General features: G+C 66.0%; 39 protein-coding genes and 3 pseudogenes. 18 read left to right on the plus strand and 24 right to left on the minus strand.

Annotation, left to right across the window (positions count from 1 at the left end; translation table 11 throughout):
- Positions 1-412 precede the first annotated feature (412 nt).
- From GEV05_11210 to GEV05_11230, 5 genes are all read left to right on the plus strand, one after another.
- Positions 413-1,333 (plus strand): ABC transporter permease subunit, encoded by a 921-nt coding sequence (locus GEV05_11210; protein MPZ43954.1) that lies wholly within the window; start codon positions 413-415, stop codon positions 1,331-1,333.
- Between the two features lie 22 nt (positions 1,334-1,355).
- Positions 1,356-2,252, plus strand: a complete 897-nt coding sequence (locus GEV05_11215; protein ID MPZ43955.1) for an ABC transporter permease subunit — start codon at positions 1,356-1,358, stop codon at positions 2,250-2,252.
- Between the two features lie 23 nt (positions 2,253-2,275).
- Positions 2,276-3,892 (plus strand): hypothetical protein, encoded by a 1,617-nt coding sequence (locus GEV05_11220; protein ID MPZ43956.1) that lies wholly within the window; start codon positions 2,276-2,278, stop codon positions 3,890-3,892.
- Positions 3,893-4,022: 130 nt separating this feature from the next.
- Positions 4,023-5,024 (plus strand): ATP-binding cassette domain-containing protein, encoded by a 1,002-nt coding sequence (locus GEV05_11225; GenBank protein ID MPZ43957.1) that lies wholly within the window; start codon positions 4,023-4,025, stop codon positions 5,022-5,024.
- Positions 5,021-5,992 (plus strand): ATP-binding cassette domain-containing protein, encoded by a 972-nt coding sequence (locus GEV05_11230; GenBank protein MPZ43958.1) that lies wholly within the window; start codon positions 5,021-5,023, stop codon positions 5,990-5,992. The genes GEV05_11225 and GEV05_11230 overlap by 4 nt, the downstream gene beginning before the upstream one ends.
- Before the next feature lie 101 nt (positions 5,993-6,093).
- On the opposite strand, the gene GEV05_11235 is transcribed toward GEV05_11230, so the two are convergent.
- The 7 genes from GEV05_11235 to GEV05_11265 are packed head-to-tail and all read right to left on the minus strand — an operon-like array spanning position 6,094 to position 17,140.
- On the minus strand, positions 6,094-8,853 hold the full coding sequence (locus GEV05_11235) for a VWA domain-containing protein (protein MPZ43959.1): 2,760 nt from the start codon (positions 8,851-8,853) through the stop codon (positions 6,094-6,096).
- Complete coding sequence (locus GEV05_11240) at positions 8,846-10,705, minus strand: VWA domain-containing protein (GenBank protein MPZ43960.1); 1,860 nt, start codon at positions 10,703-10,705, stop codon at positions 8,846-8,848. The genes GEV05_11235 and GEV05_11240 overlap by 8 nt, the downstream gene beginning before the upstream one ends.
- Positions 10,702-11,616 carry a DUF58 domain-containing protein gene (locus GEV05_11245; GenBank protein MPZ43961.1) on the minus strand — a complete coding sequence of 305 codons (915 nt, stop codon included), beginning with the start codon at positions 11,614-11,616 and terminating at the stop codon, positions 10,702-10,704. Before GEV05_11245 ends, GEV05_11240 begins: the two co-directional genes overlap by 4 nt.
- A gap of 10 nt (positions 11,617-11,626) precedes the next feature.
- Entirely contained in the window at positions 11,627-12,610 is a 984-nt protein-coding gene (locus tag GEV05_11250; GenBank protein MPZ43962.1) for an AAA domain-containing protein, read from the minus strand.
- A gap of 14 nt (positions 12,611-12,624) precedes the next feature.
- Positions 12,625-14,235 carry a hypothetical protein gene (locus tag GEV05_11255; GenBank protein ID MPZ43963.1) on the minus strand — a complete coding sequence of 537 codons (1,611 nt, stop codon included), beginning with the start codon at positions 14,233-14,235 and terminating at the stop codon, positions 12,625-12,627.
- Entirely contained in the window at positions 14,232-15,017 is a 786-nt protein-coding gene (locus GEV05_11260) for a hypothetical protein (GenBank protein MPZ43964.1), read from the minus strand. The genes GEV05_11255 and GEV05_11260 overlap by 4 nt, the downstream gene beginning before the upstream one ends.
- 8 nt (positions 15,018-15,025) lie before the next feature.
- Positions 15,026-17,140 (minus strand): hypothetical protein, encoded by a 2,115-nt coding sequence (locus GEV05_11265; GenBank protein MPZ43965.1) that lies wholly within the window; start codon positions 17,138-17,140, stop codon positions 15,026-15,028.
- Between the two features lie 359 nt (positions 17,141-17,499).
- On the opposite strand from GEV05_11265, the gene GEV05_11270 reads away from it, so the two are divergent.
- On the plus strand, positions 17,500-18,162 hold the full coding sequence (locus GEV05_11270) for a gluconate 2-dehydrogenase subunit 3 family protein (GenBank protein MPZ43966.1): 663 nt from the start codon (positions 17,500-17,502) through the stop codon (positions 18,160-18,162).
- Complete coding sequence (locus GEV05_11275) at positions 18,162-19,925, plus strand: GMC family oxidoreductase (protein MPZ43967.1); 1,764 nt, start codon at positions 18,162-18,164, stop codon at positions 19,923-19,925. The genes GEV05_11270 and GEV05_11275 overlap by 1 nt, the downstream gene beginning before the upstream one ends.
- 159 nt (positions 19,926-20,084) lie before the next feature.
- Here the strand turns inward: GEV05_11275 and GEV05_11280 are convergent, their stop codons facing one another.
- On the minus strand, positions 20,085-20,876 hold the full coding sequence (locus tag GEV05_11280) for an SDR family oxidoreductase (GenBank protein ID MPZ43968.1): 792 nt from the start codon (positions 20,874-20,876) through the stop codon (positions 20,085-20,087).
- A 63-nt stretch (positions 20,877-20,939) separates the two neighbouring features.
- Positions 20,940-21,926: a hypothetical protein gene (locus GEV05_11285; GenBank protein MPZ43969.1), complete on the minus strand. Its 987-nt coding sequence runs from the start codon at positions 21,924-21,926 to the stop codon at positions 20,940-20,942.
- A gap of 186 nt (positions 21,927-22,112) precedes the next feature.
- Here GEV05_11285 and GEV05_11290 point away from each other — a divergent pair, with 186 nt between their 5' ends.
- Positions 22,113-23,174 (plus strand): alpha/beta fold hydrolase, encoded by a 1,062-nt coding sequence (locus GEV05_11290; protein ID MPZ43970.1) that lies wholly within the window; start codon positions 22,113-22,115, stop codon positions 23,172-23,174.
- A 346-nt stretch (positions 23,175-23,520) separates the two neighbouring features.
- Here GEV05_11290 and GEV05_11295 read toward each other — a convergent pair whose 3' ends face one another.
- Together GEV05_11295 and GEV05_11300 are read right to left on the minus strand one after the other, a co-directional pair.
- Positions 23,521-25,149 carry an AMP-binding protein gene (locus GEV05_11295; GenBank protein ID MPZ43971.1) on the minus strand — a complete coding sequence of 543 codons (1,629 nt, stop codon included), beginning with the start codon at positions 25,147-25,149 and terminating at the stop codon, positions 23,521-23,523.
- Between the two features lie 42 nt (positions 25,150-25,191).
- Complete coding sequence (locus GEV05_11300; protein MPZ43972.1) at positions 25,192-25,737, minus strand: hypothetical protein; 546 nt, start codon at positions 25,735-25,737, stop codon at positions 25,192-25,194.
- Positions 25,738-26,170: 433 nt separating this feature from the next.
- Between GEV05_11300 and GEV05_11305 the strand changes: the two genes are divergently transcribed.
- A complete protein-coding gene (locus GEV05_11305) occupies positions 26,171-27,367 on the plus strand; it encodes a CoA transferase (GenBank protein ID MPZ43973.1) in 1,197 nt (398 codons plus the stop codon).
- A 115-nt stretch (positions 27,368-27,482) separates the two neighbouring features.
- Positions 27,483-28,883 (plus strand): hypothetical protein, encoded by a 1,401-nt coding sequence (locus GEV05_11310; GenBank protein ID MPZ43974.1) that lies wholly within the window; start codon positions 27,483-27,485, stop codon positions 28,881-28,883.
- A 193-nt stretch (positions 28,884-29,076) separates the two neighbouring features.
- Here the strand turns inward: GEV05_11310 and GEV05_11315 are convergent, their stop codons facing one another.
- From GEV05_11315 to GEV05_11330, 4 genes are all read right to left on the minus strand, one after another.
- The gene (locus GEV05_11315; GenBank protein ID MPZ43975.1) at positions 29,077-29,463 is read right to left on the minus strand and encodes a hypothetical protein; all 387 of its coding nucleotides are present in this window, start codon (positions 29,461-29,463) and stop codon (positions 29,077-29,079) included.
- A gap of 159 nt (positions 29,464-29,622) precedes the next feature.
- Positions 29,623-30,609 (minus strand): tripartite tricarboxylate transporter substrate binding protein, encoded by a 987-nt coding sequence (locus GEV05_11320; protein ID MPZ43976.1) that lies wholly within the window; start codon positions 30,607-30,609, stop codon positions 29,623-29,625.
- A 164-nt stretch (positions 30,610-30,773) separates the two neighbouring features.
- Positions 30,774-31,940 (minus strand): citramalate synthase, encoded by a 1,167-nt coding sequence (locus tag GEV05_11325; GenBank protein MPZ43977.1) that lies wholly within the window; start codon positions 31,938-31,940, stop codon positions 30,774-30,776.
- Positions 31,941-32,186: 246 nt separating this feature from the next.
- Entirely contained in the window at positions 32,187-33,470 is a 1,284-nt protein-coding gene (locus tag GEV05_11330) for a tripartite tricarboxylate transporter substrate binding protein (protein MPZ43978.1), read from the minus strand.
- On the opposite strand from GEV05_11330, the gene GEV05_11335 reads away from it, so the two are divergent.
- Positions 33,412-34,416, plus strand: coding sequence for a tripartite tricarboxylate transporter substrate binding protein (locus GEV05_11335; protein ID MPZ43979.1), 1,005 nt, complete (start codon positions 33,412-33,414; stop codon positions 34,414-34,416). The genes GEV05_11330 and GEV05_11335 overlap by 59 nt on opposite strands.
- An 81-nt stretch (positions 34,417-34,497) precedes the next feature.
- Here the strand turns inward: GEV05_11335 and GEV05_11340 are convergent, their stop codons facing one another.
- The 3 genes and pseudogenes from GEV05_11340 to GEV05_11350 form a co-directional block, all read right to left on the minus strand.
- On the minus strand, positions 34,498-35,835 hold the full coding sequence (locus tag GEV05_11340; GenBank protein MPZ43980.1) for a hypothetical protein: 1,338 nt from the start codon (positions 35,833-35,835) through the stop codon (positions 34,498-34,500).
- 235 nt (positions 35,836-36,070) lie between these two features.
- A complete protein-coding gene (locus GEV05_11345) occupies positions 36,071-37,051 on the minus strand; it encodes a zinc-binding dehydrogenase (protein ID MPZ43981.1) in 981 nt (326 codons plus the stop codon).
- A 49-nt stretch (positions 37,052-37,100) separates the two neighbouring features.
- Positions 37,101-38,341, minus strand: a pseudogene (locus GEV05_11350) (NADH:flavin oxidoreductase/NADH oxidase).
- 310 nt (positions 38,342-38,651) lie between these two features.
- Here GEV05_11350 and GEV05_11355 point away from each other — a divergent pair.
- From GEV05_11355 to GEV05_11365, 3 genes are all read left to right on the plus strand, one after another.
- The gene (locus GEV05_11355) at positions 38,652-39,629 is read left to right on the plus strand and encodes a tripartite tricarboxylate transporter substrate binding protein (GenBank protein ID MPZ43982.1); all 978 of its coding nucleotides are present in this window, start codon (positions 38,652-38,654) and stop codon (positions 39,627-39,629) included.
- A 167-nt stretch (positions 39,630-39,796) separates the two neighbouring features.
- Complete coding sequence (locus GEV05_11360) at positions 39,797-40,810, plus strand: zinc-binding dehydrogenase (protein MPZ43983.1); 1,014 nt, start codon at positions 39,797-39,799, stop codon at positions 40,808-40,810.
- Positions 40,811-40,849: 39 nt separating this feature from the next.
- Positions 40,850-42,412, plus strand: a complete 1,563-nt coding sequence (locus GEV05_11365; GenBank protein MPZ43984.1) for an ATP-dependent DNA ligase — start codon at positions 40,850-40,852, stop codon at positions 42,410-42,412.
- An 87-nt stretch (positions 42,413-42,499) separates the two neighbouring features.
- On the opposite strand, the gene GEV05_11370 is transcribed toward GEV05_11365, so the two are convergent.
- The 6 genes and pseudogenes from GEV05_11370 to GEV05_11395 form a co-directional block, all read right to left on the minus strand.
- Positions 42,500-42,982, minus strand: coding sequence for a cupin domain-containing protein (locus GEV05_11370; GenBank protein MPZ43985.1), 483 nt, complete (start codon positions 42,980-42,982; stop codon positions 42,500-42,502).
- Positions 42,983-43,128: 146 nt separating this feature from the next.
- A pseudogene (locus tag GEV05_11375) lies at positions 43,129-43,815 on the minus strand (transposase).
- A gap of 723 nt (positions 43,816-44,538) precedes the next feature.
- A complete protein-coding gene (locus tag GEV05_11380; GenBank protein ID MPZ43986.1) occupies positions 44,539-45,702 on the minus strand; it encodes a tripartite tricarboxylate transporter substrate binding protein in 1,164 nt (387 codons plus the stop codon).
- Positions 45,564-46,835, minus strand: a complete 1,272-nt coding sequence (locus GEV05_11385) for an FAD-dependent oxidoreductase (protein ID MPZ43987.1) — start codon at positions 46,833-46,835, stop codon at positions 45,564-45,566. Before GEV05_11385 ends, GEV05_11380 begins: the two co-directional genes overlap by 139 nt.
- A gap of 220 nt (positions 46,836-47,055) precedes the next feature.
- Entirely contained in the window at positions 47,056-48,111 is a 1,056-nt protein-coding gene (locus GEV05_11390) for a hypothetical protein (GenBank protein ID MPZ43988.1), read from the minus strand.
- A 276-nt stretch (positions 48,112-48,387) separates the two neighbouring features.
- Positions 48,388-48,678, minus strand: coding sequence for a hypothetical protein (locus tag GEV05_11395; protein ID MPZ43989.1), 291 nt, complete (start codon positions 48,676-48,678; stop codon positions 48,388-48,390).
- Between the two features lie 135 nt (positions 48,679-48,813).
- Between GEV05_11395 and GEV05_11400 the strand changes: the two genes are divergently transcribed.
- The 4 genes and pseudogenes from GEV05_11400 to GEV05_11415 all read left to right on the plus strand — a co-directional run bounded on the left by GEV05_11400 (position 48,814) and on the right by GEV05_11415 (position 55,640).
- Positions 48,814-50,460: a thiamine pyrophosphate-requiring protein gene (locus tag GEV05_11400; protein ID MPZ43990.1), complete on the plus strand. Its 1,647-nt coding sequence runs from the start codon at positions 48,814-48,816 to the stop codon at positions 50,458-50,460.
- A gap of 242 nt (positions 50,461-50,702) precedes the next feature.
- On the plus strand, positions 50,703-52,484 hold the full coding sequence (locus tag GEV05_11405) for an ATP-binding cassette domain-containing protein (GenBank protein ID MPZ43991.1): 1,782 nt from the start codon (positions 50,703-50,705) through the stop codon (positions 52,482-52,484).
- A gap of 100 nt (positions 52,485-52,584) precedes the next feature.
- On the plus strand, positions 52,585-54,462 hold the full coding sequence (locus tag GEV05_11410; protein MPZ43992.1) for an ATP-binding cassette domain-containing protein: 1,878 nt from the start codon (positions 52,585-52,587) through the stop codon (positions 54,460-54,462).
- Positions 54,463-54,882: 420 nt separating this feature from the next.
- Positions 54,883-55,640 (plus strand): annotated as a pseudogene (locus GEV05_11415) (IS110 family transposase).

Below are 55,640 nucleotides of genomic sequence, written 5' to 3' on the forward strand. Positions count from 1 at the left end.
GGCGCGGGAATAGGCGGCCAACGCTGGCTGTATATGAATTCAACCTGTGCCAGGCACCGATGCGGCGGCGCGCAAAAAATCCGGCATTCGATTCGGCTTGCCCGTACGAACGGAACCTGCTAGCGTCGGCTTCACGAGTAGGCGTACGATGCGCCCGATGATTGGTTGCGCCGCACCTGTAGTACATATAACTTCACCTGGGTTCGTGCACTTGCACGGCGCCCGCGACGTGTTGCACCATTGCTCGCCCAAGTTACATTGCTCTGGTCACTCCGCCGGTAAATCCGGTCGGGGTGGTGCAATAGAGCTGAGTACCGCCTGATCGACGCTGATACCGCCGCTCGCTCGAGCGCACGGTGCAGGAAGCATCGAATGAGGCAGGCGGCATTGGACCGCCAGTCGAGGAGGAGGCATGCAGCGTTTCATCGCGGTCCGGTTCTTGCAGAGCCTGCTCGCCCTCTGGGTGATGAGCCTGATCGTGTTCGGCCTGGCGCGCATGAGCGGCAATCCGCTCGACGTGATGCTGCCGATCGAGGCCATGCCCGAGGACTACGAGCGGCTGGAAAAGCACTGGGGCCTCGACAAGCCGGTCACCACGCAATACATCATCTTCATCAAGAAGGCGCTGCAGGGCGATTTCGGCGAGTCCCTCAAGTACCAGGGCCAATCGGCGATGGGCATGGTGGCGGAGCGCCTGCCCGCCACGCTGGAGCTGGCCGGTTACGCCCTGTTCATCAGCATTCTTCTCGCCCTGCCCATAGGGGTCCTGGCGGCGGTCGCGAAAGGCACCTACTGGGATACTTCGGCCAAGATCGTAGCGCTTCTGGGCCAGTCGCTGCCCGCCTTCTGGCTCGGGATCGTGCTGATGTGGATCTTCTCCGTGTTGCTGGGCTGGCTTCCCTCCTCCGGGCGCGGCACACTGAGCCATATCATCCTGCCCGCCATCACGCTCGGCTGGTTCCAGGTCGCGGTCATCATGCGGCTGGTCCGCTCGTCCATGCTCGAGGTCCTCGACAGCGAGTTCGTGAAGCTGGCCCGCGTGAAGGGCATTCCGGAGTGGAAGGTCGTCTGGAAGCACTGCCTGCGCAATGCCTCGATCGCCCCGCTGACCGTTTTTGCCATCATCGCGGGATCGCTCCTGACCGGCTCCGTGATAACCGAAACCGTGTTCACCTGGCCGGGCGTAGGACTGCTGGTCGTGGACGCCGTCCGGTCGAGGGACTTCCAGGTGGTGCAGGCCGTCGTGATCATGTTCGCCGGCATCTTCATCCTGTGCAACCTGATGGTCGACGTCATGTATGCGTATCTCGATCCGCGCATCCGGTATCAGTGAAGCGTACAAAGGAGGCTCAACCATGCCGCTGCAATCGACGCGAACGCTCCCCTGGTATGCGACGCCCTGGGCCATCGAGGGGTGGGCAAAGTTCAAGCGCTATCCCCTGTTTGCGCTTGCGATCCTCCTCTTCCTCCTCGTGATTCCGGCCGCCTTCGCGCCGTGGATCGCCCCCCACGACCCGTTCCAGGGAACGCTGTCGCACCGGCTGACCCCGCCGGTGTGGCAGGACGGTGGAACCGCGGAGCATCTGCTGGGGACCGACAAGCTCGGGCGTGACATGCTGAGCCGCATCATCTACGGCGCGCGCGTCTCTCTCACGGTCTCGCTGATCGCGATCTTCGTCGGCGGCATCATCGGCACCGTGCTGGGGCTGATATCGGGCTACTTCGGAGGACGGACGGACGCCGTGATCATGCGCCTGGTGGACATATCGCTCTCGCTGCCGACGATCCTGCTCGCCCTCGTCCTCGTCGCCGCGGTGGGGCCCAGCTTCGGGACGGTCATCACGGTGCTCATCGTGTTGCTGTGGGCGCGCTATGCGCGCCTGGTCCGCGGCGAAACCCTCGCCATCAAGGAGCTCGACTTCATCGCGCGCGCGCGCGTGGCCGGCGCGTCTCACGCCCGCATCATGTTCCGCTACATGTTTCCCAACGTGGTCAATTCGCTCATCGTCCTGGCGACGCTGCAGGTGGGATACGTCATCCTGCTCGAGTCGTCGCTGAGCTTCCTGGGCGCCGGGCTGCCGCGCGCCGAACCGGCATGGGGCGTCATGGTTTCGGACGGCCGGGAGCTGATCGTCACGGCGTGGTGGGTCTCGATGTTCCCCGGAATCGCCATCATGCTGACGGTGCTGTCGCTCAACTTGCTCGGCGACTGGCTGCGGGATCACCTCGATCCCAAGCTGCGAAATCTTTGACAACACTTCAGGAGGAGGTCGCTATGAAATCGAAACTTGTATCTGTGTTTGCAGGCCTGCTGATGGCGGCGCTGGCCGCCCTCGGCACGGCGCTCATGCCCGAAGGGGCCCAGGCGGCAAGCGTCAAGCGCCTGATCTTCGCCTCGGCCGGCTTCCACGAGGGCAATCGCTTCTGGACCATCTCGCGTCCCGACCACCTCCAGTTCGAGCCGTTCCTGGAGACGCTGGTCGGAATGGATCCCAAGACGGGAGACTACATCCCGGCGCTCGCGACGAAGTGGGAGATCAGCCCCGACTTCAAGGAGTGGACTTTCCACCTGCGCAAGGGTGTCCAGTTCCACAATGGGTTCGGCGAGTTCACGTCCGCGGACATCAAGCATGCGCACACGCTGCTGATCCGCCCGGATTCGACGGCGACCCTGGTCGCGTTCTGGCGCACGGTCGAGGAAATAAGGACCCCCGACAAGCACACCGCCATCTTCCGCTTCAAGGCCCCCGCGCTGCCGACCAATCTGTATGCGTTCGCGCGCTCCGGCGACTTCCGCATCAGCAGCAAGGCGCAGTGGGACAAGGAAGGGCTGGAGGGCTGGGAAAAGAATCCCGCCGGGACAGGCTATTTCCAGTACGCCAGTCGGCAGACGGGCCTCAACATCGTTTTCAAGCGCAATGACAAGCACTGGTCCGGGCACAAAGTGGACTACGAGGAGCTGGAGTTCCGCATCGCGCGCGAAGAAGCCACCCGTCTTGCCCTGCTGCTGTCGGGCGACGTCCAGATCGCCGATCTGCCGCGCGAGCTGCACAAGGATGCGATTGCAAGGGGCTTGAAGCGTTTCCAGTCCTCGCTGCCGGTGGACTGGATCTCGATTTACATGGGCGGTCAGTACTACATCACGGGCGACAAGGATTTCAATCCGAAGGCTCCCTTCGTCAACAAGAAGGTGCGCCAGGCCCTGAACATGGCCATCAACCGCAAGGAGCTGATGAACACGGTGTTCGCCGGGCGGGCGTCTCTCGCCTACCTGTCGCTCTGGGTGCCTACGTCCGAGGGCTGGAACCCGAAGTGGGAAAGCCGGTTCAACGAGCTCTACGCCTACAATCCCGACAAGGCCAAGCAGTTGCTGAAGGAGGCGGGTTACGGGCCCGGACAGCTCAAGTTCGAGATCTGGGCATTCACCGAGCCGGGCGAGTCGGAAGGCCCCGCCATCGCCGATGCGCTCGCGATCTACTTCCGCAACGTCGGCGTCAACGCCCAGGTACAGATGCAGGACTGGTCCAAGATCCGCACGGTGTATCGCAAGAAGCAGCCCCCGGCCCACAACATCATGTGGCCGAACATCATCGGCTGGCGGCCGTCCGAGGCGGGTGTCCGCAACTTCTATTTCAGCAAAGGCGCCAACCACCACTTCGAGGACGACTTCATCGAGAAGACCTTCAGCGAAGTGTTGAAGTTGACGGACCTCAAGCAGCGCCATGAACTGATGCAGAAGATCGGCGACCGCATCCAGGACGAGTTCGCCGATATACCGCTGTTCTGGTTCCGCAACGAGGTATTCGCCACCAAAGCCGTCGGCAGCTGGGTCTACCCGGGCCCCGCCGCCGGCCGCTCGTCGCATTTCGAGCTGGTCAAGATCGCCAAGTGATCGCACCGCCACTGCTGCAAGGGGAAGGACGCTTCCCCTTGCGGGTGGCAGATGCATGACTCATGAACCCTTCGAAAGAGGGCCGGCTGCATGCGGCCCGTTTTCATGAAAAATAGCGCAGGCTAGGTGCATGGCCCGGCAAATCGGCGACGTCATACTGGAAGTGGAAGACCTCCACACGTACTGCTTCACCCGTTTCGGCACGGTGAAGGCAGTGGATGGGGTGAGCTTCAATCTGCGGCAGGGAGAGGCGCTCGCCATCGTGGGCGAATCGGGCTCGGGCAAGACGATGACGGCCCTGTCGCTGCTGCAACTGCAGCCCAAGCCCGCGGCCCGCATCGTCAAGGGATCGATCCGGCTCGAAGGCGAGGATCTGCTCAAGAAGACCGAGCAGGAGATGCGCCAGATCCGCGGTCGCCGCATTTCCATGATTCTGCAGGACCCCCAGACTTCGCTCAATCCGGTATTCACGGTCGGCAACCAGTTGATGGAGGCGATCAGGAATCAGCACCCCGGCGATGACAAGCGCTCGCGCGTGCGGCGGGCGATCGATGCCCTGAAGCAGGTGCGGGTAGCGGCTCCCGAGCGGCGGGTCTCGGACTACCCGCACCAGATCAGCGGCGGCATGAAGCAGCGCGTGGTCGGCGCCATCGCCATCTCGTGCGAGCCGAAAGTCATCATCGCCGACGAGCCCACCACCTCGCTGGATGTCACCATACAGGCGCAGTACCTGCGCCTGCTGCGCGAGATCCAGGAGGCAACGAATCTCGCGCTGATCTTCATCACGCACGACTTCGGCATCGTCGCCAAGATGTGCGACCGCGTGGTGGTGATGTATGCCGGCCGCCACGTGGAAAGCGGGCCGGTGCGGGAGATCTTCAACCATCCGTCGCATCCCTACACCCAGGCCCTGCTGCGCTCGGTGCCCAAAATGGAGGAGGATGTCGAGCGGCTCTACTCGATCGAGGGCCAGCCTCCCGCGCTCTGGGATCTCCCCGAAGGATGCCGCTTCGCCCCCCGCTGCGAGTACGCCGACGATCTGTGCCGGCGCGAATATCCCCCGTCATTCACCGTCGGCGTGAACGGGGCCGCACACACCGCCAGTTGCTGGCGACTACGGAAAACCACATGAGTGCCACAGCGGTACTGCAGGTTCGGGGCCTGAAGAAGCACTTTCCCGTTACCCAGGGATTCATATGGAAGAAGCTCGTCGGCTGGGTGCAGGCGGTCGACGGCATCGACTTCTCGATTCCGCAGGGCCAGACGCTCGCCATCGTGGGCGAGTCCGGCTGCGGCAAGACGACCACGGCCAAGCTCGTGCTGCGTCTGGAAGAACCGACGGCCGGCGAGGTGCTTGCCGACGGCAAGGACGTCCATGCGCTCGAGGGCGATGCCCTGAAGGACTACCGGACGACCGTTCAGGCCGTGTTTCAGGATCCCTGGTCATCGCTCAACCCGCGCATGCGGGTACGCGACATCGTGGCCGAACCGCTGGTGATCAACCGGCAAGTTTCCGACCAGGAGGTCAAGGAGCGCGTCGAAGAAGCGATGAGTTCCGTCGGCCTGCGCCCGCAGCAGGCCAACCTGTACCCGCACGAGTTCAGCGGCGGGCAGCGCCAGCGCATCGCCGTGGCGAGCGCGCTGGTATCGAAACCGAAGCTGATCATCCTGGACGAGCCGGTCTCGGCTCTGGATGTATCGATCCGCGCGCAGATCATGAACCTGCTGGTCGACCTGCAGAAGCAGTACGACGTGAGCTACCTTCTGATCGCGCATCACCTGGCGACCACCCGCTACATGGCGACCGAGGTCGCGGTCATGTATCTCGGGAAGATCGTGGAAAAGGCGAAGACGAAGGAGCTGTTCGCCAATCCGCTGCATCCCTATACCAAGGCGCTCTTCTCCGCCGCGCTTCCGTCCCACCCCGACATCACGCACGATGAGATCATTCTTACGGGCGAAGTCCCCTCGCCCATCAACCCGCCCTCGGGGTGCCGCTTCCATCCGCGCTGCCCGTTCGCCATGGCCCAATGCAGCGTGGACGTGCCGATCGAAAAGGAGATGGCGCCGGGACACACGGTCTCATGTCACTTGTATTAGTGTGAAGAGTACGCTGAGCGAAGGGTGAAGCCGCTTCGCTGTGAAGGCTTCGCAAGTGAAGGTTGAGCGTTCTTTTCACTCAGCGCAGCGTCTTCACTCAATCAGCGCCTTCGGCCCGCTGCGATATAAAGCCGTGCACGCACGGCCGGATCGTCGGCATCCAGGGGTACATCGTCGCGCATGGCCGCAAGGCCGCGCGCCCGTTCCTGTGCGATGGCGGCGCGCAGCGCAGCGTAGTCCGGCTCGGGTGCCGCGGCCTCCAGCCGAGCGCCGCGCCATCGCCTCCAGCGCGCTTGCCACGCTTCGGGGATCGGCGCCTTGCGCACCACCACCTCGGCAACCAGCAGCACCAGCGCCGCCAGGAAGAATGGCCACCACACCTGCGTAGTCGCCCCCCGCGCTTGCGGCGAGGGCGCGGTGAGCGCGCTCGAGCTGGCGCTGGACAGATCGAGCAGGCGTCCTCCGCCGATGCCGGCGATGTCGCCGAGCAGTCTGCGATCCGCACCCAGGCCCAGGTACTCTCCAGAGTAGGGGACCGCCAGCCCGAACGTTCGCGGACCAACCGGCGTCTGGCCGTCGCGCCCGCTCACTGTGACGTAATAGCGCCCGGCACGAGGCACGGGGAACTCGGCGCGGTAGCGCCCCGGCGCAGTCTGCTCGAGCGGCACCCGCCGCGTTTCCCGTGACGGATCGACCACCGAGGCCTGTAGCGAAAGACCGTTGACGAAGCGCTCGTCGCGGTCCAGCACGTCCACGTTCATCACGCCGCGGCTCCCATGCCACTGGAATCGCGGCACGATGGATTCGTTGCCGCTGCGGCGCATCGTCCAGCGGGCGATCTGCGCGACGAAGCGCCCGAACTGCGGCCATTCGACCCAGTGCCGGCCCCAGCGGCCGGAAAGATCGGACGTGAACGCCACCGCTCTTCCCAGGCCGTAGCGCCACGATACCAACAGCGGATCGTCGTCGCGTGCCGCCAGCAGCACCTGGGCGGCGGGCTTGGGAAAGACGCGTTGGTAGCCGCCGAGAATCGGGAAGGGGTCCGCGTCGAATCCCTGCAGCGGTTCGCCCGCATGAACTTGTCGCGGCCGGATGTCGCCTTCGACCACCAGGTCGCGCGTGATCGCCAGGGTTTCGCTGGTGAAGATGCGCGGCACGTTGGCGGGATCGTCGGTGTGGTAGAAGCGGCCCTTGCCCAGCTCCGAGAGTCTTGCCATCAGCGGCTGGTCGGCGTCGGCTCCCATGGCCACGGTGGAAATCGTGATGCCGTCGGCGGCGATGCGGCTTCCCAGGGAATCGAAATTCTTCTCGCCTTCGGTGAGGCCGTCGGAGAGCACGATCAAGTGCTTCACCTTCGCCTGTTCCTTGCGCATGACGCGATGCGCCTCTTCCAGCGCGCGATAGAGATCGGTGCCGCCGCCGACCTTGAGGTCGCGAATCTTCTGCGTGATCGGCTGGCGCATCGCCGCCTCGGTCGGGGATACCACCCATTCCTGGCCGCTGTCGAACGCGAGCACGCCCACGCGATCGAGCCGGTTGAGCAGATCGATGGACAGGAGGGCCGCGCGCTTGGCGATAGCGAGCTTGTCTTCGCCCTGGGCTTTGGTGCCCATGCTGCCGGAGCGGTCCAGCACGAACACCACCGACAGGCTCGGAATCTTCACCTCGGTCTTCACATGCATGGTCACGGGCAGCAGCCGTTCCACCGGCGTGCCGAGATAGCCGCCGGCGGCGTAGCTACGGTCACCACCGATCTTCACTACGCCGCCGCCCGCGTCGCGCACGTAGTGCTCGAGCAACTCCATCTTGGCGAGCGACAAGTCGAAACCGGAGACATTGTTCAGAATCACCAGCTCGTAATCCACCAGCCCGTGCATGCTGGTCGGCAGCGCCTCGGCGCGCACCTCGTCCACCGTCAGTCCTTGCGCAGTCAGTGCCGCGCTCACATAACGGCCGGCTTGCGTATCGCCGATCGCATGCAGCACCTTCGGCGCGCCCGTCACCTGCACGAAAGCCTGGTAGCGGTTGTTCTCCGGCTCGCTGTCCGCGGCGCTGTTGACGATGGCCTCGTATTCCTGCAGCCCCGGCTCGTCTGCCTGTTGCACGAACGAGTAGACGTTGGCGCCCGCCTCGAGCTCGATCGCGCTTTCGTGCAGCAACGCCCCGTTACGCATCACGGCCAGGCGGGCGCGGGCGGCTGCGCTGCTATGGACGAGCGCTTGCACGGTGAACGGTTCGTGCAGGCGCACCTGCGACGGAGCGGTTACGCTTTGCACGTGAACTTCGCTCGCAGCCGCAGGCCGTTCGAGCGCCACGGCATGAATCTCCACCCCGAGCGTGCGCGCGACCGCGGCGGCGGCGCGCGCATCGCCCTGGTTCTCGCGCCCGTCGCTCAGCAGCACGATGCGCCGATGGCCGCCCGGCGCAAACGCGCCGACGGCCACCTCGATGGCGCGGCCGATATCGGTGCCCGAGCGCTCCACGTGAGCCGTAACTTCCTCCAGCGGCTCGGCGCCGCGGCGCACCGAGGATTCGACGGCTGCATCGGCGCCGAACACCACCAGCCCGACGCGTGCCGGCGAATCCTTGGCGCGATTGACGAAATCGAGCGCCTCGGCGACCGACTCGCGCGCGATGCTGCGGGAAAGATCGAGCACGAACACCACATCGGTGTGGCGCGCCGTGGAGCCGGCAAGCGGACCCGCGAACGCAATCGCCAGCGCCGCCAGCGCCAGCACCCGCAGCGTGCCCGCGGCAACGAGCCGGGAGGACGCGCGGCCCGCGCGCCGGATGCTCACGATGACCAGCAGCGCCGCAGCCGCGATGAGCCAAAGCCATGCGGGTTGCGCGAGTTCAGGCACTGCTGCGGCTCCCGGCCCAAACAAGCCACTCCAGCGCCAGCAGCACCATGGCAAGCAGCAGCAAATAAGGCCAGAGCGGCATGAGGCTCTGTGCGCCGTTGCTCGCCGCCTCCGCTTGCTGGCGTTGCTCGCCGGGCGTCCAGCGCCGGTTCACATCCGATTCGCGCGCGTCGGCGAGGCTCACCGCAAAGTATCGCGTCGCCTCGCCGGCGCTATAGCGGTAGATGCCGGCCGCCGCGGTGGCGTCGAACAGCACCGCGCCGTCTTTCGCCTGCAGGGTTTCGTCCTTGCCGGACGGCCCGTGCACGATCGCCTGCGTTTCGCCGGCAGGCACGTAGAGCGAAATCGTCGACCCGGCCGCGACGTGATTGGAGAGGCGCTCGGCGCCGCGCGGGCGCAACCATTCCAGGCTCTGGCTTACGAACAACGGAAAGGCGGCCTGCCGCGGAAAATTCGACCCGGTGAGATCGAAACCGAGATAGACCAGCTTGCGTTGTTCGTCGATGAGGGCGAGGGCCAGATCCGTTTCCTTCGACCAGAACAGGCGCTGCAGCCCCGAGGCGCGCGAGTCGACGGCCACACGCCGCGCCTGGTCGATTCGAACGGCGGCCAGGTCGACGTTACGCATCAGAGCGCTCGGCCCGCTGCCGAGGATGGCCGGCTGCGTCACTCGGCCCGCATCGGAGAAGGGCAAGTCCGGTGCCACGGTGTCCACGAGCAGGAAATTGCCGGGCGGCAATGCCGGCGCCGCGATGCCGTCGAATACCACCACGTCGTGACTGCTGGCGAGCTGGGCGATGTCTTCGCTGCCCGGCCCGTCGCGCTTGACGACTTGCGTATTCGGCAACGCTGCGAGCACGCTTTCGAGGTAAAAATTGCCGCGGCTCAACAACAGCACGCGGAGCCGCTCGGGCGCATTCACCGTTGCGAACGCCTGATTGTCGGCTGCGAGGTCGTCGCTCGGATCGATGCGCGCCGTCGCTTGTCCGAGCGCGCGACCCGCGAACGGCAGCACCAGCGTTTGCTCGGCCTGCGGCGCGACCTCGAGGGTGCGCGTGAAAAGCTCGCGGCCATCCAGGCTCGCGCTTGCCGGCACGGTGATCGGCGCGTCGGTGTAGTTGCGCACCCCCAGCAGCACCTGGAAGCGGTCTTCGGTGCCGTGCTCCTGGCGCAGGTCGAAGCGCGTGATGGCCACGTTGCGCGCGGGCCCGCCGACGACGCGAAACACCACGTCGGGCGAGCCGGGGTCGACCTCGGGCTCGAAGGCGCCGTCGGTCAGGAAGTAGATGCGAGCGTCGCTGCGGCCACGGACCAGCGCCAGCGCGAGCGCCAGCGCTTCGCGTGGCCGCCCGGCCTCGTCGCCGGGCCGAAGCTCTGCCAGCACCCGGCGCAGCGCACCGCGGTCGGTTTCGAAGCCGGTGCGAAGCTGCGCCTTGCGCCCGCTGGTCATCACCAGCATGCGCCCGTTGCGAGGCAGACGGTCCATGATGCTGGCCGCCTCGGCAAGCGCCTGGTCGAAGCGTGTGGCGCCGATGCCCGAGCGGGTCTTCATGCTCGCGCTCACGTCGAGCACCAGCACGATGTCGGCTTCCTGGGTTGCGCTGGTGAGCCACTGCGGGCCGGCGAGCGCGAGCCCCAGCACCAGGGCGGTCGCCAGCAACAGCAGCAGGCTCAGGTTGCGCAGCAGCCGGCGAAAGCCGTGGCCGCCTTCGCGGTCCCTCAGCGCCGCCTGCCACAGCGCGATGGTGGAGACGACCACGCGCACGCGCCGCGGCCGCAGCAGATGCAGGGCGAGCAGCAGCGGAATGGCCACGAGCGACAGCAGCGCCAGGGGATAGGCGAGCTGAATCATCGCAGGTGCGTCCCCTGGCGCAGATATTTGAGCACCACGTCCTCGAACCCGATCGCGGTGCTGGCGCGCAGGTATTCCACCCCGCGCCGCCGGCAGAAGCTCTCGATCTCCTGCAGCTGGCGTTCGAGCCTTTGCCGGTAGAGCCGGCGCAGCTCCGGGTCGACCGTTACTTCGAGCTCGTTCCCGGTCTCCGCATCCACGATCTGCAACGCGCCGTCCAGCGGCGGATCGATCTCCGACTCCGCCAGCAGCTGGATCACCACCACGTCATGACCGCCATGGCGCAGCGCCTCGATGCCGTCCTGCACCTCGCTCAGCCCCAGCAGGTCCGAGATCAGGATGACCAATCCCGGGCTGCGCGTGCGCGTCGCAAACTCGCGCAGCGCCGTGCCGAAGCGGGTCGGCCCTGCGCAGGGGAGGCTCGCGAGGAAAGCGAGCAGCCCGGCCACGTGCTTGCGCGACTTGGTGGGCGGGAGGCTTGCCCCCAGGGCGCCGGCGAAGGCGCTCACCGCGACCCGATCGAGATTGTTGAGCGCGATGTAGGCGAGCGCGGCGGCGAGCCTGCGCGCATGATCGAACTTCGACGGCTCGCCGAACGCCATGCTGGCGCTGCTATCCACGATCAGGTGCAGCGTCACGTCCTCCTCGGAGGCGTGCAGCTTCAGGTACAGCTGGTCCAGCCGCGAGTAGATGTTCCAGTCGATGTGGCGGAAGTCGTCGCCCGGCCAGTAGTGCCTGAAGTCGGAGAATTCGAGCCCGCGCCCACGGCGCGAGGTCGTGCGCTCGCCGCGCAGCAGGCCGCGGAAGATCTTGCGCGCCAGCAGCTCGAGCTGCTCCAGCTTGTGCAGGAATGCGTCGTCGAAGACGAGCTCGCGCCCGGCGGCGGGTGCAGTGCGAGGCGTCATCGCCATGGGCTTCCGGTCAGGCGTGCGCCTTCCCGAGCACGGTCGGCGTTTCGCGCACGACCTCCGCGATCAGAACTTCCACGTCGATCCCTTCGGCCTCGCCCTCGAAGTTGAGCAGGAGGCGGTGGCGCAATGCCGCCGGAGCGGCAGCGGCCAGGTCGTCGAAGCTCACGTTGATGCGCCCGGCGAACAGCGCCAAAGCCTTGGCGGCGAGCACGATGGCCTGCAGCCCGCGCGGGCTCGCGCCGTGACGCACGTAGCGCCGAACCATGGCTGTGGCCTCGGCGTTGCCGGCATGGGTGGCGAGCACCATGCGAATGGCGTAGTCCTTGACGTGAGCGGCGAGCACCACCGAGCGCACCAGCTCGCGCAGCGCCATCACGTCGCCCGCGCTCAGCACCGGCTCCACCGAAGGCATCGGCCAGCCCGTGGTGCGATCGACGATCTGCGACAGCTCGTCGGCGTCGGGATAGGCGGCATTCAACTTGAGCAGGAAGCGATCGAGCTGGGCTTCGGGCAGCGGATAGGTGCCCTCCATCTCGATCGGATTCTGGGTTGCGAGCACCATGAACGGTTCCTGCAGCGCATGCCCGCTGCGCCCGACGGTGACGCGCTTCTCCTCCATGGCCTCCAGCAGCGCGGACTGGGTCTTCGGCGTGGCGCGGTTGATCTCGTCCGCCAGCAGCAGCTGGGTGAACACCGGGCCGCGCTGGAAATGAAAGTGGCGCCGGCCTTCGTCGTCCTGCAGCACCACCTGGGTGCCGATGATGTCCGCCGGCATGAGGTCCGGCGTGAACTGGATGCGTGCGAATTCCAGGTGCAGCGCATCGCTCAGGGTCTTCACCAGCAGTGTCTTGCCCAGGCCCGGCACGCCTTCGAGCAGCACATGGCCGGAAGAGAGCAGGCAGGCGAGAATGCCGTCGATGACGTCGTGATGGCCGACGATGCGCCGTCCGATCTGGCGTCTGAGTGCATTCAGCTGCTCGTGCGCAGCCGACAGGCGTGTCTCGTCATTCACCGTTGCGCCTCGCGTGCCGGAGGCTGCTGCTGCGGTGAAACGCGCGCGCCCTGGCTCAGATTGAGAAAATACCGGCGGACGAAGTCCTTGTAGTGCTCCGGGAATTGCTCCCTGGACAGCACCGCTTCCGCCTGCGCCGCAAACTCGCTCCCCATTTCCACCTGCTCCACACTCGGCCGATTCGCCCTGGGCAGCATTCGACCCTGGGTGGTGAATTCCCGACCCTCGCGCAACTGCCCCTCGGGTCTCAGAACCCGCCCGGCGGCATCGACCTCCTGCCGCAGCGGCGTTTCCGCCCGCGCACCTGCCAGGCTCGAATTGGCGTGCGAGCCGCCGCGCGCGGACCGCGCGCTGCTCGAGCTATCCGTGCGTGACTCGGTGCGCGCGCCCGCGGCGCTGCTGGCGTCGCGGTCGGCACGCTCGTCTTCGTCCCAGTCGATGGCCGCCGAGGCGCTGTTGGGACCCTCGGACGAGGCCCGCGGACTGCCCAGATTATCCTGCGAGCGGCGCACTTGTTCGAGCGCATTGCTCAATTCCTTGTCTTCCTTGAGCGCGCGCTCCCACCGCGCCAGCTTCTCCAGAATCTCCTCCAGCGCTTGGTCGGCGCCGGCCTCATGCTGCTCCAGCGCGCTTTGCATTTCCTTGCGCGGAACGCCCGCACGCGCGAGCTGGTCCAGACGCTGGGCCAATGCGGCTGTGTCGCTGCGATCCAGCGCGCCGCGCTGCATGCGCTCGAGCATCGCTCCGGGGTTCAGATCCGAGCCGATGGCCGAGCGTTGTGCATTCGGCGTGCGCTGGCCGCCGCGCTCGCCGCCGTTTGCCTCGCCCAGCGCCTGGGTTCGCTCCTGGTCGAGCGACTCCCCCATCCGCCCGAGCTGCCCCAAGGCCTGATCCCGGGACAGCGCGCCGCTTTCCATGTGCGCGCCCAGCCGCTCCAGCCGATCGGCCTGGCGGGTGCTGCGTGGCAGCTTGTCGCGCTGTGCCCGTGCCTGCATTTCGCGTCCGAACGCGCCCAGGCGTTGGCCTTCGCCCACCACCTGCTCGTCCACCTGGCGATGCGCGGGCGGTTGCACGCCACTCAAATCGACGACGCTCACCAGCAGCAGCGCCGCGGCCGCCAGCGGCGCAAGCCAACCGGCGCGATTGATCCGCAGCGGAAACACCGTCCCGGCACGCGCCGGAATCCCGGCCCTGACCGCCTGCACCGCCAGCCGGTCGGCCAGCTCGTCGTCGCCGTGGACGCTCCTGAGCTCCCACGCCGTGCTCAGGCGCTGTTTCAGCCGCAGCATGAGATCGGCGCGGATCGCGACGTCGAGCGGATCGGGCCGCCGCCACCAGCCCAGCACGAGGGCAGCCGCAACGGCAACGATCACCGCGAGCCCGGCCAGCGGCCAGGTCGGGTAGGACGACGAGGCCTGACGTACTGCCAGGACTGCGATCGTCGCCAGGCAAAGGCCCGCCAGCAAGCCGCCGAACGCGTGATCCACGAGGATCTGCAGGTGTCGCGCGCGAGTGAGCCCGGCAACTGCCTTGCGCAGGCGCTCCCGGGCCGCCCCCGGGCCGTCCAACCCGATCCATAGGCTGGGTGCGTCGGCCGCCTGACTCATGAGGCGACGGCCTCGCCGGCGCCGCCCCGTGGGCCCGCCATGCCACGTCGGCTGCGCTGCAGCAGCAGATGCAACACAAGCGCCAAGATCATGCTGAGCCCCGTGTAAAGCGCCACAAAAACCCAGTGATCCGATACCGCCGCGTATGCCGGCGGGGTTTGCACGCCTTCGCCCAGCGCGCGGGTCGTGAACGCCACATGGCTGGTGAAGGGCACGAGCCAACCAATGGGAACGTATACCACGACCAGTATCGTGCGTACGACGAAATGACATTCGGCGGGATGCTGTCCGATCACGAGGTGGGTGAGCGCGCCGCTCAGCCGGTAGAACAAGGCCTGGACGAACGTTGCTGCCATGCACCATGCCAGCGCGGGCCATTCGCCGCCGGACACCGCGAAGGCCACGAGCAGCAGCGGGGAGGACAGCGCCAGCAGGTGCAGGCTGTGAACCAGTTGCCCCAGCACGTAGCCGCGCAGAACCCGGCCCAGGCTCAAGGGCGTCGCCAAGGCCCAGTCGCGCAGGCCGTGCTGGCCCGGCAGCACGAATTCCTCCGCGCCGGCGCGCAGCGCGTGGTACGCCGTCGCGACGCCCACGGCGATGACCACCGCGATCAGCGTGTCCGGGCCATGCTGGCTCTCCAGAACCCGCACCATTCCGTCTTTCGGCCACCACACGAACAGCACCACCGCCTGCACCGCCAACAGGGCCAGATAGGCGAGCTGCGCCTTGCCTTGCCGGGTGAGTCCGACCAGCACTTCGGCGACCAGTGGATTCGTGCGCATCGCTTATCCTAGTGCACCGGAACGGCCTCGGTCACGGGGCTACGCCCCTCGCTCGATTCGAGGCGCTGGACTTCTCCCTCGTCCGGTTCTGCCGGCTTGGTTTCGCCCGCCGGCGCAGGGCTTGCAGCCACTGCCAGCCGGAACGCGACCAGGGCACTTTCCAGATGCGACCAGGCGGCACTCGCACCCGCCGGGCGCAGCGGGTTCGATGTCTGGGCGATCACCAGTGCATGCCCCGGCCCGGGGAATCCGCTGCGGCCCGCATCCTGCAGGCGGCGCAGGAGCATCATCCGCGTCGGCGCCAGCATCTGCGGGGCAGCCCCGGGACGCGACCTGAGCAGCTCTTGCCATGATGCCGCGCCCACCTCGATGCCGTGGCTGGAAGCGACCAGCCGGCGCTCGAGGCGCGCACCGGCGGCAACGGTTCCCAACGCGTAAGCATGGCCGTCGAACACCAGCCACAGATCTTCCAGGCTGCGCCCGCTGCCATTGTTCAGGACCAGCCGTGGGCCCGTGGCCTCGACGTGAACCGAGGCTTCGAGGCGAAACGCGATCACGTCCTCCCCCTCCAGCGCATGCAGCACGTAGCGTCGCTGGTCGAGCGGCTCGACATAGGGGCGCGGTCCGCCGCCGAACGCCCAATCCTGCACTTTGCCCTCGCGCAACGCCTGGCGATGCGGGTACAGCACCGGCTCCGCGCCACGGTACTCCAGGCGCAGCGGACCGCTGCGATTGGCAAACACGCCGAGCTCCAGCCCGAGCCGCGCGAAGCCGCTGTCCGGCAACGGTTCGATCAGCGCCACCGCCGCCGCCGTGGCACCCCGAGGAAACGCGCTCGGGCCGAACAGCAGCCACGCCGCCGGTGCGAACAGGATCGGTGCTCCCCAACCCCGGAGCGGCGCCAGCCACCGGCGCCGCCCCTCGCGCACGGGGATCGCATGGCCGGCCAGCAGCAGACCCAGGTAGAGGATGAGGAACAGGAACACCGTCGCCGACCCGGGGAAATCCGCGGCTCTAGCACGGATCAGCTCCATGAGCGGGGTTGCGAGCCCGGGCTCGGATGCACTGGAGGATGTCGTCGGCAAAGGCGGCAGGCGCAAGCTCTGCAGCAACAACTCATGCATGCCATCCCAGCGATCGAAGGGATGGCTCGCCACGTCGAAGGTCAGGTAGAGCACCCGGCCGAGCCCGAGTGCACGCTCCACGATGAGCGGCACGTTGCCTGCGCGCAGCCGCACCTCACCCTGGAAGGCGCCGAGCCGGTTGACATGGATCGGACGCGAGCGATCGAGCGAAGCGGAAAATGCGCCGTGAAGCTCATCCGCAGCCACGCGCGCCATTCCGAGCGGCACGCCAGGCAGGAGCGAAGCCAGGCGCGGCGTGCGAAGCACCGCATAATCCACCCCGCCGGACACCGCGAGAATGCCGCCCTGCGCGATCCACTTGTGCAGGGCTTCGAACTGGCTTGCGCTCAGCCGTTCGAGCGACACCCCGTGCAACACGATGGCCGCCACGGCGTCGTAACCGCGCCAGTGCGCAGGCAGCAGCTCGGGGTGCGGATAGAGCACGCGCAAGCCGTCGACCGAGCCGTCGTTGAGGTAATCCAGATCCGCATTGCGGCTGAGCACCAGGAGCAGACGCTGGGCGGCGAAGCGGGTGCGCAAGTCGATTTCGGCGCGTGCCAGCTCCTCGTCGCCCGAGCGCACGCGAACGACCAGCGGATGCGACAGCCCCTGCGGATGCACGATGAACTGCAGGCTCTTGCGCGAATCGCGGTGCAGCTCGAGCGTGCGGCGCCGAGAAGTGACCAGCAGCCGGCCGCGCAAGGCATCGTCGCCGGTGACCTGGACCTCCAGCTCTCCAATGATGTCGCTGCCACGATTGGTCACGGTGACGGTGAGGGGGGTCCAATGGCCGGGCCGGAACGTGTCGGTGAATCCCACCGTCGCTGCGATGTCGATCGTGTCCGCAGCCAGCGCTCGCGGCAGTGCGCAGGCCAGGGCGAGCAACAGGCGCACGAGCAACAGGCGCAGGTCGGCAAGACGCCGAGGCCTCGCCGATGGGAAGCCGCCTGCTCGCTGTCGGCCGTAGCCGCGCCCGCCGACCGTGTCCCGGCTTGTCATGCGCTATTGTAGTAGCGAGCAAGGTACGCATGGCTCATCCGCAGAGCCGCGAAGAAGCGCGTGCATGCGGCGCCGAGGAAGTTCAGAGGAGGCGCTGCTCGATCGGGCGGCCTGCTCGATCGGGCGGCCTCCTGCTCCCCGTATGACCAAGGGTTACGTTGGCGCATCGCTCGAAGCGCATCGGGCGCCGCGATGTCCGTGATACAGGGTCCACAATATGGACTGATGGGGCCGAGCGTGACAAGTTGGTGCATGCGCACGCGCCACGAAGCGGCGTTCGCACTAGAATGCGAACCTGGCAGAGCCCGGCCGTGACAGCGACCGGCGCCTGCGCGAAATCACGCTGAGGAGAAGCAAGCATGGCGGAGCCCGGGGTTCCATACGCATACGGTTATCTGTCCCCGCAAGAGGTCCGCTTCCTGGATGCGGCCGTCGAGCGGCTGATACCCACCGACGAGCTCGGCCCGGGTGCGAAGGATGCCGGCGTGAGCTGCTATATCGACCGGCAGTTGTGCGGCATGTGGGGCACGCATGGCCGCAACTACCGCTCGGGGCCATGGCTCGAAGGCACGCCGGAACAGGGCTTCCAGTCGCGGTTCACGCCGCAGGAGATCTATCGCGTCGGCATCCAGGAGATCAACCTGTATTGCCGCGGGAAGTACGACAAGCACTTCGAGTTCCTGCCGCCCGCACAGCAGGAGGAAGTCCTGCAGGCACTGGAGCAAGGCAAGGTGGATTTGCCGTCGTTGTCTTCCAAGCTCTTCTTCGATCTGCTCTGGCGCAATACCGAGGAGGGATTCTTCGCCGACCCGATGTACGGCGGCAATCGCGACAAGGTCGGCTGGAAGCTGCTCGGATTTCCCGGCGTCGCTTCGGGCGCCTACCGGGAGCACCTCGACAATCCGGAGCTCTACCACGCCGAACCGGTGAGCATTCTGGACATCCGGTTGGGACACGCGCAAGTGGATGCGCAGGGTTTCGCCAAGCATGTGCGGATCGTGAAGCAGGAAGGGAGCAAATAATGACGACGACCAAGATGAAACCCGTCGATGCCGTGGTGGTAGGCAGCGGCGTCGTGGGCTCGATCATGGCGATGGAGCTCGCCAGCAAGGGGCTCAAGGTGCTGTGCCTGGAGCGCGGTCGCATGATCGATCCGCAGCACGACTTCGTCATGCCCTACGTCAACGACGAGCTCAAGTACGACCGCCACAGCGATATTTTTCAGAATCTGTCGCGAGAAACCATCAGCTTCCGCAACAACGCTTCCCAGACGGCGCTGCCGATGCGCGAGCTGGGCTCGTTCAAGCCCGGCGAGATGGTGGGCGGCACGGGCGCCCATTGGGGCTGCAACGCGCGCCGGTTCCTGCCGCACGATTTCGAGTTCCGCAGCCGGATCACGGAACGTTACGGAAGCAACTTCTTCCCCGAAGGTTGCACCAGCCAGGACTGGGGCGTCACCTTCGACGATGTCGAGCCGTACTACGATCAGTTCGAGCACATCTACGGCGTCGGCGGCAAGGCGGGCAATCTCAACGGCGAAATCCAGCCCGGTGGCAACCCGCACGAAGGCCCGCGCTCGCGCGAGTATCCCAATCCGGCGACACGCAGAACGCCGCAGGGCGAGCTGTTTGCAAAGGCCGCGACCGAGCTGGGTTACACGCCGTTTCAGGGTCCAGCCGCCGCCATGACGCAGGACTACACCAATCTGTACAAGCTCATGCTCGGCGAATGCCAGCGCGGCGGATTCTGCAGCAGCCACGTCTGCTCGCAGGGCGCGAAGGCGAATCCGCTGACGGCGGTATTGCCGGCGCTGTATCGCAAGGAAAACTTCGAGCTGCGTCCGCTATGCAATGTGATCAAGGTCAACACCGATTCGACCGGCAAGAAGGCGACCGGCGTGACCTACATCGATGCGCGCGGGCGGGAAGTCGAGCAGCCGGCCGAGATCGTGGTGCTGGCGACCTACTGCTTCAACAACACGCGCTTGCTGCTGCTCTCGGGCATCGGCACGCCGTACGATCCGCAGACCGGGCGCGGCGTCGTCGGCCGCAATTATTCGTACCAGACCGGCGGTCGCGTGCACGTGTTCTTCGATGATCGCGAGTTCAACCCGTTCATCGGCGGCGGCATGGTGAACACGTCGATCGACGACCTGAACGGGGACGTGATCGATCGCTCCAACCTGGGCTTCGTCGGTGGCGCTTATGTGGCTGTGTCGAGCTTCGGGGCGACGCCGATCAAGAACAAGCCGGTGCCGGCCGGAACGCCGCGCTGGGGCGCAGAGTGGAAGAAGGCGGTCGCGCAATACTATCGCCGCTCGTTCGCGATCAGCATCCATGGGTCGTGCCAGAGCTATCGACACAATTACCTTGATCTCGACCCGACCTACAAGGATGCCAACGGCTTGCCGCTGCTGCGCATGACGTTCGACTGGCACGAGAACGAGAAGAAGATGCTCGCCTTCATGTACGAGCGCATCACCGAGATTGCGAAGGCGATGAAGCCTTCCAAGTACGCCGCCCACCACATCTACAAGAAGTACACCATCGTGCCCTATCAGAGCACGCACAACATGGGCGGTGCGGTGATGGGTGCGGACCCGGCCACCAGCGTGGTGAACAAGTACCTGCAGTCGTGGGACGTGCCGAATCTCTTCGTCGTGGGCGGAAGCGCGTTTCCGCACAACGCCGCCCAGGGCCCCACCGAGACCATCGGCATGCTCGCCTGCTGGGCGGCCGACGGCATCAAGGAGAACTACCTGCAGCGGCCCGGGCCGCTGGTGTAGGTCGAGCGTCGGACGGGCATACCGCCAGATTCGTTGCCCGTCTAGAGCCCGAGCCAGAAGTTCGTCACCCCCGCGAACGCGGGGGTCCAGGTGGAGTCTCGTTCTGGATTCCCGCTTGCGCGGGAATGACGAATTACGACGAATTTTCGATTCACCATACTAGAGGCCGAGCCCGCCGTCGAGCAGGATCGTCTGACCGGTCATGTAGTCGGATGCCTGCGAGGCGAGGTACAGCGCGAGCAATCCTACTTCGCGCAGATTTCCAGGACGCTTGAGCGGGACCGTTTGCTCGGCACGCGCGGTCGTTTGCTTTACGCGCTCCTCGCCCGAGGTCACCACATCCGGAAAGATTCCCGGCGCGATGGTGTTGACGTGCACGTTGTAAGGCGCCCATTCGAGCGCCAGCGCACGCGTGAATCCGGCGAGCCCCGTCTTGGCCGCGGTGTAGAGCACGAGGTCGCGCCCGCCTTGATGCGCGGTCCAGGATGCGATGTTGATGACCTTTCCGGAACGGCGCTCGAGCATGTGGGCGCCGACCGCGCGTGTGCACAGCAACGCCTCGGTCAGGTTGATGTCGATGATGAAGCGCAGCTCGTCGTCGGTCACGCCGGGTGTGGCTTCCTTGCCGGGAAGCGTCACCAGCGGCTTGCGAATGGAGTCGCCAAGCGCATTCACCAGCACGTCGATGCGTCCGAACGTGCCGAGGACCGAATCGATCGCGCGGCGCACGCTGTCGGGTTGCGTGACGTCGGCAACGACCGGAACCACGCGCCGCCCGGACGCCGCGGCGATGCTCGCCGCGGTATCGGTCACGTACTTCGGCGTCAACGCATTGAGCGCGATGTCCGCTCCGGCTTCTGCCAGCACCTGGGCGATGCCCTTGCCAATGCCACGTCCCGCACCGGTGATGAAAACGACCTTGCCCGTAACGTCGTACTCTGTCGGCATCATGGAATCGTCTCCTTGCGTTTTTGCGCCGCGGTACGCGTGGTCAGGCTCGCTTATCAGGCCGTTTCAATTCGTATCGCGCGGCATGCCCGAATCGATCGCGACCTTGCGCCACTTCACCATTTCCTCCGCGACGAACTTGCGCACTTCCTCGGTGCTCAGGATGTCGACTTCGCCGCCCATGGCGGTGAAGGTCTTCACTGTGGCGGGTGAGCGCATGAACGCGGAGATCTCGTTGTAGAGCTTGCTCACGATCGCCTTGGGCGTGCCGGGCGTGGTTGCGATCGTGTACCAGTTGGAGGCATGAAAGCCCTTGTAGCCGAGCTCGTCCAGCGTCGGCAGGTCGGGAAACATGGTGCTGCGCTTGATGGTGCCGGCGGCGAGCGCCTTCAACTTGCCCGACTTCAGATGCGGCAACGACGGCACGATCGGCGCGATGCAGGCGTGGGTCTGGCCGCCGATGATGTCGATCAACGACGGGGCAGTGCCCTTGTACAGCACGATGTTGAAGTCCTGTTTGGACACCGTGCGCAGGAGCGCGGTGGCGAAGTACTGGAAGCCGCCCGAGGTGCCGAAGATGATCTCGCCCGGCTTGGCTTTGGTGGCCGCGAACAGCTCCTTCACCGATTTGACCGGCAGCGCGGGCCCGACGCTCAGCAGCGTGGGTCCGTCGCCCATCTTCAGGATGAACTCGACGGCGTTCTTCGGGTCGTACGGCAGCTTGCGCACCGCCGGGTTCATCGCATAGGCCGAGGAGAGGATGAGCAGCGTGTAGCCGTCGGGGTTGGCGCGGTGGACTAGGTCGGTACCGATGACGCCGTCTGCTCCGGGGCGGTTGTCGGCGATGACGGTTTTGCCGAGCCTCTCGGTGAGGTGATGGGCGATCAGGCGGGCAAGGATGTCGTTGGTGCCGCCGGGAGAGAATGGAATGATCAAACGCACGGGTTTCGACGGATACGCGGCGGTATCCGGCGGCGCCGCGCCACGGGCGACGCCTGCCACACCAATTGCAACGAGCACGAACGCGATCCGCATGACGCTGCTGTATGCCATCTGCTCCTCCTTGCCGTTGTTGTGTGTCGCACAGCCGAGGCCGTGCCGGTAAAGCAGTGCCGCAGGCTACTCTCAAGGCGCGTGGCGCACAACCTCCTCGAAGGCCCATCAACTACCGCCTTCGAGGCTCATACCTGCTATGGATTGACTGCGCCGACGCATGCTTCCCAACGCCTGCCGTAGGGGATGACGAGCCTCGCGGCTGCGATGCCGCTTTGGCGGGCAGGCGTCGTAGAATCCGGCAAGAGAGTCAAGCCGCGTCGAACTCCAGGAAGCAACCGACCCCAAGGCAACCGAGCCCCCCGGCGCCGGCGGACAGTCCACCCTGGCTCGCGGTCATCCGCTTGGCATTTGTATGCACGATTGTTTGGAGCAGATCTCATGGCCGAAGCACCCAACGTATCCGCCTCTTCCACATCCCCCGTCGATCGTTACGCGACCGTCAACGGGCTGCGTATTCACTTTGTGGACTGGGCACAGCCCGGAAGTGAAAACACACCGCCGCTCATCCTGCTGCACGGCATCGGGCGGCTTGCGCGCAGCTTCGATCCGATCGCGCCGCACTTTGTAGACCGCTACCGGGTGATCGCGATGGACATGCGCGGCCACGGCGAATCGGCCTGGCATTCGCAGGCCGCCTACCTGGTCGAGGATTACGTGCAGGATCTCGAAGGGCTGGTCGAGCAGCTGGGCTTGCGCGACATCGTGCTATGGGGCAATTCCACCGGCGGGCGGGTCGCGCAGGTGTTCGCGGGCACGCATCCCAGCCTCACGAAGGCGGTGATCGTGGAGGACGTTGGTCCCGAGCGGCCGAAGGAGATCTCGGCAGGGCGCAGCACGCGCATGGCGCGCGAGCAGCAGGGTTGGGCCTCGGTCGAGGCACTGCTCGCGCAGCTCAAGTCCGACTATCCGCGCATCCCCGAATCCACGCTGCGCCTGATCGCCACCCACAATTCGAAGCCGCGCGCCGACGGCCGCATCGTGCTCAAGCGCGATCCCGACATCGAGAAAGGTTTCGTGCCCACCGAGATCTGGCGCTTCGTGAAGACGATCCGTGCGCCGATCATCTACATCCTCGGTGGCGCGAGCACGATCGTTCCGGCCGAGACCCAGGAGGAGCTAAGGCGCGTACTGCCGCAAGTGCAGATCGTCACCATGCCGGGCCTGGGACACTATCCGAACGAGGAGGATCGCGAGGGGTTTGCCGCCATCGTGGATCGGTTCCTGGCGGCATTGCCGTCGCGTTGATTCGGACTGTTTGCGACGCTCGAGGCGAGACCACCCGTCCGCGCGCTCGCGCGTCCCGCCCCTCCTTGTCAGGAGGGGAGCGCACTTGCATCTCCCCGCCTCTCACGAGGCGGGGTGGCGCGAAGCGCCGGGGGTGAGGCCGGGAATTCGCGGACCATAGCGGCGCGAGCTTCCCGGGCGAGGGGCCCCACTTGTGGGGATCGACCGCAAAGCGAGTCGACGCCAACCGCCGGGGCGCAGATGTTCGAGCCTGCGCCGAAGCTGTACGAGGCGGTCCGCGCCGGGCGAACGGCATCGGCCTGCATGCCGATGCGCGCCCTGCAAGGGGTGTGGTTTTCGGTCGCCGCTACACCTCGCCCTTCGCGAGCATCTCCCGCAGCCGCGCCTTCGACACGCGATTGACGGCGTTCGAGCGCGGCATGTCGTCGACGAAAATGAATCGGCGCGGTGTCTTGAAATTCGCGAGCCGCTCCCTGCAATACGCGTCGAGCGCTTCGGCCGTGGTGCTGTGGATCGGGCGCAAAACGAGGAACGCGACCGGCACTTCACCGAGTCTCGGATGCGGCTCGGCGACGACGGCCGCATCCTGCACTTCGGGATGGCCCATCAGCACTTCCTCGACTTCCAGCGGCGACAGGTTTTCGCCGCCCACGCGGATGACATCCTTGATGCGGCTCAGGAACTTGACGTAGCCGCCGGGAAGCTTCACGCCCTGGTCGCCGGTGCGCAGCCAACCCTGCGCATCGACGGCGGCCGCCGTGGCTTCGGGATCGCGGAAGTAACCGAGCATCACGTTGAAGCCGCGAACCCGAATTTCGCCGGGCGTGCCGTCGGGCAACGGGGCGCCACTCTGCGGATCGACGATCGCGACCTCGACGCCGTCGTGCGGTCGGCCGTCGGAGTCGTGGCGCATGTCGAGTGGATCGCTCACATGACAGATGCTTACGTTGCCCGCGGTCTCGGTCAGCCCGTACACCTCGCACATGCGAGTGCCGTACAAACCTTCGAGTCGCGCCATCTCGGTCGCCGGTGCGCTGTACCAGGCGCGGGTGAGCGCACCGACCTTCTCCTTCCTGAACCCGGGCAGCCGCGCCACTTCCTGCAGCGGGACGATCGAGCCGTGATACGCGTTGATTGCCTCCCCGGAGAGGATCTCCCAAGCTTCCTGCGCGGTATACGGCCGGCTCGTGTACAGCGTCGAGCCGGCGACCAGGTTGGTGAGCAGCGCATGCATGTAGCCGGACGCATGGAAGAACGGTCCCACGCTGTAGAAGCGTTGGCCAGGCTTTAGATCTTGCCGCTGCGCGACTGCGCGCGCGAGCCGGACAATCCCCGAGTGGCCGAGCACGACGCCTTTGGGCGCGGCCGTGGTGCCGGAAGTCGACAGGATGACCGCAGCCCCTGCCAGTGACGGGTATTCGCCCTCGGCCATCCGGGCGATCATCTCGGCGGCCGGCGGCAATGCCGGCGCGTCGGCATTGCGGGCGAGGCTCTCGGACCAATCGCGCGTGCCGGGCATGCGCACTTCGTCGTCCGTCAGCAGCAGCACCTCCGGCGCGTTCACCTTGCGCTGCGCGAACGCTTCGAGCACGGCCGGAATGTTTTCGCAGGCGCTGCCGCGGCCAAAGAAGCGTGCTTCGGCGATCCAGATGCGCGGGCGCGTGAGCAGCAGCAGGTGCGCGACCTCGCGCGGCGAAAGCCGCGTGTTCACCCCGACCGTGACGGCGCCGCAGCGGGCAGCGCCATACGCCGCAACGGCCCAGTCGACCCGATTGGTCATCCAGATGGCGACGCGATCGCCGGGCCGCACGCCGAGCGCGGCGAGCACGCGCCCGCATGCATCCGCCCGATCGCGCAGCTGGAGAAACGTGGCGACCTCCTGGCGCCGGCCGACGATCAGGAGCTCGCGCTCGCCGTAGCGCTCGGCGGCAGCGTCCAGGACATCGAACAGATTGGATGGCGACAGCTCGGCCATGCTACTGCCCGGCCTCGATAGTGCCGCTCTTCAGATGCATCGCTAGACCTTCAGCACCTCCTGGCCCGAGCCGGCCGGGAGCTCGCATGCATTGGCAGACATGCACAACAGGCTGTAGTAGCCGATGGTTCCGGTGAGCTCGATGAACTGCTCGTTGCCGAAGCGCTTGAGCACCGCCTGCGCCAGCGCGTCGTCGACTCGGTGCTTCTCGAGCAGCGTGCGGGTGAAATCGACGATTTGCGCGTCTTCGGGCGGCAGGCCGCGCGAATGCTTTTCGCGTATCGCCGTGATGGTCGACTCCGGTACAGCTTGTCTTCGGGCCGATCCCGACTGGGCGCCCCAGACGTAGAGCGTCTCGAACTCGCGTGCCACCACCATGGCGGCGAGCACGCGCACGCGCATGTCGAGCTTGCCCTTGAAGCGCACGTAGCCGCCGAGCGCCTCGAGGTGGGCGGCGACGTCCGGGCAATGCATCAGCATCGTGAACGGCCCCTGGATGCCGCCGCGGCTCGCGATGACGGCATCGGCGATCTTGTGGTGCTCGGGTGCGACCTGATCCTTGCTGGTGATGAGAGGCAGCCTTGCCATGATCATGCTCCTCCTGGTTGCGGCCCGGCCGGGCCGGATGAACGATGGGCGCCTTGCTCCGGCTTCGATTGCCGCCATGCGGGGCAGCCTTACCGGGGAATCGTGGCGCGTCAGCGAATCGACGCGCACGATCGCGCTCGGCTCGCGCACGGAAGCCGAACGATCGAGCTGACGCATTGTCGCTCAAATTTACGCGATTGCCCCAGTGTCGCGAACGGCCGATCGCTCCAATCGATCCAGTTCGCTCATGTCGTGGATCGCAGATCCGTTGTAATTCGTCATTCCCGCGCAAGCGGGAATCCAGAACGAGACTCCCTGGCCCCCCGCGTTCGCGGGGGTGACAGATCGCTGCAGTCCAACATGTCGTCCGTGGCGCAGCCGCAAGCGATGAGCGTTAGAATCGAGCTGTCCCTATTCTCCATTGCAGCTCGACATGAACGCTACTCCGAAACGCACCGGACCGCTGGCCCGATTTCGTGTGCTCGATCTCACTCGCGTACGCTCGGGGCCGACCTGCGTGCGCCAGCTCGCCGATTGGGGCGCGGATGTGATCAAGATCGAAAGCCCGCCGAAGCTCGAGCTGGGCGATTCCTTCGGCGGTTCGCGTCTCGGGCCCGATTTCCAGAACCTGCACCGCAACAAGCGCGCGATGACGCTCAACCTCAAGGACGCCGAGGGGCTCGCGATCTTCCGCAAGATGGTGGAGACCGCCGACGTGGTGGTCGAGAACTTCCGCCCCGACGTGAAGGATCGGCTCGGCATCGACTACGCGTCGCTGCGGAAAGTGAACAAGCGCATCGTGCTGGGCAGCATCTCGGGCTTCGGCCAGGACGGGCCGTATGCGAAGCGCCCAGGCTTCGACCAGATCACGCAAGGCATGGGCGGGCTCATGGCGATCACCGGCATTCCGGGGCAGGGGCCGGTGCGCGCCGGGATCGCGGTGTCGGATTCTTCCGCGGGCCTGTTCCTGGCGCTCGGAATTCTCACCGCGCTGCTCGAGCGCGAGGAAACCGGCGAAGGCCAGTGGGTCGACGTGTCGCTGCTCGGTGCGATGATCGCGATGCTCGACTTCCAGGCCGCGCGTTATCTCGTGAAAGGCGAGGTTCCCGAGCAAACGGGCAACGACCACCCGACCTCGATTCCGACCGGCGTGTTTCCCGTTTCGGACGGCTACGTCAACATCGCCGCGGCCGGGCAGATGATGTGGGAGCGGCTTTGCAAGGGGCTCGACGCCGAGGAACTGACGACGCGGCCTGAGTACCTCACGTCCGAGCTGCGATCGAAGAACCGGGCGGCGCTCAACGTCGATCTGGGCGAGATCACCAAGCGGTTCACTTCGAAGGACCTGATCGCCCGGCTGGAAAAGGGCGGGGTGGCGTGCGGACCGATCTACAAGATGAACCAGGTGTTCGACGATCCGCAGGTCAAGCATCTCGGGATGGCGGCGCCGCTCGCGCATCCGAAGCTCGGCGATACGGCCCTGGTGGCGCAGCCGTTCAAGCTCTCCAGGCATCCTTTCCGCATTCGCACCGCACCGCCGGAAGTCGGCGAACACACCGACGAGATCATGCGCGAGATCGGCTACACGCCGGAGCAGATCGAAGCATTCAAGGCGAAGATCGTCATTTGACTCGCATTTGACGCGCATTTGACGCCTTGGCGGCCGCACGCCCGCGCCAGGCCGCGCTTGAACAATACAGTCGCAATACATTTGGCAACACCACCTGGAACCGCAAGGAGGCACGATGGGCACGACACAACGCATGGCCCGCTTCATCGCCGAAGCGAAATTCGAGGACATTCCGGCGCCGGCGGTGAACCTGGCGAAACTGTGCCTGCTGGACGCGGTGGGCTGCGCGCTTTACGGCACCACGCGTCCGCTCGGGAAGATCATCACCGGCGTGGTCGAGGAACTGGGCGGCAAGCCCGTTTCCAGGGTGCTCGGAACGCGCATCGAGACCAATGCCGTCAATGCGGCCATGGCCAACGGCACATTGGGCCATTCGGAGGACTTCGACGATTTCGCCGCCGGCCACCAGGCCGTGCTGCTCATGCCGGTCGTGCTCGCGTTGGGCGAAGAGCAACGCGCGAGCGGAAAGCAGGCGCTGCTCTCCTACATCGTCGGCTTCGACATCACCACCAACGTCACCCACGCCATGGGCGAGGATCACTACGGCAAGGGCTGGCACAACACTTCCAGCATCGGCACGCTGGGCTCGACCGCCGCGGCGGCGAAGATGCTCGGTCTCGACGAGATGCAAACGCGCATGGCGATCGGCATCGGCGCGAGCCAGGCTGCGGGCCTGCGCGGCAACTTCGGCACCATGACCAAGCCCTTCCACCCGGGTAACGCGTGCCGCGCCGCGGTGATGGCGGCGAAGATGGCCGAGAAGGGCTACGAGGCGAGCCCCGACATCATGGAGCATCGGTTCGGCTATGCGGCCGTGTACGGCGAGCAGATGATGAGCCTCGCGAACTGCACGCGCCATCTGGGTCATCCCTGGGCGCTCATGGGCAGCGGCCGTGAGGTAGCCAACGGCATCCGCATCAAGATCTGGCCCTGCTGCGGCGGCACGCACGGCGCCAACACCGCCATCACGCATCTGCTGAAGAAGCATCCCGTCAAGGCCGAGGAGGTCGAGCGGGTGGACATCGTCACCACGCAGGAGCCGTCGTGCATGGCGCCCAACCTGCGCTGGCCGAAATCCGGGCTGCAAGGCAAGTTCTCCAGCTGGTTCACCGTCGCTTCCATCATCGTGGACGGCGGCAAGCTCGATCTTTCCAGCTTCACCGACGAGGCGGCCGCCCGGCCCGCGGTGCAGGACATGCTCAAGCGCGTGAGCATCGTGCAGGACCCCGAGCACGCGGGGCGCCCGCATCGTGCGCGCGGCGGCTCGCACTGGCTCGATCTCACCGTGACGCTCAAGAACGGCGAGCGCCTGGTCGCTGCGCGCATCGAAGCGAACAATGCGCGCGGCGATACCTACGGCTGGGAGACCAAGGAAGCGGTGTTCGACAAGTTCAAGCTGCTGGCCGGCGCGGTGTTGAAGCCGTCGCAGGTCGATGCGGCGCTGAACGCCATCATGGATCTGGATAAGGCGAAGGACGTTCGCGCCGTTGTCGACAGCGTAATTCCGCCGCGGTAGCGCACGGCGAAGGGGCGGTTTTATACCCCTTCGTCATCCGGCACGGCGACAGGGGCGGTTTTATGCCCCTTCGCCATCCGGCACGGCGAAGGGCGTTCTATGCCCCTCGCCATCCGGCACGGCGAAGGGCGTTCTATGCCCCTCGCCATCCGGGCCGGCGACAGGGGCCGCTTTGCCCCTGTGCCATCCTTCATCAGTCCGAGCGCTGGGACCGGCATTCGATCGGTTCCATGCCCTCCATCTGCAGCCTGAGGTCTCGACCTTTGCTGCGCACGGTGGTCGGGCCGTTGCTGTAGATGTTCCCCGACTCGGTAGATTGCAGCTTCAATTCCACCGTTCTGCCGCGCCGGCTCAGAACGGCAATGCCCTCTGCGTCGAAGAAGCGCATTCGAATCTGCTCGCCGTCGCGGCACATGAATTGATCGCGCCGCTCGCCTTGCTGCGCGCCCGGGTACTCGCCCGGGTACTCGCCTCGAGTCTGTGGAGTGTCGCAACCTGCGCACAGGATGGCGGCAAGGGCGACGACGGAAATGAACCGGCCATCTCGAGGGTCGATGCGGATCGTTCCATAGCGTTGCACAGCCAAGCCCTCCTTTCGCCGGGAGTCGGTCTTGCTTGTTGCGTAAACAGGCGCAGATCGCGCCTTCCCGGCTCGTGACGAGCAATAACAAGAGCCGAGCCTCGCACGCGCTGATGCGATCAGCAACACCTGGTCCCGTCGCGGGACCCAGTCTGCCCGCTACTGCGCCTGAATCCCGCTCGAAGCAATCACCTTTCCCCAGCGCGCGGTCTCCACCTTGTGGTGCGCGGTGAATTCGTCGACGCTGCCGCCGACGATGCGCAGGTAGCTCTTGCCGAAGTGCGATTTCGCCTGCGGCGTGCGCAGGTACTGGTTGACCGCCTGGTTCCACTTTTGCGCCAGCGCGGGCGGCATGCTCTTCGGGCCGTAGATTCCGAACCAGTTGGACGATTCGTAGCCCGGCACGCCGGCTTCGGCGACGGTGGGAATGTCGGGCGCATACTGGGCACGCTTCGCTCCCGTAGTCGCCAGCACGCGCACGCGGCCCGCCTTCATGAGGGGCAGGAAGGCGTTGGCCGAATTGAAAAACACCTTCACCTGACCGCCGATCAGATCGGTGATGGCGGGGCCTCCGCCTTTGTACGGCACGATCAGGATGTCGACGCCCGCCATGGTCTTGAAGAGCTCCATGTTGAGGTGCGTCGAGCTGCCGATGCCGGAGGCAGCGGCGGTGATCTCGCCCGGCTTGCTCTTTGCGAGAGCGATCAGTTCCTTCACGTTCTTCGCCGGCAGCCCGGGATGCACCGCCAGCAGCTGCTCGCTGGCTGCAATCTGCACGATCGGCTGCAGGTCGCGCATGGGGTCGAAACGCAGGTTCTTGTACATGCTCGGCATGATGGCGATGGCCGAGCTGTTGCACAGCATGGTGTAACCGTCGGGCTGCGCGCGGGCGACGAGCTCGGTGCCGATGGAGGTGCCGGCGCCCGGACGATTGTCCACAATCACCTGCTGGCTCCAGATCTCGGTGATGCCGGCGGCAACCGCGCGCCCCACCAGGTCGACCGAGCCGCCGGGCGCATAGGGGTTCACCAGGCGCACGGGGTGACTCGGGAAATCGCTCTTCGCCTGTGCGGCTGCGCCGCCCGCGGCGATTGCGCTTCCGGCTGCGGCGAGCGCGAGCAGGACTGTCTTGAATCGTATGACCATGAGCTATCTTGACGCCGCTTGCGTGCGGCATGCACTGGATTCGTTGCAGGGGCGGGCCGTCCGAGCAAACGCGCGGACGGCCAAGGCAAAGATGCTTGACTACATCGGCCGGGCGAGATGCCTCGCCCGGCCGGAGCGCGCCACGCTTGCGCGCGCCTATCGCCTCAGCGTGCGACCAGCTTGGGCTGCACGCCCGGGATCGACTCGGGCTTCTCGCCCTGTTTGGCGAGCTTCTCCTTGTAGCCGGGCGCTTCGGGACGCTGCCAGCTGGTGATCGGCTCGTTCCAGGGCGAGTGCGCGCCCTCGTAGGCCTTCTTGCCGAGGATGAAGTGCTTCGCCTGCTCCAGCGTCTCGATGTGCGGCATGTCCATCGCGTAGAGCTTGTCGTAGTGCGGGCGCGGACCGGCCTTGGAGGTGAAGCCGAACAGCTGATGGCCCACGATCTCCTCGGCAAGCCAGACGCACTCGATCAGCTTGTAGAGATCGACGCCGGTGTAGATGCCCATCTCCTGCAGCATGTGCATCAGGTCTTCGGTCGCGATCATCATGGCCGCGCGGCCCATGCCGCAATACGGACACCCCGCCATGCCGCCGATGGAGGTCTGCAGGCGCAGCGTGTCGGCTCCGTCGAGCACTTTGAGCGCGGCATAAATCGAGGCGAGCGCCACGCCGCGCGCGTTGTGCAGGTGCAGGTTGAAGTCCTTGATGGTCGGATAGCGCTCTTTCAGGCCCACGAGGGTGCGTTCGACCTCGTGCGGCATGTTCCAGCCGGTCGCGTCCGCCATGCCGACCTTGGTCACGGGAATGCCGGCGTCCTCCCACATGCGGTACATGCGATCGAACATCAGCATGTGCTGCTCGAAGGGCGCCTGGCCGATCCAGTTGGAGCCCCAGACGTTGCTGATCGACATGCCGCCTTCGGTGACGCCTTTCTCCACCGCCTTGGCAATCGTCTTCGGCCAGACAGCGATCTGCTGCGCCTGCGTGCGGTTGGTGTTGCGCTGGGCGAACGCGTCGCACATGTCCACGCGCGTCGACAACTCGCTGACGCGCGGGCTGAGCGGCGGGGTGTAGGCCTTGGCGCGCTCCACGCCCTTGTCGTTGAGCGCCGTGTAGGTGTACTTCACGCCCGGCTGCGGCTCGAAGCCGGAGATCAGCTCGTCGACGCAGGCCATCTGCGGCGTGTACTTCGGGCTCACGAAGGAGCCGACGTTGATTTCCTGCAGCCCGGTAAGAGACAAGGCGTTGAGCAGACGAATCTTCGCAGCGACAGGAATGTCCCTGTCCTCGATCTGCAAGCCGTCGCGCATGCCTTCTTCGGTATGGATGATCTTCGGATAACCGGCCATGGTAGGCTCCTCGTGTGAACTGGTGCTTTTGACTGATCCGCGTTACGCCGGTGCGACCCGGACGCGGTCTGCTGTTCGCTCGCCAAGGCGCCGTCCGCATCGTGGCCCAGGCAGCGAAAGCACCCTATAAGGATACACCCCGGGCGCAGCGGAGCACACTCCCGCCCCGCTTGTCGCCCCGCTTGTCCTGCCCCGCTTGCGCGCCGGCGTTGCTTCGTTTGCGCAGGGTTATTGCGCTTCGATGCCTGCAGCCTTGACGGCTGCCCCCCAACGCTCGACCTCGCGCTTGTAGTAGGCGGCGGCGTCCGACGGTGTATTGGGGAAGTTGGTCATATAGGTGCGACGGAGATGCTCCTGGGCCCGGGGCGTCTTCATCTGTTGGTTGATCGTATCGCTCCAGCGCTGCACGACGTTGGCTGGGAGCTTTCTCGGTCCGGCCACGATATACCAGACATTCGCTTCGAATCCGGGCACGCCGGACTCTGCCACAGTCGGCAGATCGGGCATGAAATCGACCCGCTTGGCGCTCGTCATGGCGATGGCGCGCAGTTTTCCCGCTTTCACGTGTCCCAACAGCGTCCCCGGCGTGTTGAAGTGGAGCTTCGTCTGCCCGCCCATCAGGCCTGCGATCGCGGGATTGCCGCCTTTATAGGGCACATGCAGCAGATCGATCTTTGCCATCGACTTGAACATCTCGAGGGTCAGATGGTTCGTGCTGCCGGCACCCGAAGAGGCGGCCGGAATCTTTCCCGATTCCTTCCTGGCGAGATTGATGACGTCCTGCACGGACTTGGCTGGGAATCCGGGGTTGACGACCATCATGAACGGACTGACGGCCGTGATCGCGATCGGGGTCAGATCGCGTACCGGATCGAAACGCAGGTTCTTGTAGATGCTCGGCATGATGGCGATGGCCGCGCTGTTGATGAGCATGGTGTAGCCGTCGGGCTCCGCCCGCGCCACGAGCTCGGTGCCGATGGTCGTGCCGGCGCCGGGGCGGTTATCGACGATGACCTGCTGGCCCCAGATCTCGGTCAGTCCTTGCGCGAGCGCGCGCCCGACCAGGTCGACGGAACCTCCCGGTGTGTAAGGATTGACGAGCCGCACGGGGCGAGTCGGAAATTCGGCTTGCGCTGCCTGAAGGCCATTGCTGCCTGCAGCCATCGCGGCAATAAAGACCGCCTGCGCGATTCCGAGCGATCTGGACATACCCGTTGTGCTCATCAGTCCTCCGTCGTGGTGGCTATCATCGATGCAGCGCACGTACTTCGCATCCTGGTGTATGCGTCGGCTTCGCCCGGTACGCCGCTGGTTCGCAGCATACGCGGACGGCGGCGGGCGCTGTCGCAGGACGACTGTACCAGTTCTCACGCATGCGCGGCAGCGGTGGCGTCGCCACCGCTGAGCCGTTCTGGCATGATGCATCTCGCGCTTCGTATGGTTGCGCACGTGCATGCAGACATACCCTGAGGAGGGCTTCACAATGTGGTCTCGCGCCAGCCTGACCGGCATCGCGATCGTCGCCGTGCTGTCGATGTTTTCCGGGACGCTCGCGGCTCAGGACTATCCGCACAAGCCGATTCGCTGGGTGACGCCGTATCCGCCCGGTGGAAGTACAACGGCATTGTCGCGTCTCATCGGAGAGAAATTCACCGAGGCGTGGGGCCGGCCGGTGATCATCGACAACCGGCCCGGAGGCAACACCATCATCGGGGCCGACGCCGTGGCGAAGGCCGCGCCCGACGGCTACACGATCCTGCTCGCGGGCAACAGCCAGGTCGTGCTCGCCCTGCTCGGCAAGCCGCCGTATGACGTTTTTCGCGACTTCGCGCCGGTCACCATCATCGCGAAGACCAACTACATCCTGGTGGTGAATCCCAAGCTGCCGGTGACCAACCTGCAGGAGTTCATCGCCTATGCCAAGGCGCGGCCGGGGCAGCTCAACGTCGCATCCGTTTCGAGCGGAAGCTCGCAGCACCTGATGGGCGAGCTGTTCAACATCATGGCGGGGGTGAAGATGCAGCACATCCCCTACAAGGGCGGACAGCAGGGCATCGTGGAGCTCATGGGCGGCAGCGTGCAAGCTTCCTTCTCCAACGCCATCAACGTCATCCCGCATATCAAGGGCGGCCGGCTCAAGGGTCTGGCGATCACCGGCGAAAAGCGCACGGCGGCGCTGCCGGACCTGCCGACGTATGCGGAAGCCGGATTGCCGGGCTACGATCCGAAGAACTGGCAGGGCATCGTCGCCCCGGCCGGCACGCCGAAACCGATCATCGACAAGCTCTCGGTCGAGGTCGCGCGCATCGTCGCCATGCCCGACATCCGGGAACGGCTGATCAACTCCGGCATGGAACCGTATCCGACCGGTCCGGAGAAGATGGCGGCGCAGATGAAGGCCGACTACGCGCAGAGCGCGAACATCATCAAGACGGCCGGGATCAAGATCGAAGAGTGATCCCGGCCTGCGCGCCTCAAACCGGCCGCCTCAACGGCATGGAATCGGACTCGCTCGGCGCGAACTGCGGGTCCGGTGGTTTCATGCTTTGGCCGTCAGCGCGGCGATTCGGCCCATGTCGTCCTGCCTCTCCAGGCCGGCGACCGCCTCCATGATTGCCTGCGCCTGCTGCGCGCCGATGATTCCGCGCGTATAGCGGCTGAACTTCTCGCACGCGTCTTCCCAGGTGAGCGGGTTGTGAGGCGAGCCCTTGTGCGCGGAAGTGAGCTTGGTGAAGGTCTTGCTGCCGCACGCGATCGTCACCTCGGCTGGAAACAGATCGTGCAGGCTCTTGTCGACGACCAGCTCCATGTTCGCGGCCAGATTTCTTACCAGCGAATCCTGGATCGCGGCCTGGTCGTACACGAGCGGGTTGGACATGTCGCGCGTGAGCGCCACCGCGGCCGTGAACGGCAGGCTGTACTGTCCGCCCATCACCGTCTTCGGGTCGCGCACGCAATGCCGGTCTTCCAGGATGCGGTGGGCACCTCGGATGCGCACGTGTGTGATGGTCCTGGGGTCGATGCCAACCTCGCGCTTCATGTCCTGGATCGCCTGCACCACGGCCTGGTGCGTCACGTGAGTGGCGTAGGCCTTGTGCGACGCGGGCTGGATGATCCACTTGCTTCCCAGCGCGTCGGTGAGCTTCGCGATGTCGGTCGGCTCGGAGAAGGCATTGAAGTAGCCGTAGCGGCCTTCGATTACGGTCACGGGACCGTGCAGCCCTTTCTGCGCGAGCAGCGCGCTCTCCAGGCCCATCGAGCTGGCGCGGCCCAGGTGAATGCGCTTGGTATCGTCGCCGGCCCAGGCGAATTCGAGCAGGCCCGCGGCGCAGGAGCCGGCGAGTCCCAGGGCGCTCGCAAGCGTCTCGGCGTCGAAGCCGAACAGTTTCCCGACCGCGGCGGCGGCGCCGAACGGACCCTGCACGCCGGGGTTGTGGAAGCCGCGCGTGGACTCCAATCCGACGGCGGTCCGGTTCAATCGCCCCGAGAGCTCGAAGCCGAGCGCTAAGGCGAGCAGGAAATCCTTGCCGTTGCGATGGTCGCGCTGGCTGATGGCGAGCGCGGCGGGCAGCACCGTGCCGGATGCATGCGAGCCGGTCAGCGGCTCGCATTCGAACGCGCCGATCATCGCGCCGTTGGCAAGCGCGGCACGCGATACGTCCGTCTGCCACGGCTGATTGACGACCGAGACCTGTGGGGCGCCGCCCAGCTCGTGCACCATCTCCACCACCCGCCGCGCCCACGGCAGCGACGAGCCGACGAATGCGGCGGCGAGCGCATCCAGCAGCGCGATCTTGCACTCGGCGATCAGGCTGGGCGGCAGATCGTCGTATCGCGTCTCTGCGACGAACCGGGCGAGAGCTTGGGTGGCTTGCATGAAGTTGCCTCGAATGACCGGAAGACTGTTACTTGGAAATTGCGATTCGGCGGAAGCGCAAACCGGCTGTTAGGCTTCCTGCATTTCCGTTGTACCGGGAATGGCGACATTGGATGTCATGTATCTGGATTCCCGCTTGCGCGGGAATGACGCCAACCCGTCACCCCCGCGAACGCGGGGGTCCAGACCACTCGATGCTTCCCGGATGGTTGTCATCGACGCGGTGATCGCCCCGTTACGCCTCGGGCGTCAGCACGACCTTGCCTGCTACCTTGCGCTCGGTGAGCGCATTGAGCGCATCGGCGACGCGCTCGAGCGGGTAGGTCGCCGAGATGTACGGCTTGATCTTTCCCTGCGCCATCCATTGCCACAACGTCTGCGCGTTCGTGCGGTGCTTCGCGGGCTCGCGCTTGGCAAATGCGCCGATCCACACACCGACGATCTCGCAGCCCTTGATGAGCGGCAGGTTGAGCGGGATCTTGGGGATGTCGCCGGCGGTGAATCCGATCACCAGGTGACGCCCGCCCCAGGCCATGTCGCGCAACGCAGCCTCCGAGTAGGTGCCGCCGACCGGGTCGACGATCACGTCGACGCCGTTGCCCTTGGTGATCGCCTTTACCCGCGCGCGCATATCCTCGGTGGCGTAATTGATCGTCTCGTCCGCGCCCTTGGTGCGGCAAACCGCGAGCTTCTCCTCGCTCGACGCGCACGCGATCACCTTGGCGCCCACGACCTTTCCGACCTCGACCGACGCCAGGCCCACGCCGCCGGCCGCGCCGAGCACCAGCAGCGTTTCGCCGGCGCGCAGACGACCGCGATCGACCAGCGCGTAATAGGCGGTGCCGTAGGTCGACGACAGGCCGGTTGCGGCCGCGAATTCGATCGAGTCCGGAATCGCAGTCATACGATCGGCTTCGGCCACCACTTCCTCGGCATAGCCGCCGTAGGTGGTCTGGGCGTTGACGCGATCGCCCACCTTCCAGCTTTCGATTCCGGGTCCGACCGAGGAGACGATTCCCGTGACCTCGCCGCCCGGAATGAAGGGCAGCTCCGGCTGGGTCTGGTACTTGTTCTGGATGAGCAGCGTATCGGAGAACTTGACGCTCGCCGCCTTCACCCGCAACACGACCTGGCCGGCACCGGCTTGAAGCGCAGGACGGTCCTCGATCACCAGCGACTCCGGCGGCCCCCAGGCCTTGCATACGACTGCTTTCATGACGTGCTCCTTTATTCGGTGCGTAACGCGGTCGAGTGCGCGGCGGGCATCAGCCGCCATCCCGGTCCATGACGCTCAAGGTCGACCAGGAGTAGGGGACTTGTTCGCGCGGACCGAACGGGATCCGGACCTCGCTCCCGGGCGTGTAGTCCACGCGGTGCCGCTCGCGCAGCCGCAGCCGCTGTGCTTCACGGGCATGAACGAGGTCGTAGGAATCGCCATAGCCGAGCGCGCGCGCGGCCTGCAGCGGCCAGTTCGGGTTGTCCATGAGCTCGCGCGCGAGCGCGATGAGATCGGCATGTCCGTCGCGCAGCATGGATTCGGCGTGCGCCGGTTCGGTGATCAGGCCGACCGCCATGGTCGGGATGCCGATGTCGCGCTTGATCTCGCGAGCATAGCCCGCCTGGAAGCCGGGCACGCGCGGAATCGCCGGCATCGGTCCGTCGCCCGTGATGCCGCCCGACGAGCAGTCGACCACGTCGACGCCGTGCGTCTTCAACTCGCGCGCGAGGGCGAGCGTGTCGTCGATACCCCATTCGCCGCCTGCGCCTTCGACCGCCGAGGTGCGGAAGAACAGCGGCTTGTCCGCGGGCCACACGCTACGCACCGCGTCGACCACTTCGAGCGCGAAACGCATGCGGCCTTCGAGACCGCCGCCATAGCCGTCGGTGCGCTTGTTCGATACCGGCGACAGGAACTGGTGGATGAGATAGCCATGCGCGCCGTGGATCTCGCAGATTTCGTAGCCGGCATCGAGCGCGCGTTGCGCCGCTTCGCCCCAGGCGGCGAGGTTCTCGCGAATGTCGGAGCGATCCATTTCGCGCGGAACGGGGCGGCCCGGGCTTTCGGGGAGAGCGGGCTGGGGGCAAGCCCTTGCCACGGCTTCAGTCCCTGGTGGGCGTCCGTCGCGTTAAGGGGCGCTCGATCCTTCAGCGGGCCATGCGCCGAAGCACGCCGGCCGCAATGGCCAAGCTGGATGGCCGGCACCGAGCCGAGCGACTTGATGAACTCGTTGATGCGCCGGTAGGCGGGGATGTGGCTGTCCTTGTAGAGGCCGGCGCAGTGGTGGGTCTTGCGGCCGCGCGCTTCCACCGCCGTTTCCTCGCCGAAGACGATGCCGGTGCCGCTCATCGCGAAGCGGCCGAAGTTCACCAGCTGCCAGTCGGTCGGGCCGCCGTCTTCCGAGACGTACTGGCACATCGGCGAGCAGACGATGCGATTGCGCGCCACGATCGAGCGCAGCCTGATCGGGGTGAACAGCAGCGGGGCATTGTCGGGTGCGTGATCCATCGGGGGTGAGGTCTTCGAGGCGGGAGGCCGATAGTGTAATCGAACGCTTGCAGCGCGCTGCCTCCAATGCCGGGTTGGAGACGTCATTCCCGTGAAAACGGGAATCCAGAACGATTGAGATTCAAACCTCTGGATTCCCGCCTGCGCGGGAATGACGGCTCACTGACCCTTCATTTCCCGCGCAGGCGGCAATGCTCGAGGAGCGCAGTCCAGGAAGTGGGCTTCGCTCGCCAGACTGGAAGCGGTGGCAATATAGCCTCGCGCACCAGGCACGAAAGGCCGGCGCGGATTCGAGAACCAGGAGGAGGTCATGCGAACACCATTCAAAGGAGTCGTTCCGATCCTGGCTGCAGCGTCGTTGGGGGTCCTGTGCAGCGTCGCCCAGGCGCAACAGAGCTATCCGAACCGGCCGATCCGCTTCATCACGCCCTACGCCCCCGGCGGCAGCACGACGGTGAATGCCCGGCTGGTGGGTCGGCACCTCACCGAACGCTGGGGCCAGAACGTGATCGTCGACAACCGCCCCGGTGGCAACACCGTGATCGGCACCGAGTTGCTGGCGAAGTCGCCGCCCGATGGCTACACCATCCTGCTCACGCCGAGCACCCACTCCATCTTGCCGATGCTGATGAAGACGCCCTACGACCCGGTCAAGGATTTCGCGCCGGTCGCAGGGATCGGCGTCAGCCCCCAGGTGCTGGTGCTCAATCCGGGGGTGCCTGCCAACACGGTCCAGGAGCTCATCGCCCTGGCCAAGGCCAAGCCGGGCCAGCTCAACTTCGCGTCGTCCGGTGCCGGCGGGCCGACGCATATCTCCGGCGAGATGTTCAATGTGCTCGCCGGCGTGAAGACGCAGCACATTCCTTACAAGGGCGGAGGGCCGGCGACCATCGATCTGATCGGCGGCCACGTGCAGATGTTCTACTCGGTGCCGATCAACATCATCGGCCACGTGCAAAGCGGCAAGCTCAAGGCCATCGCGGTGTCGGGCAGGAGCCGCGTGAACGCCTTGCCGCAGACGCCGACATTCGCCGAAGCCGGACTGCCCGGTTTCGACATCGTGACCTGGAACGGAGTGGTCGCACCCGCCGGCACGCCGAAGGCGATCGTCGACAAACTGTCCGCGGAAATCGGCGCGCTGCTCGCCATGCCGAGCACCCGGGAGAAGCTCGCCAGCATGGGGACCACTCCGCTGATCCTCACCCCCGAGGCGTTCGCTGCGATGATCAAGTCGGAGATCGTCATGTACGCGAAGGTCATCAAGGCGGCCAATCTCAGGATCGACTGAGGAACGGACGCACGCGGCCGCGCGCTCCCCCGGCTGGGCCGCACCTTCGCTCGCGGCATGCAGCCGCTCTTGTCGTCATCGGGCTATGTTCGGGGAAATTTTCTCGGGCGCATAATCGCTGGACCGTCGTCGGACGACGGGGAATCGCAACCACAAGGAGATGCGCGATGTGGCGCTATCGGCTCGGCGCGCTCGGCAGCCTCGACGCATTGGAACGGGTCGACGTGCCGGAACCGCGACCGGGAGATCGCGAAGTCGTCGTGCGCGTGCGCGCGTGCTCGCTCAATCACCGCGATCTCAACATCGTTTCCGGCACGTATTCCCGCGTCGGCCTCAAACCGGGCGCCATCCCCCTTTCCGACGGTGCGGGGGAGGCGGTCGCGGTGGGCCGAGGCGTCACCCGCTGGCAGGTCGGCGATCGGGTGGCGCCGATCTTCGTGCAGCGCTGGCTGGGCGGCAATCTGCAGCCCGAGTACATGCCCTCGGCGCTCGGCGGGCCGAGCGACGGTGTGCTGGCCGAGCAGATCGTGTTGAACGAAGAAGGGCTGGTGCGCGTGCCGTCGCACCTGAGCTTCGAGCAGGCGGCGACCTTGCCGTGCGCGGCGGTTACTGCCTGGAACGCTGTGTTTGAGCGCGGCGGCTTGCGTGCAGGCCAGACTCTGGTGACGCTCGGCAGCGGCGGGGTGTCGTTGTTCGCCGCCCAGTTCGGATTGATGGCCGGGGCGCGCGTGATCGCAACCACGGGATCGGCGGCCAAGGTGGCACGCCTGCACGCGCTCGGCGTGAGCGAGGTCATCGACTACCAGGCCACGCCCGACTGGGATGCGCGCGTGTGCGAGCTCACCGGGGGCCGGGGAGCGGACCTCGTAGTCGAGGTCGGCGGTCCGGGTTCGCTCGCCAGGTCGATCGCCGCCATCCGCTATTGCGGTCACATCAGCGCGGTGGGCAATCTGGCCGGCAAGGGGACCATCGATCCCGGGGCGCTGTTCGTCAAGCGCGCTTCGATGTGCGGCATCCAGGTCGGCAGCCGCGACATGTTCGAGGACATGAACCGGGCGATCGAGGTGGCGAAGCTCGAGCCGGTGATCGACCGCGTGTTCGACTTCACCGAGGCCCGCGCCGCCTACGAGTACCTGGAAAGCGCCAAGCACTTCGGCAAGGTCGTGATCCGAGTGGCATAGCGGCTGGCGTCGATCGGACGTTCGGGCGCAAGGGGGCGCATGGCGCTGTTCGCCGAGCTTGTCGCGACATCGCGCGAGGTGGCCGCGACCTCGAGCCGCCTGGCGAAGATCCGCGCGCTGGCCGCCTTTCTGCGCACGCTCGCACCGGACGAGATCCCGATTGCGATCGCTTTCCTCAGCGGCGAGACGCGGCAGGGCAGGCTGGGCATCGCCTACGCCGCGCTGCGCGATCTCGAACCGGGCAGCGCGCCGTCGGAACCGGCTTTGACCCTGCCGGACGTGGATGCCGCCTTTGCCGAGCTCGCATCGGCGAGCGGCAAAGGCTCCGCGACGACGCGCGCGCAATCCTTGAGCGCACTGTTCGCACGCGCGACCGCGCCGGAGCGCGATTTTCTCGCCCGGCTGGTCGTCGGCGAGCTGCGCCAGGGCGCGCTGAAAGGGATCATGGCCGATGCGGTCGCGGCTGCGGCAGACCTGCCCGCGGCCTCGGTGCGCAGAGCCGCGATGTTCGCTGGCGGCATGCAAGAAGTGGCGCACGTCGCGCTGACGGAAGGCGCGGCCGGGTTGGAGCGCTTTTCCATCCGCCTCATGCGGCCGGTCCTGCCGATGCTGTCGCAGCCCGCGCAGGACACCGACGAGGCATTGCAGCGGCTCGGCACGGCGGCCTTCGAGTGGAAGCTCGATGGCGCACGCGTGCAGGCGCACAAGTCCGGATCGGAGGTGCGCATCTATACGCGCAACCTCAACGACGTGACCGATCGCGTGCCCGAGATCGTCGAGGCCGTGCGCGGCCTGCACGCGGCAGCGCTGATCCTCGATGGCGAGGCGATCGCGCTCAAGGCGGACGGAACGCCGCACGCGTTCCAGACCACCATGCGCCGCTTCGGCCGCAGGCTCGAGGTCGAAGCGATGCGGCGCGGGGTGCCGCTTTCCGTGTATTTCTTCGACTGCTTGCTGTGCGATGCCGACGTCCTGATGGACCATGCCGCCGCGGGGCGCTTCGAAGCGTTGCAGCGCGCGCTGCCGGAGGATTTGATCGTGCCGCGCATCGTCACCAGCGATCGCGAGCAAGCCGCGCGCTTCTTCGATGATGCGCTCGCGCACCGGCATGAAGGCGTCATGGCCAAGGCGCTCGACCAGCCGTACGAGGCGGGAAGGCCCGGCGCGGGCTGGCTCAAGATCAAGCGCCCGAACACGCTGGACCTGGTGGTGCTCGCGGCCGAATGGGGCAACGGCCGCCGCCAAGGGTGGCTATCGAACCTGCACCTGGGCGCGCGCGATCCGCAGCACGGCGGCTTCGTCATGCTGGGGAAGACGTTCAAGGGATTGACCGACGAAATGCTCGCGTGGCAGACGCGCGAGTTCCTGAGCCGTGAAGCGAGCCGAGACGCCTACACCGTGTACGTGCGACCCGAGATCGTGGTGGAAGTGGCGTTCAACGAAATCCAGGAAAGCAGCCAGTACCCGGGCGGGCTGGCATTGCGCTTCGCGCGCGTCAAAACCTACCGCCCGGACAAGCGGGCCGACGAGGCGGACACCATCCAGACCGTGCGGCGCATCCATGCCGGTCAGGCAGGAGAAGTGAGCGACCGCGGGACATAGGCTCTCTGCACCAAGCTTGCTGCCTCTATTGAAGGCTGCACGCATGGCGCGATCGGACGGCGATCGAACTGCGCCAGTGCCCTCCGCTCAAGCTGCGCTGTTGCTGACGGGCCGCAGCGCGGGAGGCAGATGGGCGGGCCGCTCCACGTTCACCGTACCGATCTTGCCCGGCACCGAGACTTCCAGCGTCTCCTTGTCCTCGGAGGCATACACCTCGTTGTGCCGCACGCCGCCCGGCACGAAGAGCGAGTCGCCCGCACCGAACGTTCCGACCGTGCCGTCCTCGAACTCGAGCACGATCGTTCCCTTGAGGACGTAGACGAACTGCATCTCGCACGTGTGGTAGTGCCAGCCAGTCGGCTCCAGCATGCCGGCGATGGCCATGGAATGGTAAGCGCGCATGCGCCCGCCGCTTGCGCCTTCCAGGCCGAGATCGCGGTACTTGAAAAAGGGGCGCCGCCCCGGGGAAAACGGCGTCGCAGCGACGAAAGACTTGAGGAGCCGTATCGGCTCCTGTGGTGCCGGGCTGGCGGCTTCTCCGGTCGAGGTTGCCTGAGCGTTCGTATCCATAGCAGTCTCCTCGCTTGTCGAAAAGGGGCCAGGCTCGCATTTTTGCGTAGTGACTGCAACTATAGTGGGCCAATGTCTGGACGGCCATGCACAAGGCCCAAAGGAGAAGTTGGCTTTTGTGCGTCCGCAGCCGTACCGACTTCGGGTTGACGCTTGCGCGGTCGGCCACGCGGCCGGGCTTCACGCCGCCGCCCAGTTGCTCGTTCGATCATGTCATAGAGGCGAGCGTCGCCGAGGGGTTGGCCTTGGTCCAGGGCGATGCGGATGTCAGCAATGACGTTCTGGTCGAGTGCCTGGCGAAACAATTCGCGATAAGCCTCTCGCCGCGCTTCGGCTTTGAGACCCAGCGCCAAGTACTCGGATCGAGGAGAAAGCAAAGGATTCGGTTGACCGAACGCGTGATGTCGATAGCTGCTCCAGCGGTAGTGTGCGGGGTCCTCGACCATCGCTGCGCGCACTGGATTGAGTTCGATGTAGCGCTGGCATGCGATGAAGTACGTTTCGGTTTGGACGATCGAGGACTTGTAACGGCTATCCCAGAGGGTGCCGGTGCGCCGATAGGAACGATTGATGTACTGGACGTAGCGCCTGCCAAGAGAGATGACGAGCTCGGGTATGGCGTGGGCATCACTGGGGGTGAGCAGCAGGTGCACGTGGTTGGTCATAAGGACGTAGGCGTGAAGCGTGGTCGCGGTAGCGATCAGAGCCTCGTTTAGCCAGTGAAGATAGCAGTGGTAATCTCTTTCGAAGAAGAAACACGGTTCGCGGTTGTGGCCGCGCTGGACTATGTGCAGCGGGACGCCAGGAAGATGAACGCGAGGTTGGCGAGGCATGATCGTGGAATCGAAGCTGAGTTCGATCGCCGGCATCATGACAAGGGATGGAGACAAATGAGAATAGCGCGATGGTTCTAGGCGTTGGTTGGTGCTGGCGGTGGTTACCCGGTCGTTGGTGGGCTTAAACGAAGGGTAACTTGGGAAGCTCGCACGAAAAATCCGAAAAAATTCGAGCCTGGCCCCTTTTCAGTGCCTCCGCCGAGGAGAAGCGAAGAATCAGGTACTCAGAATTCGCGCATGCTTATGTGATTGAGCGCCGCGAAAGCGATCACTTGAGGACATTCCCGGGAACTAAGGTCTGGTTACTCTATCCAGATGGGAAAGTACAAACAGATACCATCAGGTACGCTCCTTCGCTACGGCTCACGTTCGGATGGGTGCTTACCCGCGCAGGTTGGCTGTATGCATCGCGTACTGGGCGGACCTTAACCGATATAGGGACCGCAGGTATTTATCTGGTGAAGGAAGGCTCCACACAACGACTGATCGCCGGATTTGCCCAGCCGCCGGCTGCCTCTCCGGACGGTTGCAAAGCCGCCTCCATAGTGCAGGACCCACGCGCTGACATTCGCTTGCCGACCTTACGAATCATCCAGTTTTGCTAGAGAAAGGAACTGGATCGCCCCGGTTCCTCGGAGAACTCCGGGTTCGAGTCAGGCTGCCATCGGCAGCAGACTCGTGGACTGAAAGCTTCGAGCTCGGCCGGATCGTCCGGCGCGCTCAGCTCGATCCGGTCGACAGCCCCGCCTGCCGAATGATGCGGCTCCATTTCTCGACTTCCGAGCGAACGAGCTGCGCGAATTGGGCGGGAGTGCCGCCGGCCGGCAATGTGCCTGCGGCCGTCATCCGCTCGCGCACTTCGGGCATGCCGAGCACGCGGTTGATGTCCCGATTGAGCCGCTCGACCAGCGCGGGCGGCGTGCCCGCAGCGGCGCAGACGCCATACCATCCGTTCACTTCGTACGAGGCGAGCTTGGCTGCTTCCTGCAGGGTCGGGATCTCGGGCGCGCCGGCGGCGCGCTCGGTCGAGGTCACTGCGAGCGCGCGCACCTTGCCTGCTGCGAGCAGCGGCTGTGCCGACATGCGGCTCGTGAACAGCATGGCGATATGGCCGCCGGCGACGTCCGAAAGCGCGGGTGCGGCACCCTTGTACGGCACGTGCGTAATGCGAATCCGTGTCTGCGCGGCGAGCAGCTCGCCGGCGAGATGAAGCACGCTGCCCACGCCGGAGGAACCGTAGGTCACGGCGCCCGGCCTGGATTTCGCGAGCGCGATCAGCTCGGGCACGGAGCGGACCGGCAGGCTTGGGTTGATCACGAGCAGATACGGCTGCGATACCACCTGACCGATGTGGGCAAAATCCTTCACCAGGTCGATTGGCGCCTTGTTGCCGAGCAGCGCGGCGTTGGTGGCATGGCTTACGATCATCATGCCGAGCGTATGGCCGTCCGCCGCCGAGCGAGCGATCGCGCTCAAGCCGATCGCGCCGCTCGCGCCCGGGCGGTTTTCGACCACAACCGTCTGTCCCCAGGCTGCCGTGAGCTTCTGCGCGATCAGGCGCGCGACGATGTCGGTGCTGGCGCCCGGTGAGAACGGAACGATCAGCGTCACCACCCGGTTGGGATAGGCGCTGGCTTCCGTCTGGGCGAGTGCAGGTTGCGCTGCGGCCAGTACCAACGCGGGAACGGTCCACCTCCGAACTCCGCGCTGTCGCTTGCGCGGAACACGACTCGACGCCAGCGTGATCATGCCTGTACTCCTGTCGATGCGCGCCTCGTCCGGTTCGCGTCCACGAGCGCCATCAGCTCCGGAATGTCGCGCAGCCGCCGGCCGGTCTCGTGCATCATGAAGACCGGATCGTGGTGGCGTTCCAGCTCGGTCCATGTCTGCGGCGGCTTGGTGGCTTGTGCGCCGAGATGCGCGCCGACCCGCCGCGCGCGTGCGATCACGCGCGCACCGAAGGCTTGCTGGCGTTCGTTGTAGCGCGCGAGGGCGGTATCGATGTCGGTCGATTCGACCAGCGCATCGGCAAGGCACTCCGCATCCAGCGCCGCCTTCGTGACGCCCATGCCGACGTGCGGCCGGGCGACGAACGCGGCGTCGCCCAGGATCGCGGCGCGCCCGCCCACGATGCGCGGCGATTCGAGATCGATGATCGCCTGGAAGAACGGCTGCGTGGTGAGCTCGATCACCTGGACACACTGCGGCGCAAGGGCCTTGCAGGCAGCCGCGACCATGGCGGCGATCGCCTGCGGCCGGATCAGCGCCGGCGCGATGGCCGTGCCGTGGCAGAAGCCGGTCGCGTCGGTGCAGAGATTCGCCAGTTCCTGGGCGTCTACCGGGTGATACCAGACCCAGTTGTACGAGCGATGCCCGGGGCGCACATCGTTGTTCGGGCCCGGCACGGGATAGGCCGTCATCGCGTCGCCGTCGGGATAGCAGACGACGTTGTGCATGAAGATTTCTTCGTGCAGCTCCGCGGGCAGGGCTGCCTCGGGAACCAGCCCTCGCCAGGCGACGTAACCCGCGTATTGCGGCTCCACGTCGGGCAGGATCTGCGCGCGCACGGTGGAGCGGATGCCGTCGGCGCCGACGATCAGATCGCCGCGTGCGACCGTGCCGTCGGTGAAATGCGCTGTTATGCCCGACGCATCGTCGGTGAAGGACGCGAGCGACTTGTCGAAGTGATAGTCTTCGGCGGGAAACGCGTCCTTGAGCGCGCGGTAGAGCCGGCCCCAGGAGCTGAGGATGCGCGGTCGCGGGATGCGGTGCAGGCGCTTGCCGCTGCGGTCCACGCAGGTGCGCGATTCGGGATGCACGCCGATGGAGGCGTCGACCTCGACGCCGACGCGATGCATGATCTCGAGCAGCTCCTCGTGCGTGCCGATACCGGCGCCGCGGCTGGCGAGATCGTCGCTCACGCGCTCGAACACCTGCACCTGCCAGCCGATCGAGCGCAGGAGATTCGCCGCGAGCAATCCGCCCAGCGAGCCTCCGATGACCAAAGCTTGCGGCATTGATTCACTCCTCCTGGCCTTCACCGCCGCCCGAAGGCGGTCAAGGCATCGTCATTGCCGTGAAACGAAAGTCCACGGTTGGTCGCATCATCCTGGACTCCCGCTTGCGCGGGAGTGACGGCACGGCGGTCTGTTACAGGGTCATTCCCGTGAAAACGGGAATCCAGCATCGGATGCGAAAATCCTGGACTCCGCCTGCGCGGCAGCGAGGCGCTGCGATCTACTCGGACAATACCACTTCGCGCGTGACCGAGCGCGTGTGCGCCGACACCGGCACGAAGACCGAATGCGAGCCCGGGCCGCCGGCGACCACGATGCTGATGTCTTCGGGCTGCTGCGAGATGGGAAGCATCGTATCCGCTCCGACCTCGCCCAGCTCGTCGCGGCGTCCGGTCGAGGTGCGCTGGAATTCGCTGCCGCGCGACCGTCCCGCCCGCAGCCTCGACTGCTCCCACAGGCGGCGCTTGACCTCCGCCTTGCTCCAGCCGGCCGCATGGAACAGGTTCGCGTGCTGCGGCGACAGCACGACGAATGGCGCGCCGCCGTACACGTAGTCGCTGCTCGCCGGGTATTGCATCGTGTCCGCGATCATGGCGAGCACGTCCTCGGCTGCGGCGGCGGTCATATTCATGCTCCAGGTGCCGAGCGCGCCGACCACGGTCACGGTGCTCGCGTCGGGACCGAAGCCGCGCTCCACGTGCAGCGGCTCCCAGGGGCTCGCGTCCTCGTTCTCCGCGCAGCAGAAAGTGTACTTGCCGGGCTGACCCTGCGTCGCGCGATCCATGTCGCCCGGCAACGCGCGTCCGATGTTCTGCAGGACGAGCCGCAGCCCCCGTCCCAACGTCGCGTTCGCCCACGTGCCCTGGCCGAGGCAGTTGCTGCCCGAATTGACCTCGAGCCATCTCGCGATCGGCCCGTTCACGATGAGCCAGACGGCCGCCGGGTTGGTCGTGGCCTGAATGGCTTGGGCGTGGAACTGGGGTGTGGCGACCGCCTCGGCGGCCGCGATCAGTACCGGCAGATATTCCGGATGGCAGCCTGCCATGACGGCGTTGACCGCGATGTACTCGACCGTGGCCGCGCCGAATCCCGGCGGAATCGCCGCAACGACCTCGTCGGGCGCGCGGCGCGTGTGCCGCAGCATGCGCGCGAGCGCCTCCTGCGTCGGCGGCACGATCGGCAGACCGTCGCCCCAGCGCCGCGCCATGAAGAGTTTGTTGAGCTCGTCGAAACGCGTGGGCGCTTCGACGAGCCCCGCGCGCGGGGCCGCGGGCACGTTCCAGCGCGCACTGGCGGCGGACCCCTGCGCTTCGGACTCACACAGCAGCCGGGCGATCTCGTCGACGCAGCCTGCGGCGATTTCGCGCAGCTCGTCGCGGCTGCGGGTGCCGAACGGGTGCGGAACGACCGCGATGGGCAGGTCCGGAGCGCCGAGCGCCTTCTGCTGCGCCTTTCCCAGGCCGGTGAAACTATTCGAGCAAACGGTCAGCGCGACCTTGCCGCGCTTCGCCGCCTCTACGCTGTCGTGGATACTCCACGACGTGCAGGAGCCTCAATCGCCCGATCCGGTGATGATCGCATCGCACTGCTCGACCAGCTCCTGCAGCATCGTCTCGGAGGCCGCTTGCGACGCGCTGCGCTTGCGGCGGTGAACGACGCGCGCCACGCCGTAGCGGGCGGGCAGCAGCGTCGCCAGCTCGTCGACCAGCAGGTTGAAATTGGGCTTGGAGTTGTCGATGAAGCCGATCACCTTGCCGGCGAGCGCATCGAGCGAGCGGCGGCTCGACTGCGGCGCGGTGAGGCAGGGGGCGACAGGGTCGTACACGAGCTGCGTTGCAGGCATCCATCTCTCCATCGTGCAGCGCGGGACATCTGCGAATATTATGAACTCATTTGCCGCACTGGCGCAGGAATCATGTGGTGGCCGAGCGGTGCGCTTTGCGCACGGAGCGGGACCACGTTCACCCGGAGAACCAAGATGCGAACGATCGACGCGATTGCCGAGATTCTCAAGCGTGAAGGCATCCATATCCTGCCGTCATTTCCGACTACGCCCGTCATCGAGGCGGCGGCCGCGGCCGGGATCAAGCCGGTGATCTGCCGCCAGGAGCGTGTTGGCGTCGGTATCGCAGACGGCTGGAGCCGGGTGAAGAACGGCGCCCCGGCGGGCGCGTTCGCCATGCAGTACGGCCCGGGAGCGGAGAACGCGTTCGCCGGCGTTTCCACGGCATTTTCCGACGCGGTGCCGATGCTGCTGCTGCCGCTCGGTCATCCGCTCGAGCGCGATCGTGTCTTTCCCAACTTCTCCTCGATCCGGACTTACGAATCGGTCACCAAGTTCGCCGAGCAGATCAACCGGCCCGAGCGCGCGGGCGATACGCTGCGGCGCGCCTTCACGCAGATGCGCTCGGGGCGGCCCGGGCCCGCGCTGGTGGAGGTTCCGATCGACGTGGGCAATGCGCAGATCGATCCCGCGGTGGCCGAAAGCTATCGCCCGGTCCGGATTGCGAAAGCGCAGGCGAATCCGGACGACGTCCTGAGCGCGGCCAAGGCGCTCCTGAACGCCAAGCGCCCGGTCATTCAGGCCGGCCAGGGCGTGCTCTACGCCGACGCCACGCAGGAGCTCGTCGAGCTCGCGGAACTGGTGCAGGCGCCGGTCTATTCCACGCTTGCGGGCAAGAGCGCGTTTCCGGAGCGTCATGCGCTGGCGCTGGGCAGCGCCGAGGCGGCGATGAACGATGCGGCTTTCCACTTCCTCAAGAATGCGGACCTCGTGTTCGCGGTCGGCTCGTCGCTTTCCAAGCACAACATGTGCGCCAACATTCCCGGGCGCAAGATCATCATCCACAACACGGCCGATGCGATCGACCACAACAAGTCCTACTACGCCGATCATCCCTTGCTGGGCGACGCGAAGCTGGTGCTGCGCCAGTTCATCGATGCCTGCAAGGAGCTCACGAAGGGCAAGCCGCGCGATGGGGCGACGGTGCGCGCCGAGATCGAGAAGCTGCGTGCCGGCTGGCTCGAGCACTGGTCGCCGAAGCTCCAGTCGAACGACACGCCCATCAATCCCTACCGCGTGATCACCGACTTCATGGCGGTGGTCGACCCGGATACGGCCATCGTCACGCACGATTCGGGCAGCCCGCGCTACCAGATGTGTCCGACCTATCGCGCCGGCGGGCCGCGCACGTATATCGGCTGGGGAAAGTCGCATCAACTGGGCACGGGGCTCGGCCTCATCATGGGCGCGAAGCTCGCCGCGCCGGAGAAGTTCTGCGTCAACTTCATGGGCGACGCGGCCTTCGGCATGACCGGCCTGGACTTCGAGACCGCGGTGCGCGCCGATATTCCGATCCTGACCGTCGTGCTCAACAACAACAGCATGGCGGTGGAGACGCGACACATGAAGACTTCGCACGACCTCTTCCGCACGCGCGATCTGGGCGGCGGCTATGCGGATATCGCGAAGTCGCTCGGCGGCTGGTCGGAGCGGGTGACCGAGCCGGGCGCGATCACGGAAGCCTTCAACCGGGCACGCAAGGTGACGGACAGCGGAAGGGCCGCGCTGCTGGAGTTCGTCACGGCCGAGGAGCACACGGTCTCGCATCTGCACGAACTGTGAGTGAGTGTGAGAGAGTCGTCTCTCCCGCGCAGGCGGGAGTCCAGGGATGATCGGCGAGATCGTTACGACTGGATTCCCGCTTTCGCGGGAATGACGGTTGGTGCGTGCATTTTCGAGTGGCTTCGCGCTTGAGTAATTCCACCGCAGACCAAGGCAACACAGCGGGCGACGCTGCGGCCGCGAAGCCTGCCTCCGCGCCCGCGCGCGAGGTCTCGGTCAACGTGATCCTGCGCATCCTGCGCATGGCGGCCCGCCATCGCTCCAGCATGACGGCGGGCGTCGTCTGCGCCATCGTCGCGGCCAACTTCCAATTGCTGATTCCCCGCTACCTGGGCGACGCGGTCGACCACGCACAGGGTCTGCTCGCTCACGGGGCCACGGGTCGCGACGCCGCCGTGGCGGCGCTCTGGACCACCGCGCTGCTGGTGCTCGGCGCAGGAATCCTGCGCGGGGTGTTCACGATGTTCCAGAATTACCTGGGCGAGTCGCTCGGGCATCGCATCGGCTACGAGCTGCGGCTGGCGTACTTCGATAAGCTGCAGCGGCTCTCCTTCAGCTACCACGATCACGTCCACTCGGGCGACCTCATCACGCGCGGCATGCTGGACGTCGAGGGGGTGCGCCGCTTTCTCGAGAACGCCGTGTTCCGCACCGTCACGCTGGTGGTCCTGGTCGGATACGGTGGCTACCACGTCGTGCACCTCGATGCGCTGCTCGGCGTCCTGGCATTGAGCTTCGTTCCGGTCGTGGCCTGGCGCGCCGCCGTTTCGCGCTTGTGGCTGCGGCGCACGTGGCGCGAGCTGCAGGAGCGGCTGTCGGCGCTCACCCGCATCATGGAAGAGAATCTCGGCGGTATCCGGGTAGTGCGCGCGTTCGTCGCCCAGGCCTTCGAGCTCGCCAAGTTCGACCAGGCTTCGGCGGACGCGCTGGCCATGTCGATGAAGCGCATCGACGTGCGCTACCGCAACGGCGCCGCCATGAGCCTCGCCTACTATGCAGCCATGGGACTGGTGCTCTGGATCGGGGGGCTGAGGGTGATCGAGGGCGTGCTGTCGGTCGGCACGCTGGCCGAGTTCCTGACCTTCATGGCGATCCTGCAGCAGCCCGTGCGCCAGATCGGCATGATCGTCAATTCTGCGGCGCGCGGCTCCATATCCGGCGCGCGCGTATTCGAAGTGCTCGACCTGAGGCCGGCGATCCGGGACAAGCCCGGCGCACGCGACCTTGTCGTGACCGAGGGCGTGCTGCGCTTCGAGCAGGTCGATTTCAGCTATGAGGCGAGCGGCGAACCGCTGGCGCTCACCGATGTCTCGTTCGAAGTCGGTCCGGGCAAGACCCTCGGTATCGTCGGCCCGCCCGGCAGCGGCAAGTCGACCATCGCGCATCTCGTCCCGCGCTTCTACGACGTGAGTGCGGGACGCATCACGATCGACGGCCAGGATATCCGCGAGGTGACGCTGGAGTCGCTGCGCGCCTGCGTGGGCGTCATGCAGCAGGACACTTTTCTGTTCTCGGCCTCGATCGAAGGCAACATTGCTTACGGCGATCCCGAAGCGGGCGAGGAGCGCGTCACCGACGCGGCGGACTCCGCGCAGCTGCATCGCTTCGTCGAGCGTCTGCCGGGACGCTACGAAACGCTCGTGGGCGAGCGCGGGTTGACGCTCTCCGGCGGGCAACGCCAGCGGCTGTCGATCGCGCGCAGCGTCCTGCCGGAGCCGACGGTGGTCGTGTTCGACGATTCGACCGCATCGGTGGATGCGGGCACCGAGCAGAAGATTCGGGCGGCACTGCGCGAGCTTGGCAAGGAACGCTCGACGATCGTCATCTCGCACCGGCTCGGATCGCTCTTGCACGCGGACGAGATCGTATTCCTGGAATCCGGCCGCATCGTCGAGCGCGGCACGCACGCCGAGCTTCTTGCTCTCGGCGGTCGCTACCGCGACCTGTACGAGCTGCAGCTTCGCGGTGCAGATACGGGGCTCACGGACGCCGCGCCGCAAACCACCGGCGTATTCTCGAAATGAGGGATTCATTGGAACCGCGTCATTTTCGTGTAGGCGGGAATCCGGGCACGGTATCTCCGGAGCTCCGCATGCGCGGCGGCGATCGATAAGGAATGTCGCGATGGCCACGACGCAAAGTAGAACAGTCACCCCGGCGGAACCTGCGCACGGACTGAACGAGGACATCGACGAAAAGATCTTCGGTAAAGTCTTCGATCGCGGGATCGTTCGCCGCTTCTTCGGCTACATCGTGCCGTATCGCCGTTCATTATGGCTGGCGATCGGCTGCGTGGTGCTCTTCACCGCCAGCCAGCTTGCGATCCCGCTCCTGATCGGAACCGCCATCGACCGGGCGCTCGTGCCAGGCGCGCTGGAGCGCAATCTCCTGCTGACGGCGGCATTGGCTTTTGCGCTGGCGATTGCCGTCAACGCGGCCGCGAGCCTGGGGCAGGAGGTGATCGTCGGCAAGACGGGCGAGCGCATTCTGTTCGATCTGCGACGCGCCATGTATGCGCACCTGCAGCGGCTGTCCATGTCCTTCATGGACAAGACCGAGGTCGGGCGGCTCATGTCGCGCCTGCAAGGCGATGTCGGGGCATTGCAGGAGTTCCTCGACACGCTGGTGACCGCGTTCGGCGATCTGCTCTTGCTCGTCGGCATCGTGGCGGTGCTGCTTTCCCTCGATGTCGAGCTGGCGGTGCTCACACTGTCGGTGGTGGCGGTGCTGTTGATCGTGCGCATGATCTGGCTGCCGCCCGCGCGCCGCGCGTTCGTCCGCGCGCGCCAGGCGAGCTCCATCGTGAACGGGGCGCTCGCCGAGAACATCAACGGCGTGCGCACCGTGCAGGAAATGACGCGCGAGAAGGTGAATTTCGTGCGCTTCGAGCGCAAAGCGCGCGACTACCTGAGCGCCACGCTGCGGGCGGCGAAATTCTCTCAGGTGATGATCCCGATCGTGGATACGCTCACGGGCATGGCGATGGCGATCGTCGTGTTCGCCGGCGGCACCCGGGTGCTCGACGGCACGCTGGAGCTCGGCGTCATGGTGGCGTTCGTGTTTTACGTGCAGCGGTTCTTCGATCCGATCCGCTCGCTGACCGCGCAGTACAGCGTGATGCAGCGCGCGATGGCTTCCGGGCAGCGCATCTTCGAGGTGCTCGATGTGCCGGTCGACGTCGTCGACAAACCCGGTGCGCGCGAGCTGGACGAGATCGAGCCTTCGATCGAATTCCGCAACGTGACGTTCGGTTACGTCCCCGAGCGGCCAGTGCTGCACGAAGTGAGCTTCGAGGTCGCCCCCGGCGAGACGATCGCCCTGGTCGGTCCGACCGGATCGGGCAAGACCAGCACCGCGGCGCTCATCCATCGCTTCTACGATGTCCGGGACGGGCAGGTGCTGATCGGCGGCCACGACGTGCGCGATGTCACCCAGCACTCGCTCGGCCGGCACGTGGGCATGGTGCTGCAGGAGCCGTTCCTCTTCACCGACACGATCTTCGAGAACATCCGCTATTGCAGCGTCGGCGCGACCCGCGAGCAGGTGATCGCTGCGGCCAACGCGGTCGGCGCGCACGATTTCATCATGCGCCTGCCGCAGGGCTACGACACGCGCCTCGAGCAGCGCGGCTCCAATCTATCGCTCGGCCAGCGCCAACTCGTGAGCTTCGCGCGTGCGCTCGTCGCCGATACCGACATCCTCATCCTCGACGAGGCGACGGCCAGCATCGACAGCTACACGGAGCGCGCGATCCAGATCGCGATGAAGCGGCTGCTCGCCGGGCGCACCGCGGTTGTGATCGCGCATCGGCTCGCCACGATACGAAATGCCGACCGCATTATCGTGCTGCAGGACGGCCGTATCGTCGAAACGGGCACGCACCAGCAGTTGCTGGACCGGCATGGGCTCTATCACCGGTTGCATGCCATGAACTACGCGTCGTTCGACGACGTTCGTGAAGAGGCGCTGGGCGGCGGGGACGTGTCCGCGACGACGACATGAACCACACCCCTTGCAGGGCGCGCATCGGCATGCAGGCCGATGCCGCTCGCCCGGCGCGGACCATGGTCCGCGAATTCCCGGCCTTACCCCCGGCGCTTCGCTTTCCCCTCCTCATGAGCAGTATTAGCCCCGCAGGCGGGCAGGCGCGGTTAAGAAACCTGGTTGGGTTTCTTGAGAGCTTCTCAACCCCGTTCCGGGCCAGGCGTTGGCAGAAAAACCGACCTGCGCTACAAGGTGAACGGCGGCGCCGAGATGACCGACCCATCAATGGTGCGAGCTGTTGCGAGCCCGCTTAAGAGCATGGTCCGGGATTCGTCGGCGACAGTGGTGAGCGCAGCAATGCGCATCCCGTTCATGAGATCGAGTCGAATTCGACGTCTCCCATGGCGCTGCCGTTCACTAACGATCTTGGAGCAGACAATGGCGATGCGCAAGCGAGATGAAGAGGTGGTGTTTTCCAACGCGGCGGGAATTGACGTTGGGGCCTCGAGCCACTGGGTGGCGGTGCCCCGGCATGGGGCTGATGAGCCGGTACGCGAGTTCGGTGCGATGACCGACGATCTGAATGCCATGGCCGATTGGCTCATCGCGTGCGGGGTCGATACCGTGGCGCTGGGAGTCCACCGGGGTGTACTGGATCGCGCTCTACGAAGTGCTGGAGCGGCGCGGACTGAAGGTGTGGCTGGTCGATGCGCGGCAGATGAAGTACGTGCCGGGGCGCAAGAGCGACGTGCAAGACTGTCAGTGGCTGCAAAAGCTGATGAGTTTGGGTTTTCCTGCGTGCCGCCTGGCGGCCCGGGGACGAAGTGTGCGTCGTGCGCGCTGTGGTGCGCCAGCGCGAGGTGCTGCTCGAGGAGCAGGCCAGCTGGGTACAGCGCATGCAAAAGGCGCTCGTGCAGATGAACATTCAGCTCACCGAGGTGCTCACCGACGTGATGGGCATGACCGGACAGGCCATCATCCGCGACATCGTCGCCGGTCAGCGCGATCCGCGCGTATTGGCCCAACACCGCCACGGCCGCGTCAAGGCCAGCGCCGCCGACATCCCACGTGCCCTGACAGGCAACTGGCGCGAGGAGCACCTGTTCGTGCTGACGCAGGCGCTGGCAATGTACGACAGCGTGGCGCAACGTGTGGTCGAGTGCGACAGCAAGATCGAGGCGCTTCTCGCCCCGTTG

Source organism: Betaproteobacteria bacterium, from assembly GCA_009377585.1.
Classification (GTDB): Bacteria; Pseudomonadota; Gammaproteobacteria; order Burkholderiales; family WYBJ01; genus WYBJ01.

Coding starts and splice junctions, on each gene's coding strand:
- GEV05_11290 (MPZ43970.1), top strand. CDS start 22,113: ATGACGAGCCTCGCGGCTGCGATGCCGCTTTGGCGGGCAGGCGTCGTA.
- GEV05_11345 (MPZ43981.1), bottom strand. CDS start 37,051: ATGAAAGCAGTCGTATGCAAGGCCTGGGGGCCGCCGGAGTCGCTGGTG.
- GEV05_11305 (MPZ43973.1), top strand. CDS start 26,171: ATGAACGCTACTCCGAAACGCACCGGACCGCTGGCCCGATTTCGTGTG.
- GEV05_11380 (MPZ43986.1), bottom strand. CDS start 45,702: ATGGACCGAGCTGGAACGCCACCACGATCCGGTCTTCATGATGCACGA.
- GEV05_11335 (MPZ43979.1), top strand. CDS start 33,412: ATGCAGACATACCCTGAGGAGGGCTTCACAATGTGGTCTCGCGCCAGC.
- GEV05_11270 (MPZ43966.1), top strand. CDS start 17,500: ATGGCGGAGCCCGGGGTTCCATACGCATACGGTTATCTGTCCCCGCAA.
- GEV05_11370 (MPZ43985.1), bottom strand. CDS start 42,982: ATGGATACGAACGCTCAGGCAACCTCGACCGGAGAAGCCGCCAGCCCG.
- GEV05_11385 (MPZ43987.1), bottom strand. CDS start 46,835: ATGCCGCAAGCTTTGGTCATCGGAGGCTCGCTGGGCGGATTGCTCGCG.
- GEV05_11410 (MPZ43992.1), top strand. CDS start 52,585: ATGGCCACGACGCAAAGTAGAACAGTCACCCCGGCGGAACCTGCGCAC.
- GEV05_11255 (MPZ43963.1), bottom strand. CDS start 14,235: ATGAGTCAGGCGGCCGACGCACCCAGCCTATGGATCGGGTTGGACGGC.
- GEV05_11400 (MPZ43990.1), top strand. CDS start 48,814: ATGCGAACGATCGACGCGATTGCCGAGATTCTCAAGCGTGAAGGCATC.
- GEV05_11230 (MPZ43958.1), top strand. CDS start 5,021: ATGAGTGCCACAGCGGTACTGCAGGTTCGGGGCCTGAAGAAGCACTTT.
- GEV05_11300 (MPZ43972.1), bottom strand. CDS start 25,737: ATGGCAAGGCTGCCTCTCATCACCAGCAAGGATCAGGTCGCACCCGAG.
- GEV05_11310 (MPZ43974.1), top strand. CDS start 27,483: ATGGGCACGACACAACGCATGGCCCGCTTCATCGCCGAAGCGAAATTC.
- GEV05_11265 (MPZ43965.1), bottom strand. CDS start 17,140: ATGACAAGCCGGGACACGGTCGGCGGGCGCGGCTACGGCCGACAGCGA.
- GEV05_11395 (MPZ43989.1), bottom strand. CDS start 48,678: ATGCCTGCAACGCAGCTCGTGTACGACCCTGTCGCCCCCTGCCTCACC.
- GEV05_11280 (MPZ43968.1), bottom strand. CDS start 20,876: ATGATGCCGACAGAGTACGACGTTACGGGCAAGGTCGTTTTCATCACC.
- GEV05_11245 (MPZ43961.1), bottom strand. CDS start 11,616: ATGGCGATGACGCCTCGCACTGCACCCGCCGCCGGGCGCGAGCTCGTC.
- GEV05_11330 (MPZ43978.1), bottom strand. CDS start 33,470: ATGCCGGTCAGGCTGGCGCGAGACCACATTGTGAAGCCCTCCTCAGGG.
- GEV05_11320 (MPZ43976.1), bottom strand. CDS start 30,609: ATGGTCATACGATTCAAGACAGTCCTGCTCGCGCTCGCCGCAGCCGGA.
- GEV05_11295 (MPZ43971.1), bottom strand. CDS start 25,149: ATGGCCGAGCTGTCGCCATCCAATCTGTTCGATGTCCTGGACGCTGCC.
- GEV05_11405 (MPZ43991.1), top strand. CDS start 50,703: ATGGCGGCCCGCCATCGCTCCAGCATGACGGCGGGCGTCGTCTGCGCC.
- GEV05_11240 (MPZ43960.1), bottom strand. CDS start 10,705: ATGATTCAGCTCGCCTATCCCCTGGCGCTGCTGTCGCTCGTGGCCATT.
- GEV05_11340 (MPZ43980.1), bottom strand. CDS start 35,835: ATGCAAGCCACCCAAGCTCTCGCCCGGTTCGTCGCAGAGACGCGATAC.
- GEV05_11360 (MPZ43983.1), top strand. CDS start 39,797: ATGTGGCGCTATCGGCTCGGCGCGCTCGGCAGCCTCGACGCATTGGAA.
- GEV05_11220 (MPZ43956.1), top strand. CDS start 2,276: ATGAAATCGAAACTTGTATCTGTGTTTGCAGGCCTGCTGATGGCGGCG.
- GEV05_11355 (MPZ43982.1), top strand. CDS start 38,652: ATGCGAACACCATTCAAAGGAGTCGTTCCGATCCTGGCTGCAGCGTCG.
- GEV05_11285 (MPZ43969.1), bottom strand. CDS start 21,926: ATGGCATACAGCAGCGTCATGCGGATCGCGTTCGTGCTCGTTGCAATT.
- GEV05_11275 (MPZ43967.1), top strand. CDS start 18,162: ATGACGACGACCAAGATGAAACCCGTCGATGCCGTGGTGGTAGGCAGC.
- GEV05_11215 (MPZ43955.1), top strand. CDS start 1,356: ATGCCGCTGCAATCGACGCGAACGCTCCCCTGGTATGCGACGCCCTGG.
- GEV05_11260 (MPZ43964.1), bottom strand. CDS start 15,017: ATGCGCACGAATCCACTGGTCGCCGAAGTGCTGGTCGGACTCACCCGG.
- GEV05_11225 (MPZ43957.1), top strand. CDS start 4,023: ATGGCCCGGCAAATCGGCGACGTCATACTGGAAGTGGAAGACCTCCAC.
- GEV05_11210 (MPZ43954.1), top strand. CDS start 413: ATGCAGCGTTTCATCGCGGTCCGGTTCTTGCAGAGCCTGCTCGCCCTC.
- GEV05_11365 (MPZ43984.1), top strand. CDS start 40,850: ATGGCGCTGTTCGCCGAGCTTGTCGCGACATCGCGCGAGGTGGCCGCG.